Source organism: Kitasatospora nipponensis, assembly GCF_039528135.1.
Classification (GTDB): Bacteria; Actinomycetota; Actinomycetes; order Streptomycetales; family Streptomycetaceae; genus Kitasatospora; species Kitasatospora nipponensis.
The window spans coordinates 1-49,118 of record NZ_BAAALF010000030.1; the positions used below are offsets into that span (position 1 = coordinate 1).

49 protein-coding genes, 1 tRNA gene and 4 pseudogenes are annotated in these 49,118 nt (G+C 71.4%); 27 read left to right on the forward strand and 27 right to left on the reverse strand.

Annotation, left to right across the window (positions count from 1 at the left end):
* Together ABD323_RS11465 and ABD323_RS11470 are read left to right on the forward strand one after the other, a co-directional pair.
* The coding region (locus tag ABD323_RS11465) for a molybdopterin-dependent oxidoreductase (protein WP_344441240.1) at positions 1 to 1,598 on the forward strand (1,598 nt) is incomplete at its 5' end.
* Between the two features lie 87 nt (positions 1,599 to 1,685).
* Positions 1,686 to 2,354: a fasciclin domain-containing protein gene (locus tag ABD323_RS11470; protein ID WP_344441241.1), complete on the forward strand. Its 669-nt coding sequence runs from the start codon at positions 1,686 to 1,688 to the stop codon at positions 2,352 to 2,354.
* 70 nt (positions 2,355 to 2,424) lie between these two features.
* On the opposite strand, the gene ABD323_RS11475 is transcribed toward ABD323_RS11470, so the two are convergent.
* The 3 genes from ABD323_RS11475 to ABD323_RS11485 all read right to left on the reverse strand — a co-directional run bounded on the left by ABD323_RS11475 (position 2,425) and on the right by ABD323_RS11485 (position 6,199).
* Positions 2,425 to 3,792, reverse strand: a complete 1,368-nt coding sequence (locus ABD323_RS11475; protein WP_344441243.1) for a tetratricopeptide repeat protein — start codon at positions 3,790 to 3,792, stop codon at positions 2,425 to 2,427.
* A 29-nt stretch (positions 3,793 to 3,821) separates the two neighbouring features.
* On the reverse strand, positions 3,822 to 4,514 hold the full coding sequence (locus tag ABD323_RS11480; RefSeq protein ID WP_344441244.1) for a class F sortase: 693 nt from the start codon (positions 4,512 to 4,514) through the stop codon (positions 3,822 to 3,824).
* Positions 4,515 to 4,606: 92 nt separating this feature from the next.
* Positions 4,607 to 6,199, reverse strand: coding sequence for a DUF4331 domain-containing protein (locus tag ABD323_RS11485; protein WP_344441246.1), 1,593 nt, complete (start codon positions 6,197 to 6,199; stop codon positions 4,607 to 4,609).
* An 879-nt stretch (positions 6,200 to 7,078) separates the two neighbouring features.
* Here ABD323_RS11485 and ABD323_RS11490 point away from each other — a divergent pair.
* Both ABD323_RS11490 and ABD323_RS11495 read left to right on the forward strand, forming a co-directional pair.
* Positions 7,079 to 7,933, forward strand: a complete 855-nt coding sequence (locus ABD323_RS11490; RefSeq protein ID WP_344441247.1) for a hypothetical protein — start codon at positions 7,079 to 7,081, stop codon at positions 7,931 to 7,933.
* A 555-nt stretch (positions 7,934 to 8,488) separates the two neighbouring features.
* On the forward strand, positions 8,489 to 9,130 hold the full coding sequence (locus tag ABD323_RS11495) for a carbonic anhydrase (RefSeq protein WP_344441248.1): 642 nt from the start codon (positions 8,489 to 8,491) through the stop codon (positions 9,128 to 9,130).
* A gap of 4 nt (positions 9,131 to 9,134) precedes the next feature.
* Here ABD323_RS11495 and ABD323_RS11500 read toward each other — a convergent pair.
* Positions 9,135 to 9,588 (reverse strand): annotated as a pseudogene (locus ABD323_RS11500) (L-threonylcarbamoyladenylate synthase); the annotation flags it as partial.
* A gap of 87 nt (positions 9,589 to 9,675) precedes the next feature.
* Between ABD323_RS11500 and ABD323_RS11505 the strand changes: the two are divergent.
* Entirely contained in the window at positions 9,676 to 9,870 is a 195-nt protein-coding gene (locus tag ABD323_RS11505) for a hypothetical protein (protein WP_344441250.1), read from the forward strand.
* A 338-nt stretch (positions 9,871 to 10,208) separates the two neighbouring features.
* Here the strand turns inward: ABD323_RS11505 and ABD323_RS11510 are convergent, their stop codons facing one another.
* Positions 10,209 to 10,982: a DNA-methyltransferase gene (locus ABD323_RS11510; RefSeq protein ID WP_344441251.1), complete on the reverse strand. Its 774-nt coding sequence runs from the start codon at positions 10,980 to 10,982 to the stop codon at positions 10,209 to 10,211.
* A 1,026-nt stretch (positions 10,983 to 12,008) separates the two neighbouring features.
* Positions 12,009 to 12,112, reverse strand: a pseudogene (locus ABD323_RS11515).
* Positions 12,113 to 12,130: 18 nt separating this feature from the next.
* Between ABD323_RS11515 and ABD323_RS11520 the strand changes: the two are divergent.
* The 8 genes and pseudogenes from ABD323_RS11520 to ABD323_RS11555 all read left to right on the forward strand — a co-directional run bounded on the left by ABD323_RS11520 (position 12,131) and on the right by ABD323_RS11555 (position 17,888).
* The gene (locus ABD323_RS11520) at positions 12,131 to 12,277 is read left to right on the forward strand and encodes a hypothetical protein (protein WP_344441252.1); all 147 of its coding nucleotides are present in this window, start codon (positions 12,131 to 12,133) and stop codon (positions 12,275 to 12,277) included.
* A gap of 201 nt (positions 12,278 to 12,478) precedes the next feature.
* Positions 12,479 to 12,862 (forward strand): C40 family peptidase, encoded by a 384-nt coding sequence (locus ABD323_RS11525; protein WP_344441253.1) that lies wholly within the window; start codon positions 12,479 to 12,481, stop codon positions 12,860 to 12,862.
* 97 nt (positions 12,863 to 12,959) lie between these two features.
* Positions 12,960 to 13,283: a DUF6112 family protein gene (locus tag ABD323_RS11530; RefSeq protein ID WP_033820884.1), complete on the forward strand. Its 324-nt coding sequence runs from the start codon at positions 12,960 to 12,962 to the stop codon at positions 13,281 to 13,283.
* The gene (locus tag ABD323_RS11535; protein ID WP_344441254.1) at positions 13,283 to 13,981 is read left to right on the forward strand and encodes a hypothetical protein; all 699 of its coding nucleotides are present in this window, start codon (positions 13,283 to 13,285) and stop codon (positions 13,979 to 13,981) included. The genes ABD323_RS11530 and ABD323_RS11535 overlap by 1 nt, the downstream gene beginning before the upstream one ends.
* A gap of 83 nt (positions 13,982 to 14,064) precedes the next feature.
* Positions 14,065 to 15,480: an SCO6881 family protein gene (locus tag ABD323_RS11540; RefSeq protein WP_425555961.1), complete on the forward strand. Its 1,416-nt coding sequence runs from the start codon at positions 14,065 to 14,067 to the stop codon at positions 15,478 to 15,480.
* Positions 15,481 to 15,545: 65 nt separating this feature from the next.
* Positions 15,546 to 16,715, forward strand: a pseudogene (locus tag ABD323_RS11545) (SCO6880 family protein); the annotation flags it as partial.
* 170 nt (positions 16,716 to 16,885) lie between these two features.
* On the forward strand, positions 16,886 to 17,431 hold the full coding sequence (locus ABD323_RS11550) for an XRE family transcriptional regulator (protein WP_344441255.1): 546 nt from the start codon (positions 16,886 to 16,888) through the stop codon (positions 17,429 to 17,431).
* A complete protein-coding gene (locus ABD323_RS11555) occupies positions 17,415 to 17,888 on the forward strand; it encodes an NUDIX hydrolase (protein WP_344441256.1) in 474 nt (157 codons plus the stop codon). Before ABD323_RS11550 ends, ABD323_RS11555 begins: the two co-directional genes overlap by 17 nt.
* On the opposite strand, the gene ABD323_RS11560 is transcribed toward ABD323_RS11555, so the two are convergent.
* The 12 genes and pseudogenes from ABD323_RS11560 to ABD323_RS11615 form a co-directional block, all read right to left on the reverse strand.
* Positions 17,876 to 18,448, reverse strand: coding sequence for an HD domain-containing protein (locus tag ABD323_RS11560; protein WP_344441301.1), 573 nt, complete (start codon positions 18,446 to 18,448; stop codon positions 17,876 to 17,878). The genes ABD323_RS11555 and ABD323_RS11560 overlap by 13 nt on opposite strands.
* 642 nt (positions 18,449 to 19,090) lie before the next feature.
* A pseudogene (locus ABD323_RS11565) lies at positions 19,091 to 19,516 on the reverse strand (NRDE family protein); the annotation flags it as partial.
* Between the two features lie 9 nt (positions 19,517 to 19,525).
* Entirely contained in the window at positions 19,526 to 20,065 is a 540-nt protein-coding gene (locus ABD323_RS11570; protein WP_344441257.1) for an NUDIX domain-containing protein, read from the reverse strand.
* Positions 20,062 to 20,577: an NUDIX domain-containing protein gene (locus ABD323_RS11575; RefSeq protein WP_344441258.1), complete on the reverse strand. Its 516-nt coding sequence runs from the start codon at positions 20,575 to 20,577 to the stop codon at positions 20,062 to 20,064. Before ABD323_RS11575 ends, ABD323_RS11570 begins: the two co-directional genes overlap by 4 nt.
* 14 nt (positions 20,578 to 20,591) lie before the next feature.
* Entirely contained in the window at positions 20,592 to 21,332 is a 741-nt protein-coding gene (locus ABD323_RS11580; protein WP_344441259.1) for an aldo/keto reductase, read from the reverse strand.
* Positions 21,329 to 21,937, reverse strand: a complete 609-nt coding sequence (locus ABD323_RS11585; RefSeq protein ID WP_344441261.1) for an AAA family ATPase — start codon at positions 21,935 to 21,937, stop codon at positions 21,329 to 21,331. The genes ABD323_RS11580 and ABD323_RS11585 overlap by 4 nt, the downstream gene beginning before the upstream one ends.
* Positions 21,934 to 22,548, reverse strand: a complete 615-nt coding sequence (locus ABD323_RS11590; RefSeq protein WP_344441262.1) for a 3'-5' exonuclease — start codon at positions 22,546 to 22,548, stop codon at positions 21,934 to 21,936. Before ABD323_RS11590 ends, ABD323_RS11585 begins: the two co-directional genes overlap by 4 nt.
* 12 nt (positions 22,549 to 22,560) lie before the next feature.
* Complete coding sequence (locus ABD323_RS11595) at positions 22,561 to 23,736, reverse strand: radical SAM protein (RefSeq protein ID WP_344441263.1); 1,176 nt, start codon at positions 23,734 to 23,736, stop codon at positions 22,561 to 22,563.
* On the reverse strand, positions 23,733 to 24,257 hold the full coding sequence (locus ABD323_RS11600) for a nucleoside-diphosphate kinase (RefSeq protein WP_344441264.1): 525 nt from the start codon (positions 24,255 to 24,257) through the stop codon (positions 23,733 to 23,735). The genes ABD323_RS11595 and ABD323_RS11600 overlap by 4 nt, the downstream gene beginning before the upstream one ends.
* Positions 24,254 to 25,288, reverse strand: a complete 1,035-nt coding sequence (locus tag ABD323_RS11605; RefSeq protein WP_344441265.1) for a thymidylate synthase — start codon at positions 25,286 to 25,288, stop codon at positions 24,254 to 24,256. The genes ABD323_RS11600 and ABD323_RS11605 overlap by 4 nt, the downstream gene beginning before the upstream one ends.
* Positions 25,289 to 26,188: 900 nt before the next feature.
* Positions 26,189 to 26,902, reverse strand: coding sequence for an SDR family oxidoreductase (locus ABD323_RS11610; RefSeq protein ID WP_344441266.1), 714 nt, complete (start codon positions 26,900 to 26,902; stop codon positions 26,189 to 26,191).
* Positions 26,899 to 28,512, reverse strand: a complete 1,614-nt coding sequence (locus ABD323_RS11615) for a helix-turn-helix domain-containing protein (protein ID WP_425555958.1) — start codon at positions 28,510 to 28,512, stop codon at positions 26,899 to 26,901. The genes ABD323_RS11610 and ABD323_RS11615 overlap by 4 nt, the downstream gene beginning before the upstream one ends.
* 564 nt (positions 28,513 to 29,076) lie before the next feature.
* Here ABD323_RS11615 and ABD323_RS11620 point away from each other — a divergent pair.
* The 10 genes from ABD323_RS11620 to ABD323_RS11665 all read left to right on the forward strand — a co-directional run bounded on the left by ABD323_RS11620 (position 29,077) and on the right by ABD323_RS11665 (position 37,738).
* The gene (locus tag ABD323_RS11620; RefSeq protein ID WP_344441268.1) at positions 29,077 to 29,925 is read left to right on the forward strand and encodes an SAM-dependent methyltransferase; all 849 of its coding nucleotides are present in this window, start codon (positions 29,077 to 29,079) and stop codon (positions 29,923 to 29,925) included.
* Complete coding sequence (locus tag ABD323_RS11625; protein ID WP_344441269.1) at positions 29,925 to 30,899, forward strand: hypothetical protein; 975 nt, start codon at positions 29,925 to 29,927, stop codon at positions 30,897 to 30,899. Before ABD323_RS11620 ends, ABD323_RS11625 begins: the two co-directional genes overlap by 1 nt.
* Before the next feature lie 47 nt (positions 30,900 to 30,946).
* Positions 30,947 to 32,455 carry an amino acid permease gene (locus ABD323_RS11630; RefSeq protein ID WP_344441270.1) on the forward strand — a complete coding sequence of 503 codons (1,509 nt, stop codon included), beginning with the start codon at positions 30,947 to 30,949 and terminating at the stop codon, positions 32,453 to 32,455.
* A gap of 62 nt (positions 32,456 to 32,517) precedes the next feature.
* Positions 32,518 to 33,855 (forward strand): glutamine synthetase family protein, encoded by a 1,338-nt coding sequence (locus tag ABD323_RS11635; RefSeq protein ID WP_344441271.1) that lies wholly within the window; start codon positions 32,518 to 32,520, stop codon positions 33,853 to 33,855.
* Between the two features lie 43 nt (positions 33,856 to 33,898).
* Entirely contained in the window at positions 33,899 to 34,558 is a 660-nt protein-coding gene (locus ABD323_RS11640; protein ID WP_344441272.1) for a hypothetical protein, read from the forward strand.
* 3 nt (positions 34,559 to 34,561) lie between these two features.
* On the forward strand, positions 34,562 to 36,004 hold the full coding sequence (locus tag ABD323_RS11645) for a glutamate ligase domain-containing protein (RefSeq protein WP_344441273.1): 1,443 nt from the start codon (positions 34,562 to 34,564) through the stop codon (positions 36,002 to 36,004).
* A 57-nt stretch (positions 36,005 to 36,061) separates the two neighbouring features.
* Positions 36,062 to 36,283, forward strand: a complete 222-nt coding sequence (locus tag ABD323_RS11650; protein ID WP_344441274.1) for a hypothetical protein — start codon at positions 36,062 to 36,064, stop codon at positions 36,281 to 36,283.
* Entirely contained in the window at positions 36,280 to 36,942 is a 663-nt protein-coding gene (locus ABD323_RS11655) for a DUF5753 domain-containing protein (RefSeq protein WP_344441276.1), read from the forward strand. The genes ABD323_RS11650 and ABD323_RS11655 overlap by 4 nt, the downstream gene beginning before the upstream one ends.
* Positions 36,943 to 37,055: 113 nt before the next feature.
* Positions 37,056 to 37,376 carry a hypothetical protein gene (locus ABD323_RS11660; protein WP_344441277.1) on the forward strand — a complete coding sequence of 107 codons (321 nt, stop codon included), beginning with the start codon at positions 37,056 to 37,058 and terminating at the stop codon, positions 37,374 to 37,376.
* Positions 37,377 to 37,597: 221 nt separating this feature from the next.
* Entirely contained in the window at positions 37,598 to 37,738 is a 141-nt protein-coding gene (locus tag ABD323_RS11665) for a hypothetical protein (protein ID WP_344441278.1), read from the forward strand.
* Between the two features lie 155 nt (positions 37,739 to 37,893).
* Here the strand turns inward: ABD323_RS11665 and ABD323_RS11670 are convergent, their stop codons facing one another.
* Entirely contained in the window at positions 37,894 to 38,055 is a 162-nt protein-coding gene (locus ABD323_RS11670; protein WP_344441279.1) for a hypothetical protein, read from the reverse strand.
* A gap of 173 nt (positions 38,056 to 38,228) precedes the next feature.
* On the opposite strand from ABD323_RS11670, the gene ABD323_RS11675 reads away from it, so the two are divergent.
* The 4 genes from ABD323_RS11675 to ABD323_RS11690 all read left to right on the forward strand — a co-directional run bounded on the left by ABD323_RS11675 (position 38,229) and on the right by ABD323_RS11690 (position 41,733).
* On the forward strand, positions 38,229 to 38,879 hold the full coding sequence (locus ABD323_RS11675) for a helix-turn-helix domain-containing protein (protein ID WP_344441280.1): 651 nt from the start codon (positions 38,229 to 38,231) through the stop codon (positions 38,877 to 38,879).
* Between the two features lie 166 nt (positions 38,880 to 39,045).
* Positions 39,046 to 39,324, forward strand: coding sequence for a helix-turn-helix domain-containing protein (locus tag ABD323_RS11680; RefSeq protein WP_344441281.1), 279 nt, complete (start codon positions 39,046 to 39,048; stop codon positions 39,322 to 39,324).
* The gene (locus ABD323_RS11685; protein ID WP_344441282.1) at positions 39,324 to 40,565 is read left to right on the forward strand and encodes a tyrosine-type recombinase/integrase; all 1,242 of its coding nucleotides are present in this window, start codon (positions 39,324 to 39,326) and stop codon (positions 40,563 to 40,565) included. The genes ABD323_RS11680 and ABD323_RS11685 overlap by 1 nt, the downstream gene beginning before the upstream one ends.
* 208 nt (positions 40,566 to 40,773) lie before the next feature.
* Entirely contained in the window at positions 40,774 to 41,733 is a 960-nt protein-coding gene (locus tag ABD323_RS11690) for a PIN domain-containing protein (protein ID WP_344441284.1), read from the forward strand.
* Between the two features lie 120 nt (positions 41,734 to 41,853).
* Here ABD323_RS11690 and ABD323_RS11695 read toward each other — a convergent pair whose 3' ends face one another.
* The 8 genes from ABD323_RS11695 to ABD323_RS11730 all read right to left on the reverse strand — a co-directional run bounded on the left by ABD323_RS11695 (position 41,854) and on the right by ABD323_RS11730 (position 48,967).
* Positions 41,854 to 42,330, reverse strand: coding sequence for a hypothetical protein (locus tag ABD323_RS11695; protein WP_344441285.1), 477 nt, complete (start codon positions 42,328 to 42,330; stop codon positions 41,854 to 41,856).
* 726 nt (positions 42,331 to 43,056) lie between these two features.
* Positions 43,057 to 43,130, reverse strand: a tRNA-Pro gene (locus ABD323_RS11700).
* Positions 43,131 to 43,281: 151 nt separating this feature from the next.
* Positions 43,282 to 44,682: an MFS transporter gene (locus tag ABD323_RS11705; protein WP_425555960.1), complete on the reverse strand. Its 1,401-nt coding sequence runs from the start codon at positions 44,680 to 44,682 to the stop codon at positions 43,282 to 43,284.
* Between the two features lie 94 nt (positions 44,683 to 44,776).
* On the reverse strand, positions 44,777 to 45,571 hold the full coding sequence (locus tag ABD323_RS11710) for a DUF1684 domain-containing protein (protein WP_344441286.1): 795 nt from the start codon (positions 45,569 to 45,571) through the stop codon (positions 44,777 to 44,779).
* Between the two features lie 93 nt (positions 45,572 to 45,664).
* Entirely contained in the window at positions 45,665 to 46,528 is an 864-nt protein-coding gene (locus tag ABD323_RS11715) for an acyl-CoA thioesterase (RefSeq protein WP_344441287.1), read from the reverse strand.
* A 156-nt stretch (positions 46,529 to 46,684) separates the two neighbouring features.
* Positions 46,685 to 47,506 carry an alpha-ketoglutarate-dependent dioxygenase AlkB gene (locus tag ABD323_RS11720; protein ID WP_344441288.1) on the reverse strand — a complete coding sequence of 274 codons (822 nt, stop codon included), beginning with the start codon at positions 47,504 to 47,506 and terminating at the stop codon, positions 46,685 to 46,687.
* On the reverse strand, positions 47,503 to 48,453 hold the full coding sequence (locus tag ABD323_RS11725; RefSeq protein WP_344441289.1) for a ribokinase: 951 nt from the start codon (positions 48,451 to 48,453) through the stop codon (positions 47,503 to 47,505). The genes ABD323_RS11720 and ABD323_RS11725 overlap by 4 nt, the downstream gene beginning before the upstream one ends.
* 40 nt (positions 48,454 to 48,493) lie before the next feature.
* Complete coding sequence (locus tag ABD323_RS11730) at positions 48,494 to 48,967, reverse strand: transglycosylase family protein (RefSeq protein WP_344441290.1); 474 nt, start codon at positions 48,965 to 48,967, stop codon at positions 48,494 to 48,496.
* Between the last annotated feature and the right edge of the window lie 151 nt (positions 48,968 to 49,118).

The following is a 49,118-nucleotide window of genomic DNA, read 5'->3' on the forward strand; positions in this document are numbered from 1 at the left end:
CCGCGCTCGGGGCCGGCGAGCTGGTCACCGCGTCCACCGGCCCGGCCAGCGCGGCGGTGGTCACCGTGGACTCCTCGGCGGTGGACCTGACGCCCACGCCGCTCAAGGAGTACGCCGTCAGCCACTTCGGCACCGACGACAAGCAGGTGCTGATGCTCGGCACCTACCTGGTGCTGGCCGCCTTCGCCGCGCTGGCCGGGCTGCTCGCGGTGCGCCGCCCGCCGGTCGGCGCGGCGCTCTTCGGACTCTTCGGCGGCCTGGGGATCTGGGCGGCGCTGACCCGGCCGACGGCGACCTGGCCGGACGTGCTGCCGCCGGTCGTCGCCGCGCTGGTGGTCGCGGTCGCGGTCGTGGCGCTGGCCAGGCGCTACCGGGCCGCCCTCGCGCCGGCGCGGGTGGAGCCCGACTCTACTCAAGCGCTTGAGCCCACTGAGCCCGAGCCAACTCAAGCGCTTGAGCCCACCGGGCCCGAGCGTACTCAAGCGCTTGAGTCCGCGGCGCCCGAGCCCACCGCCCCGGGGTTCACCCCCGCGCGGCGTTCGGTCCTGATCGCCACCGGCGGCACCGTCGCGTTCGCCGCTCTGGCCGGCTTCGGCGGGCGGGCGAGCTCCGCGCGCCGCTACGACGTCACCGCGGCCCGCCGGGCCGTCCGCCTGCCGCCGCCGGCCAGACCGGCCGCCGCGATCCCGGCCTCGGCCCACCCGCCGGTCCCCGGGCTCTCCTCGTTCGTCACCCCGAGCACCGGCCTCTACCGCGTCGACACCGCCCTGACCCTGCCGCAGATCCACCCGGACAGCTGGTCGCTGCGGATCCACGGCCTGGTCGACCACCCCGTGCTGATCACCTTCGACGACCTGCTGCGCCTGCCGCTGCAGGAACTGGACCACACCCTCTCCTGCGTCTCCAACGAGGTCGGCGGCCCGTACGTGGGGACCGTCCGCTGGCTCGGCGCCTCGCTGCCGGACCTGCTGCGGCGGGCCGGAGTGCGAGCCGGCGCCGACCAACTGGTCGGCCGCTCCCAGGACGGCATGACCATCGGCACCCCGCTGGCGTCGGTGCTGGACGGGCGGACGGCGCTGCTGGCCGTCGCCATGAACGGGGAGCCGCTGCCGGTCGCGCACGGGTTCCCGTGCCGGTCGGTGGTGCCCGGCTGCTACGGCTACACCTCGGCCACCAAGTGGCTGGTCGACCTGGAGGTCACCACCTTCGCCCGCTACGACCCGTACTGGGTGCGGCGCGGCTGGGACCGCACCGGGACGGTCCGCACCGCCTCGCGGATCGAGGTTCCGGCCGGCTTCGCGCGCGTCCCTGCCGGGGACGTCACGGTCGCCGGCACGGCCTGGGCCACCCACCGCGGGATAACGGCGGTGGAGGTGCGGGTGGACGGCGGGCCGTGGGCCGAGGCCCGGCTGGCGGCCGACGCGGGCACCGACCTGTGGCGGCAGTGGAGTTACGACTGGACGGGAGCCAAGCCCGGCACCCGCCGGATCGAGGTCCGCGCCACCGACGCCGGCGGCGCGGTCCAGACCGAGGACCGCGCGACCCCCTTCCCCTCCGGATCGACGGGCTGGCACAGCACCGTCGTGATCGTCACCTGAAGCCTTTCTGACTTCTCCTCACGTTCCGGTCCGGCTACCGCCTTGCCCGGAACCGCTCTCCATCACCCTTCTCAAGGAGCACCTCCCATGTCCGCGATCACCACCCGCAAGTCCCTCGCCGCCGCACTGGCCATCGGCGCCCTGGCGCTGAGCCTCACGGCCTGCGGCAGCAGCGGCAGCACCAAGGCGAGCGGCGACACGGCATCGTCAGCTGCGGCAGCCGCGCCGATGGACCCGAACAGCGGCGCGCCGATGGCCGCGAGCGGTCCCGCGACGGCCGATCAGCCCTTCGGAAGCGCCTGTTCCGCCGTCCCCGCCACCGGCGCGGGCAGCTTCGCCGGCATGGGCCAGGACCCGGTTGCCACCGCCGCGTCCAACAACCCCCTGCTGTCCACCCTGGTCACCGCGGTGAAGGCGGCCGGCCTGGTCGACACCCTCAACTCGGCCAAGGACATCACCGTCTTCGCGCCGACCAACGACGCCTTCGCCAAGCTCCCCAAGGACACCCTGGACAAGGTGCTGGCCGACAAGGCCATGCTCACCAAGATCCTCACCTACCACGTCGCCCCGAGCCGCCTGTCGCCCGACGCCCTGGCCGGCAGCCACAAGACCCTGGAAGGCGACCCCGTCACCGTCACCGGATCCGGCCAGGACTTCACCGTCAACGGCAACGCCAAGGTGCTCTGCGGCAACGTGCACACCGCCAACGCCACCGTCTACATCGTCGACACCGTCCTGATGCCGCCCACCTCCTGACCCACATCTGGTCGCCGGCGGACCTGTGATGTCAGCCGTGACAGGGCCGGGGAGTGCAGCTCTCCGGCCTTCAGTCGGCGCCGAGTTGGGCCAGGGCCGCGTGTGCGAGCGGGGCGTGGATGGGGCTGAAGTGCTCGTTGATGGCCAGGGCCTGGTCGAGTTCGGTCCGTGCCGCGTCGCGGTGGCCGAGGGACTTCTCGATCATGCCCTGGTGGTAGTGGAAGAGGGCGTTGCGCATGCCCAGAGCGGTGGCCTGACGGGACTGCTCCAGTGCCTCGGTGTCGCGACCGCTCGCGTGCAGGGCCCAGGCGTAGGCGTCGTGCATCTCCAGGAAGGGGCGGGTCCGCAGGCCCTGTTCGGCCAGGGCCAGGGCCTTGGCCGGATCGCCGTGGTCGGCTTCGAAGAGGGTGCCGTCGGAGTCGAGGGCGACTCCGTTGTCGGTGAAGAGCTTCTCCTCGCCGCGGAAGACCTGGTACTGCTGCTCGGCGTCCTTGGTGCGTCCCAACGACTGGAGCAGCTCGCCCAGTTCGAGGACGTAGGAGGGCTGGGGGACCTTGGCGACCGCGCTCGTGTAGTCGGCGAGAGCGGCGTCCGTGTTACCGAGTGCGGCCTCGGCCTTGGCGCGGCCCTCCAGCAGTTCGGCGGAGCCGGGGGTCTCGCGCAGCCCGGCGTCCGCGTGGGTGAGGGCGGTCTTCGCGTCGCCGTTGTCGAAGGCGAGCTGACTGAGGTGGTAGCGCGCGAACGCGCGGTCGGCGGGGGTGCCGGCGTCGTTCAGGGCCCGCTGCATGTCCTCGGCGGCGGCGGCGGTGTCGCCGCGCAGCTCCCAGGTGTAGGAGGCGCGGGCCAGCGACGGTGTGCCGGGCTGCAGGTCCACCATCCGCTGGACGGCGTCGAACGATTCGGGATAGCGGCCGAGTTGGGTGTAGGCGTCAGCGAGGATGCCCTGCAAGGTGGCGTTGTCGGGGTTGACGGCGACGGCCTTCTCGGACCAGTCCAGGGCGGTGGCGAAGTTGTGCCGGGCGGCCTCCAGCGCCGCCATCCCGGCCATCGCGGTGAAGTTCTCCGTCGCGTCGGTCTTCAGGGACTGGGTGAGGACGGCCTCGGCCTTGGGGTAGTAGGTCGGGTCGACGGTGGCCTTGGCCTGCTGGACGTAGTCCAGCCCCAGCCTCCCCAGCGCGGGCGCGTCCGTGGGGTCCTCGCGCAGGTGCTGCTGGAGGCCGGTGATGTCCGCTGCCAGCGCGTCGGCGGAACCTCCCGCCTCGCGCAGTCCCGCCGGTGCACCAGCCGGCGCAGCGTTCGGGCCCGCTCCTCCCGGGCTGCCGGGTGGGGCCAGTCCCAGGGCGCCGGCCAGGAACAGGCCGACGCCGAGGGCGCCGGCCGTGGAGGCGAGCAGCAGCTGGCGCCCGCGCGGGGCGCGCAGGGTGGCGCGTGGTGTCACGAGGTGCTCCGAGCAGGATCAGAGGCGGTTCAGGAGGTGCCCGTCGTCGGGGCGTCATGGCGCGCGGGCGACGTCTTCGGTGCTGGTTGTTTCGCCGCGGTGGCGGGCTTCGCGAAGACGACCAGGTTGGAGAGGTACTCGTGCTGGTCATGGTCGTAGGTGCCGCCGCAGGTGATCAACCGCAGACCGGGTGTGTCGCCGGAGCCGCTGCCGTAGACGACGTCGTCGGGGAAGTCGTCCTTGGCGTAGCCGCGCAGCGCCTGGACGGTGAAGGTGGCGGTGGTGCCGTCGGTCTCGTCGACGTCGATGCGGTCGCCGGGGCGTAGGACGGACAGGCCGGCGAAGACCGCCGGTCCGGTGCGGGAGTCGACGTGGCCGGCGAGTATCGCGGTGCCGGGGCTGCCAGGGGCCGGCCCCTGGGCCCACCAGCCGGCTCGGTCCGGATCCACCGGTGCGGTCAGGTGGCCGTCGTCGGCGACCACGAGGTCCTCCAACGAGCTGTCCACCCCGATGCGCGGTATCCGAAGCCGCACCGGCGGAGCATGACGCGCCCCCGGCGCGGCGTCCGAGTGCGCCCCCGCGGCGGCGGGGTCGGGGTCGCCATCGCTGCGCGGTGCGACGGGCAGAGCGCCGACGTTCGCCGTCGGTGCCGCAGGGACCACCCGGTGGTGGAGAAGTCCCATCGTGCCGGTGCCGCCCAGGGCCAGACCCAGCGTCAGCATGACCGTGGCCCCGAGCCGGACCCGGCGCTCGCGCCGGGCCCGCCCGCCCCTTCGAGTCCGGGGCGGGCGGGCCCGGTCCATGGCAGGGGCCACTACTGCGCGGCGCGACGGCGGCGCAGCACGAGGACCCCGGCGCCGGTCAGCAGCACGCCGCCGCACAGCGCGGCCGCGCCGGCGACCGGCGTGCCGGCGCCCCTGGCCAGACCGCCGAGTCCGGCCTCGACGCCGCCGCCGGGGTGCGCGGCGTCGGCCTGGTTGACGGCCAGGGTGCTGGGCAGCGCCACGTAGGGGAAGGACCCGCTCGGCTGGCGGTAGGGGGCGTTGACCCCGTCACCGGCGGCCAGCGCCGGCACGATGGTGCCGGTCTGGGCAGCGCCTTCCAGGGCCTGCAGCTCGATGTCGACCACGTCGTCGTTCAGTCGGCGGCCGTTGGGGTAGCCCTGGAGGTCGCCGCCGAGTACACCGAGCCGGTTGGGCTGCGCGGTGACCGGTACCGCCATGTTGAGGCGCAGTTCCTCGGAGGGCGTGAAGGCGGCCTTGCTCACGTCGGCGTTCAGCAGCTGGGAGTTGAGGTCGGCCTGGATCGGACCCCCGGAGTTCTTCGAGATCCCGGTGAGGAAGATCTCCACCAGGTCGTTGCGCGGGGTGGCCGGGGCGGGGATGCCGTAGATGCTCTGGACGAGCTTGGGGACGATGGGGTCCTTGACCGCGTTGACCACCGGGGTGACGGTGTGGTCCTCCACCGGGGGCAGCGCGTTGAACGCGTCCTTGTACTTGAGCGGCACGACGACCTCGTTGACCAGCGGGTTACCCAGCCGGGACACCTGGTGCCAGCCGGCCTCGCCGCCCTTGTCGTCCTTCTTCCCCTCGCCGCCCTTGTCGGGGCTGTTGGTGCGCGAGTCGGCCACCACCGCGCCCTTGCGGTCCGTGGTGGACCAGACGCCGATCACCGGGTTGCGCGTCGCGTCGCCCTTCAGCGCCAGGTCGGCCTTGGGGACCTGCAGCGCGATGGTGTTGACGTTGTAGCCGGCCAGCGTGTTGTGTCCGGACTCCTTGAGGTTCCCGCCGTACAGCAGGTCGAAGACCCGCAGGTCCAGGAAGAACGGGTCGGACGCCTGCCCGGCGTAGGTCTGCCCGCCGCCGGGCACCTCCAGGGTGGCCTGCTTACGCAGCCGCTCGTAGTCGGGCATCGACGCCTTGCCGACGTTGGACGGAGCCGCGGGCACGTCCTTGAGCAGCGTTTTGGTCGACCCGTCCGCCCGGGTCACGGTGAGGGTGTACGTCTGGGTGAAGTTCAGCGTCGGGTCGGTGAGGTTGTTCACCACGCCGGTGTTGTACAAGAACTGGTTGGCCTCGTCCTTGTAGTGGTTGGTGAACGTCCACGTGTAAGTGGTGTCGGCCTTCCCGTCACCGTCACTGTCGATCTTGATGTTGTAGTGCGCGTCGTCGGCGAACGGGTAGAAGTTCGGGCCGCCGTTGGGCTCCTCGAAGGGGATCCAGTTCGCCACCAGCGTCACGGTGTCGGGCTTGTCGGGGCTGGTGAAGGCGTACACGTCCGTGTTGTCCGCGCGCGGGTCACCCGCGACCAGCGGGGCCTCGCGGTGACTGGAGGCCGAACTGACACCGGGCGTCAGGCCCGCGAGGCCGGCAGCGGCGAGCAGGGCCAGAACCCCTATACCGGCCATCGGCCTCTCGACGCGACGGGCGAGCACCGGCAGGCGGGGCGAACGAGGAAGCGCCATGATCCATCTTTCCGTTGACGGGACAGCACCCGCGCGTCGCACCCTGCTGGGCTGCGTTCACATGCGGGTGGTCGGCGTGGGGTGCCGGTGCGCGTAGGCACAGGCACTGGGGGCCGGACGCGATGGCGAAGGCGGTGCGAGGCGCCCGCGCGGACTCCGCCGCGCACAGCACCCGACGCCGCAGGGCGCTGCGCCCAGCCGCTGTCACGTCCGAAGGGCCGTGCGGCCCACTCCTACGACAGCACTCACCGCGCACAGGTGGCTACTCAATGGAGCCGTTCGAGAAGGGCGCACCGCTGGGCCTTGGCGCGCGACACGTGGCCACACGGATCGTCACCCCCCTGATCCGCGAGCGCCCACCGGGTGCGGGCGGGAGGGATCCGGCGCACAGTCGGACCGAGTCCGGCGCACCCATCGCGCGCCGATGGCCCACGCAAGGAGCATCTCGTGACTGATATCCCCGGGCTCGACCCCTCGACCACCGCGGGGGAACTCTCGCGCCGGCCCCGAGGAGGGCCCCGGCATGGGTGAGCAGTCCTTCCGGCCCTCCACTCTGCCGCCCTGGCCGATCCTGCTGCCCCGCCAGATCCGCCAAGAGCCACGCGACCCCGGTACTCGGTAAGCCCCCTTCGCCCACCTCACCCACAGTGCGTGTTGACGATGCTACGGCGTGTGTTCGACACCTGTGGGGTGCGGGCGTGTCTCATGGGGGGGGAAACCGATGCCGCTGGGGTCTGCTTTCCCGACGGCCGGTCAGTTCCCCGTGCCTGGAGCGGATCACCGCACGGGACGGGGCCGACGATTGGGAGAGACCGTATGCGAGTGACCAGTCCCATCCGCCGCCGCCTGGTGCGCGCCGCGGCGTGCACGGCCAGCGGGGTGTTCGCCCTCACCTCCACCATCGGCCTGGCCATGGCGGACGGCACCAGAGCGGCGGGTGACGGCTTCGGCCCCGGCCCGGTGGGAGAGCACACCATCCAGCCACTCAAGCACGAGTGCACCACCGGCGAGCCCGAGGAGCTGTGCCGCAACATCGGGGTCACCGACGGCTGGTACGACGGCAAGGACGTCAAGTTCCTGTACACGCAGAACTTCTTCTGCGACCCCGCCGTCGCCTCCGGCGCCTCCAACGGCTGCGAGGTCGGCGAGAAGTTCAAGAACGTACCGCCGGGCACCACCTCGGAGGCGTTCACCGACCCACTGTTCATCCCCGTCCCGCTGTTCAGCCCCGCGCCGCCGGTGCAGTGCCCCACGGGCCCGTGTATCGACCACCCCGACAACATCGACCTCTCCCGCCTCGCCGGGGCACTCGGCAAGCCGGCCGACCAGCTCAAGGACGTGCCGCTGCCCGGACACGACCACATCATCGCCGACCGCAACATGGACCGCCCCGAGTGGTGGCCCGTCTACGTGGTCGGCGTCACCAACCCCGAGTCGTTCAAGCAGATCGAGAAGGGCAAGGACCTGGCCACCCTCCAGCGCCTGGCCGCCGACCCCAACTCCGGAGTGACCACGCCGATCCCCACCAATGTCTTCCTCTGGTTCCAGACCCTGGCCGGCACCAGCGACAACTGCCCGCCCGAACACGCCCCCGACAACGCGAAGACCAGCACCACGCATCACAGCGCCCCCGCCGCCGTCGCAGGCCGACCGCCGATGCCCACCGGCCGCCACTGATCATCGAGGCGGGCCCACAGTCCCTGAGAAACGACAGCCGTAGCGAGCCCCTGCGCGGCCTGATCCTCCAATCAGACACCAAGCCCTCCGACGGCCCATGGCTGTCGGACTGCGGGGCCCGGCCTGAGTACCGGACCCCGCGCCGTGCGCCCCACCCGACGCCGCAGTCCAGAGGTGCGCACACCCTCACTTCGCAGCACAACACCCACCGGACGGGCCGGACTCACGCACACCACCCGAACAGCCCAGGGCGGACGAACCGCGCTTGCGCCACCAGGTGGCCAATCTTCACGGCGACCGACGAGGCACCCATCGTCCACGCCCTGCGAAGTCGAGCCCATCTGCTCCAAGGCGGCCAGCCCAGTCAAGCCGTGCACCACCGTGTCCATCCTGTCCGGGAATCCATGCCAGCCACCACGCCGCAGATGGTCTTCACGTGAACGCGGCTGCTACCAGCTCGGTACCACGCTCTGCGTGACGAGGCCGGGCAGGTCGTTCGCACTCGGGTGCAGCCCTTCTCGCGCTGCATCGGGGAAGGGGTCGTAGTCTGCGGGCATGACTGACACGCAGCCCCTCACGCCCCGGGAAGCCTTCGAGATGCTGCTGGCCGGCAACCAGCGGTTCGTCACCGGGATACCGGAGCATCCGAACCAGGACGCCGCCCGCCGCAGTGAGATCGCGCCTTCGCAGGCACCGTTCGCGGTGCTGTTCGGCTGCTCGGACTCTCGGCTGGCCGCTGAGATCATCTTCGACCGGGGCCTGGGGGACCTGTTCGTCGTGCGTACGGCGGGGCACGTCATGGGGCCGGAGGTGCTGGGCAGCATCGAGTACGGAGTGAGCGTGCTCGGCTGCCCCCTCGTGGTGGTGCTGGGCCACGACTCCTGCGGTGCGGTCGCCGCGGCCAGGGCCGCCGTCTCGGACGGCACCCGGGTACGCGGGTACGTGCGCGACGTGGTCGAGAAGGTGACGCCCAGCGTGCTGGCCGCCCGCGCCGCCGGTCGCACCGCGGACGCGGACTTCATCGCGGAGAACGTCCGGCACACTGTCGACCTGCTGCTGGAGCGATCCCACACCCTCGCGCACGCGGTGGAAGCCGGCAGCGCGGCGGTGGTCGGCCTGTCCTACTGCCTGGCCGACGGCACCGCTCATCTGGTCACCACCCGCGGCGTGGACGTGCCGGTGCCCGCCGCCGTGTGACGCTTCAGCGTTCCCGCAGGCCGGGAGCGACCTCGCGCAGCCGCGCGGCGCTGATCGCGCCCGCGCGCACCAGGACGGGGACCTCGCCGGTGACGTCCACGATCGAGGACGGCACAGCCGCCTCGATGGGACCGCCGTTCAGGTAGACGGCCACCGTCTCGCCGAGCATGTTCTGGGCAGCGTTGCAGTCCTGTGGGGACGGCTTGCCGGTCAGGTTGGCGCTGGAAACGGCCAGCGGCCCGGTCGCCACGAGCAGGGATGGCGACCGGGTGGGCGGGCATGCGCGTGGCCACGGTGCCGCCAGTGTCACCGAGGTCCCAGGTGATCGACGGCCTGTGGCGGGCGACCACGGTCAGTCCGCCCGGCCAGAACGCGGCCACCAGCTGGCGTACCGGCCCTGGCAGGTCGTCCACCAGGTGGTCCAGGTCGACCGGAGAACCTGTGGGTGCCGACAACCCTGTCACCCATGCTGAGCTGCGACTTCAGGGTCACGATGTGATCACGTGGGAGGCGTTCGCGAGTCCGTCGACACACGATTGGAAATCGTGACGTTCCGTCTGGTCTACCGATTCGGCTGCCTCCTGCTCGGCTGGCTGCGCCTGCTGGCCCGCTCTTCCGCGGCCAAGGATGTGCCGTTGGCGTCCCAGCAGCCTTCCTGGCCCGACTGGAACGGGTCGAGCATCAGGCCGGCGCGGTTGTGGTGGGTGGCCGTCGCCCTGTCGCCGTTGGCAGCCCGGTAGTGGAACGGGTAGGCGCGCAGTTGAGGTGCGCACCCCAGAGCGGTTGGTCGAACGGTTCGTCGTGGACGAGCACCCGCCAGGAGGGCCGGCTCCAGTGCGGGAAGACGTAGCCGACGTGGATCCGGTGGTCGGGGGTGACGACCATGGTGTTCTTCGCAGCACGGGTGAGGTGAGCACCGAGGTCGAGCAGGGGCTGAAGCGCCCGGTCGAGGCCTTCGGGCGGCTTGTCGGCGGCGTCCCAGTAGGTCGACGGGTCGCCGTACTTCTTGAACAGGTCATCTCCTTCAGGCTCGGAGCGGGACCGGGCCGCCGCGCGGGCGGCGGCCCGGCTGGCGCGGTCAGGCTTCGGCCGGCTCGACGGCCTCGGAGTCGGGGTCGGTCGTGCCCTCGGCGATCTGCCGCTCAGTCTCCGCGAGGCGCAGCTCGGCGATGCCGGCGTAGTGCGGGGTGACCTCGACGCCGATGAAGTTGCGGCCCTCCAGTAGAGCGGCGACTCCGGTGCTGCCGCTGCCCGCGCACACGTCGAGCACCGTGCCTCCGGGTCGGCAGATCTTGACCAGCTCCCGCATCACCGAGACGGGCTTCTGTGTGATGTGGACCCGACCGCTCCTGGGCTGGGAGGCGGTGTAGAGGCCGGGCAGGTAGACGGGGTGGGCGTCGCCGTCGATCGGGCCCTTGCTCCCCCACAGCACGAATTCACAATGCTGAGTGAAACGGCCCTTTTGCGGCCTGGCGGCGGGCTTGTACCAGGCGAGTGCGCCACGCCAGATCCAGCCGCCGGCCTGCAGCGCGTCGCTCGTGGCAGCCAACTGACGCCAATCGGTGAAAACGAGGGCGACGCCGCCGGTCTTGGTCGCACGGTAGGACTCGGCCAGGAGCTGGGACAACCAATACGTGTAACTCCGCTGGTCCTTGTTCTCGCCGGGGAAATCGGCGAGGGAGTGGGCGGCGTCGTTCGAGGTGTACTTCGCCCGGGCCGTTCGGCCAGTCCGCTCCTGGGCGGTGCGTCCGCCCGAATTGTAGGGCGGATCGGTGATGACGGCGTCGATGGAGTTCGAGGGGATCGCGGCGAGCCGGGTGAGGGCGTCGCCCTGATGGATTTCGTAGGGCAAGGGGCGGACTGACCTCCTGGTCGGGGATGGGGGCAGCAGCGGCAACCGGTGTGGCGACCTGGCCTTTCGGCTGGTGAACGGAGGCCGGCGAGGCGGCTCCGGAACACTCGGGCTGCGGCTGCGTCGGGAACCTAGCCCCGAGAGGGCTCGCAACCTAAAACGCACCCCCGACCACCCCTGCGAAGATCGTTTTAGGTTGCGAGTCGCACTGCGCCTATCATCTGCCACGCCCCCGGAGAGCGACCGGCCCGGATATCCCGTTCTAGGTTCCGAGCCAGTCCGGTTCTACGGTGGGGCACCCCGGAGGAACACCGGCTTATGCCTGACCGACGACCAGCAGCCCGTTTTTGGTCGCGAGTCGAGAAGGCATTAGCGTCCTCCGGGCCTGCCGACGGGTTATCCCGGACCGCAGGGCCCACACCGTTTTAGGTTGCGAGCCCTCGATTCGATACCTTCGGCCACCGCAAGCGAATTCCACCCCACCCATTCCAGGGGACACCCATGCCTTTTTCGAGATTACGAGCGCGGCTTGCTGCCGCTCTCGCCGGCCCGCTCGCCCGCACCCGGGTGGAGCGGGCCCCACCCCGCACCCGGCCACACGATCCGACAGGAGCCCCCGCCTTGCTCGCCCTCACCGCACGGATGCGGATGACCAATCCCCGCCCGCCGGACCCTCCCTCCGTCCCGGCCGGAGGTGACGCTCGGGGGGCGCGATGAGCTGGCAGAAGTGGGTCGGCGGCGGTCTCGCCGGCCTCCTCCTGGCGCCATTCGCCATCGCCTTCCCCGCCCTGGCCGTCAGCGCCAACGACTCCACCAAGTCCGACACCTGCACACCCGGCCCCGGTCCACAACCTGTGGACAGCGCGGCGGTCGCCGCCCAGGTCAAGAAGATCCTGGACGGCGCGACCGGGCAGGTCGGCCCGGTCGCCGGGCTGGATAACCCGGCCGTGCAGATCCCCTTCGCGAAGACGATCACGGCGACGGGCATCTCGATGAACGTGTCCGCCCGCGGGCAGGTCATCGCCCTGGCGACCGCGCTGCAGGAGTCGAACCTGCGCAACTTGTCCTACGGGGACAGGGATTCGCTCGGCCTCTTCCAGCAGCGCCCGTCGCAGGGCTGGGGCACGGCCGAGCAGATCCAGGACCCGGTGTACGCCTCGACCAAGTTCTACAAGGCGCTGCTGGAGGTTCCCGGCTGGGAGCAGCTGCCGCTCACCGTGGCGGCGCAGAAGGTGCAGCGGTCCGGATTCCCGGATGCCTACGCCAAGTGGGAGCCGCTGGCGACCGCTCTCTAGCAGGCCATATCCCAGGTGTTGTCGGGGAGTTCGACTCCAGCGCCCACTCCTTCGCCGGGCGCGACCCCGTCGCCCACTCCCTCCGCACCGGCCACACCGAGCGGTTGCGACACCGGAGGCGACGACGGAACCAACTGGGGCGTCATCCCGCCCGGTGTCCTGCCGGCCGGGTACCAGATCCCGACCGATGTCCCGCCTGCCGTGCAGAACGCCATCAAGTTCGCCCTCGGTCAGCTGGGCACGCCCTACCAGTGGGGCGGCACCTGCACCGACGCGCACGACCAGGACCCCATGGGCCGGTGCGACTGCTCGTCCCTGACGCAGCAGGCGTACAAGGCCGGTGGCATCTCTATCGAACGCCGGACCTACGAGCAGGTCCACAACGGCACCGGCGTGAGCGTCGACGCCATCCGCCCGGGCGACCTGCTGTACACCCGGCCCGGCCCGGATGGGCCGGAGCACGTGGGCATGGCGATTGGCCAGGGCCTCGTGGTGCACGCCCCCAAGACGGGCGACGTGGTCAAGATCGCCGCGCTCGCGTCGTGGAAGGCGGACATCATCGCCGCCCGCCGCATCGCCCCGTGACGGCAACTTCCGTCCCTCTCAGCGCACTTCGCGCACTTCTCCCTTTCCCGCGCGGCTCGGCCGCGCATCTTCCTGCCCCTCTAGCCGTGGAGTGTGATTGCTCACCTACCTCGCCGACGCCGCAACGAAGGCCCAGCAGCTGGCCTACGATCCCGGCATCTCGCCATCCGAGGGCGGCCTGCCCGGCCTGTCCGTCCTGAAGTCCACCGTCGGCTCGATCAACCTCTTCGCGATCATCGCGGTCGTCGGTGCACTCTGCGTCAGTGGCATCGTCTGGGCCTGGGGCCACCACACCGGATCGCACGGCAGCGAGCAGAAGGGCAAGCAGGGCGCCCTGGTCGCCGCGGGCTGCGCGCTTCTGCTGGGCGCCGCGAACGGGATCGTGTCGTTCTTCTCGACGGTTGGGACCAGCGTCCACTGATGCCGAAGTCCTCGCCGTTCACCGGCCAGTCCACCCTGCTGCGCCGGCTGCTGATCGGCCTGGGCGTGCTCGTGGTCGTCGCCCTGCTGGCCGGGCTCACCGCCCGGCTGGCGGGCGGCGGCCACCGCACCCCGAGCGCCGCCAACTCACCCTCCATCCCTTCTACTTCAGCGACTTCGACCGCCTCGCCGCACGGACCGAGTCCCGCCCCCTCGGTCGGGGCGACACCGGGTGTGTCCGTCGTGGCCGCTCCGCCGCACACCAGCGACCCGATCGCGTACGCGAAGGCGTTCGCCGCTGCTCTGTGGAGCTACGACACCCGCACGGCGACCCAGCCTCAGCAGCTGGCCGGGCTCCGCGACTGGCTGACCGACGAGACCAAGTACGCCGACCCGGACGCTCTCGCCGCCCAGCTGCCGGACCCGACCCTGTGGAGCCGGATGCGCGACAACGGCCAGCACGCCGTCGGCGAGGCAGCCGAGGCGCACCTGCCCGCCGCGTGGCAGCAGGCCATCGGCAAGGACCCGACGCAGCTGACCGTCGCCTACATCTACGCCGTCACCGTCACCGGCAAGCAGACCGTCAGCTGGCTCGACGGCGGCCGGGGCGCCGAGGACCGCGCCATCACCCTGGCCGTCCAGTGCCGGCCGGGCCGCGACTGCGCGCTGGCCTCCATCGCCACCACCGTCTACCCCTGACCTACACCACCGGTCCCCAAAGTAGGAGTTGATCGCCCATCGGTTTCTGTGATCTACCCGGATCCGGCCTGCTCTGCGATGTCATCGTCGGTGGCGTCAGCGATTCTGTCACCGACTCCATCGGCAACTGGGTCGCGAAGTCCGCCGGCGACCTCGCCAAGAGCGCGGTCGACCTCGCCTCCCGTGCCGTCGACAAGACGACTTCGGTCGACCTGGGTGCGGAGTGGTTCCGCACCAACTACGCGACGATCCTGCCGATCGCGCTGGTGATGTTGGTGATGACCTTCATCTTCCAGCTGATCCGCGCCGCGTGGAGGCGGGATGGCCAGGCGCTCGGCCAGGCCGTCACCGGAACCGTCTCGGCGACCCTGTTCGCGATGACGGCGATCACCTTCACCGGCGTCTCGCTGGTCATCGTCGACGCCCTCAGCCGGGGGCTGTTCCAGATCGCCAACTCGAGCATGGACGACGCGGTCAGGCGACTGGTGAAGGTGTCGATGATCACCGTCACAACGCCGCTCGGCTGGGCGATCCCGGCGCTGGTAGCGCTCGGCTGCGCGGCCGGGGCGATCCTCTACTGGGGCGCGATGGTCCTGCGCAAGGTCACGATCCTCGTGCTCGTCGTGCTCGCACCCTTCGCGGCGGCCGGCGGCGCCTGGGAGCCCACCCGCGACTGGCGCCGGAAGTGGATCGAGGCCACCGCCACGGTCGTGTTCAGCAAGTTGATCATGACGATCATCATGCTCGTCGGCGTCTCCGCGCTCGGCCAGACCGACACCAAGGACGGCATCCAGGCGCTGTCGGACATCATCGCCGGCCTCGTCGTCATGGCGCTGGTGCTGCTCAGCCCCATGGCGATCTACAAGTTCGTCCACTGGGCAGGCGACGGCGGACAGGCCCACGACCTGCACCGCAGCACCGCCACCGGCCTGCAGGTCGGTGCCGCGACCGCCCAGAAGGGCGCCCGGATGGCCGCGACCGCGGGTGCTGGCGGAGCGGGCGGAGCCGCAATGGGCGGAGCCGCCCCGCAGGGCCCGGCGCAGGTGCCCGGCCAGGACGCCCCGGCCGGCGGCAGCGCCGGCAACTCGGGCTCCGGCGAAGGCTCATCGTCTCCTTCGCAGAGCACCTTCCGCTTCCCCGGCACCTCCTCCGGAGGCGGCGGCGACGCGGTCGGAAAGGCGCTGATCACCCGCCGCGCCCAGTCGGGCGGCGACCAGGACCAGCCGCTGATCTCCCGGGCCCCCACCTCCGGCCAGTCCGCCACCGGCGGCGCGAGCGAGGGGTCAGCCGCCAAGCCCGCGAGTGCAGTTGCCGCCGCAGCCTCGGGCGGGTCCGCCGCACCGCAGGTCGTCCTCAGCGCCGCACGCGGCGCCGCTGCCCAGGCTCCTGCCGCCCCGCCGGCATCCGCCGCCGGCCCCGCCACCCCGTCGGTGGCCGCCACCAGCCCGTCCGCAACTCCGAGCAGCCCCGTCGGCTCCTCCACGCCGCCGACCTCCTGACCAGCACCGGCCGGCGCCGCCGCCCGCCCCGGCCGGTGCCCACACCCTGACCGAAGGAGTCGCCCCTGTCGGCCGACCTTCCCACACCGACCGTCCGCTTCCCCAGCCGATCCCGGCGTGGAGTCCTGCTCGGGCTGACCGCCGCCCAGCTCACCGTCGTCGGCACCGCCGGCGCGATGCTCCTGGCCACCATGGTCGCCACCGGACTCGCCGGAGCCGCCCTCGCCACCCCGCTCTGGGCCCTGGCCGCCGCGCTCGTCATCGTCCGCTTCCACAGCCGCTCCGTGGCAGATTGGGCCCCGATCCTCATCCGGTACTACCTGCGCCGCGCCAAGGGCCAGCTCGTATGGCTCGCCCGGCCCGCCACCCGGCCCCGCCGCGACGGCCTGCTCCACCTGCCCGGCACCGACGCCAGCCTGCGCGCCGTCACCGCCCCCGGCGGCACGCTCGGCGCGATCCACAACCCGCAGAAGAACACCCTCACCGCCGTCATCCGCGTCGCCAGCCGCGCGTTCGCCCTGCTCGACCCCTCCACCCAGGCCGGCAACGTCAACGCCTGGGGCCGGTGCCTGGCCTCGCTCGCCCGCACCGGCTACATCACCACCGTCCAGGTGATCGAGCGCACCGTCCCCGACAGCGGCGACGCCCTCGCCCGCTACTGGGCCGAGAACGGCCGGCCCGACGCCAAGGTCGCCGGCCCCGTCTACGAGGACCTCCTCGCCGCCGCGGGTCCGACCGCGGCCCCGCACGAGGCGTACATCGCCATCAGCCTCGACCTCAAGGGCGCACGCCGCCTGATCGGCGAGGCCGGCGGCGGCCTGAGCGGAGCCTTCGCCGTCCTTTCCCAGCTCGTCCCGGGCTTCGAGCAGTCGCTGCGCAACGCCGGCCTCAACCCCCGCGGCTGGCTCAGCACCGGCGAGATCGCCGCCGTCATCCGCTCGGCCTACGACCCGAAGGCGCTCGCCAACCTGGAGCAGTGGTCGGAGACCGGCGAGGCCGTCGCCGACCCGGCCGCCGCCGGCCCCGTCGTGGTCGTCGAGGAACCCGGCCGCCTCACCACCGATACCGCCTGCCACGCGGTGTACTGGATCGAGCAGTGGCCCCGAAGCGAGGTCACCCACGGGTTCCTCCACCCGCTGGTCTTCGCCGGCGGCGCCCGCCGCACCCTCTCCCTCACCTACGGCCCGCAGGCACTGGATGCCGCGCTCAAGGCGGTGCAGCGCACCAAGAACTCGCGACGGTCTGCGAGGTGGACCCGAAGACCGTGACCCGCTGGTTAGGCGGTCGCGTTCCCCACGCACGCCACCGGTGGAGCGTCGCGCACCACCTGAAGGCGGACGAGAACTTCCTGTGGCCGCAGACACACCCCAGGGCTGGACAGGCATCCGGGCCTGGTGCCGGCCTCGTGGCCACCTACGCCGACCGGGCCAGCGTCCCCAGGGAGATGTGGCTCTCCCTACTGCTGGAGAGCGTGACGCAGATCGACGTACTGGTGTTCTCGGGGACGTTCTTCGCCCAGTCGAACCCGAGGATCGCCACGATGTTGGCTCAGCGCGCGGGGGCTGGCGTGAAGGTCCGGCTGTGCTTCGGTGACCCGCACGGGCGCGCTGTTGCGATCCGCGGGCGGGAGGAAGGGATCGGCGACGCCCTCGCGGCGAAGGTCCACGCGTCCCTCACCTACTACCGGCAGCTGCTGGGCACGCCCGGCTGCGAGATCCGTCTGCACGACACCACCTTGTACAGCTCGCTCTTCCGCTACGACAACGACCTGTTGGTCAACCCTCACGTCTGGGGTCAGCCGGCCTCCGCCAACCCGCTGCTGCACCTGCAGAAGGAGGGCACGCTGCGCTGGTTCGACGGCTACGCTTCGAGCTTCGACGCGGTCTGGGACTCCGCCCGGCCGTGGACCGACGACCCGCAGGAGGCCCAGGCGCATGGCCGGCAGGACTGAGTACTACGGCGACCCGGCCGCGCCGGCCGCGAACTCGCTGGTGCCCGCGAGCAACCTGCTCGTCCAGAACGAGGCCGGCGAGATCCTGCTGCAGCGCCGGCGCGACACCGGGCAGTGGGCGCTGCCCGGCGGCAAGCAGGACATCGGCGAGTCCGCCGCCGACTGCGCCGTGCGTGAGTGCGAGGAGGAGACCGGCATCAAGGCGGAGATCACCGGTCTCCTCGGGGTCTACTCCAACCCCGCGCACATCGTCGTCTACAGCAGCAACGGCGAAGCCCGTCAGCAGTTCGAGGTGGCGTACATCGGCCGCCCGATCGGCGGCACCCCCACCGTCAACGACGAGGCCGACGGTGTGCGCTGGGTGCGGCCGGGCGACCTGGACGAGTACGACATCCACCAGAGCATGCGCCAGCAGATCGGCCACTACCTCAGCGGCCAGTACCCCTACCTCGGCTGATCCCCCGCGGCGGCAAGCCGGTGCTCAGTGCGGGCCACCGCCGCCTCGATCTCCGGCCCCGCACGCTGGATGAACCGCCCCACCAACGTGCTGGCCCCGTACCGGGCGACGATCTCCGAGACCCGGTCCCGGGCGCTGGTCAGCGTCCCGTCGGGCGTGGTGGTCATGTCACAGAAGATCAGAGCGTCCACCAGCAACTGGTCATCGAGCAGCGGGAACTCACGCTCCAGGATCTCGCGCAGCCCGCGCTCCTCAGCCTCCAGCAGAGCGACCGAGTGGTTGGCCACCAGCCGGACCAGTCGCTCGTCCGCGCCGTGCTCGTCGCGCAGGAACCGCGCGCCGTCGAGGGGATGAAAGCCGGTCACGGCCAGTCGGGGCGTGTAGCCGACATCGTGGAGCACCGCGGCCGCGATCAGAAGGGCAGCATCGGGACCGAGAACTGGGGCGAGGCGTTGGGCCTGCCGCGCCACTCCCTGGGAGTGTGCCCAGCGCCGAGGCAAGCTCGTCGCCAGCTCCTGCTGCGCGATCTGTTCCGCCCAGTCTGGCGTCGACGTACTCATCATCATGACCTTCCGTCGGGAGCGGCCGGGGTAGTCAACGTTGCCAGGAGCTCGCTGTAAGGCGTTTGATCTCCCCGGGTTGAGCAGATCGTAGGAGCGGCGTGACGGCCTCGCCGAGCAGGGGTACCGGCTCACCCGCGCGAGTCCTCTGCTCATCCTCTCAGCTGCACATTTGGGCAAGTGGCCACACAAAGCGTCTGCCACGGCTGACACCGGCTGTACAGCCAGCGAAGCACCGCAGGCTCCAGCACCTCCAGGATGTCGGTGATCAGGGGCGGGGAGCCGATCAAGGACCGTCTCCAGGTGGATCCGAGGCCAGGTGCAGGAGCCGAGGGCGGGGCCGAAGTCGTATCGCGCTGCGCTGGGCGTGAGCGCGACCAATGAGATCGAGGTCGAGCCCCAGGTCCGTCCGCTCCGGGACTCCAGGTGGCGTACCAGAGCGGCGGGATGGTCCGGCGGCAGCCCGTCGCCGCAGGCGATCGGCAGCCACTGGCCCCAGGCGTCTTCCGGTCGGCCGGCTGCGGGCTCGGGGCGTGCGACGGCTTGCAGCCGGGTCCGGAAGTGGGCCAGCCGGGCGGCCATCGCCGATCGGATCCGTGGGGAGTCGGTGCGGTTGTCCGCCTGCCCCTCCAGGCCGTCGTTGACCACAGCGCTGATGCCCGAGGGTAGCTCGCGGTCCTCCACCGCACACCCGTTCCAGCTGATCAGGCGGACCCCATTGGGCCTGGCGACGATCAGGTGGAACGGGTCGTGGCGCTCCAGCCGATCGTGGCTGATCTCCTGGCCGCTCGCGGCGATCAGCGGTATCTCTCCACGGGAGAGGCGCCGGTGCGCGGGCGCCTGTGGGCCGAAGCCGTTGAGCAGGCAGGCCGCCACTGGCCCGTTGTGAGGGTCAAAGGCCAGCCAGGTTCCCCCGGCCGTCAGGTCCAGGGCGCCGGTGACCGTGGGCCAGGAGGGCCAGTGACGGCCGGGCGGCAGCCACCGGCGGTCGGTGTACTCGTCGCGAACGGCGAGCAGGAGAACCGGCACCGCCGAGCCGAGGTCGATGCTGACGAACGCCGTACACACAGCGACCTCCTACGGCCGTCGGACGGTCTCCAGGTGGCGGGCGGCCATGAGGATGCCCAGCGACGCGCCGGACAGGGTCAGTCGGCCGTCGCACGCGGCCTTCACCGCTTCCGGCAGGTCCCACCACTCAAGTGTCATGCCGACCTCCGATCCGGTCAGCCGCTGCTCGCCGAGGATGAGGCCGCGAGCCAGGAAAAGGTGCAGGCGGGCGGAGCAGCGGGTCATCAGGGCGACGCTGCCCAGCGCCGTCCAGTCCCGGGCGGTGATCCCGGCTTCTTCGAGGAGTTCGCGCCGCCCGGCCTCCCGCGGGCTCTCACCGGGCTCGACGGTGCCGCCCGGCGGGGTGACCATCTCGCCGTGCACGTAGGTGACGGAGCGCACCATCCCGACCCGGCCGCGGTCGTCCACCGGGACGACTAGCGCGCCGTCGGGCTGCTCGGTGACCCACACCTCGCCGCGCTGCCCGTCGGGCCTGGTGACCTGATCACAGTGGACGGCCAGGCTCGGGGCGGTGAGGACCGTCGCGCGGGCGAGCCGGTGCCAGGTCACATCGGCCTCCCGCAGTGCAGGATGACCGGGCGGCCGGTGGCGTGGGCCGCGACCAACGCGGTCAACCTGGCGTGCATTGTGGCCGACAACGTGTCCTCCCAGTCGGAGAGTTGACGGAACCAGTAGTCGTCGTGCTCATCGGACAGCGTGATCGACTCGGCCTGCTGCCGGGTGAGGGTGCCGCCGCAGAAGAAGTAATTGCTGACCGGCGGCCAGTCCTCGGCCGGCGGCAGGAAGTCCACGCCGATCGGCACCAGCGGGCCGTCCAGCCGCAGTCCGGTCTCCTCACGCAGTTCCCGCCGGGCCCCGTCCACCGGGGCCTCGCCCGCATCGAGGAGCCCGCCCGGTGCCCACCAGCGCTGCGGCCAGCCCTGGGCGGCCCGGCCTTCGCTGTAGGCGTCGTGCAGGAGCAGCAGCCGCCCCTCGGGGTCGAAGAGCAGCACGCCGCTCCCGTGCAGGGCACGGGGCAGCGTCTGGACGAATTCCGTGCGCGGCATCCACGTCTTGGCCATCGCGGTGCCCCCTCTCAGCTCGCGAGCGCGACGAGCGCGCGCAGGTGGGCGGGGTCGGAGGTGCCGGGGATCGGCGCGACCAGCGGGCCGAGGTCCAGCAGCCACTGCAGCGCCGCCGCGGGGTCAGCGGCCAGCCCGGCGTTAAGCGGCCGGTATGGCACGTACGGGATGCCCTGGTCCAGGCAGTACGGCAGGGCCGCGTCCTCCGGCTCGGCCATGTTGAGGCAGTTCTGCACGGCGGCGACCGTCACCAGCTCGCCGGCCTCCTTGATCTGCTCGGGGGTCACCTTGGACAGGCCGATGGCGCCGATCTTGCCTTCGGCCCGCAGATCCTTCAGTGCGCCGACCTGCTCGGCCAGCGGCACCTCGGGGTCCACGCGGTGCAGGTAACACAGGTCGATCCGCTCGGTGCCCAGGCGGCGCAGGGACGCCTCGGCGGCGGCGCGCAGGTACTCGGGGCGGCCCAGCGGCTTCCAGACGTTCGGCGCGGGCCGCACCATGCCGACCTTGGTGGCCAGCAGCAGCTGCTCAGGGTAGGGGTGCAGCGCCCGGCGGATCAGGGCCTCGACGGTGTGCGGGCCGTAGGCGTCGGCGGTGTCGATGTGCAGGACGCCGAGGTCGTTGACGGCGGTGCGCAGCAGTTCGACGGCGCCGACCAGGTCGGCCGGGTAGCCCCAGGTGCCGGGCCCGGTCAGGCGCAGGGTGCCCAGGCCCAGGCGGGGGACGGTCTTGCCGGCGATGGTGATCTCGTTCACGCGGCACTCCAGGCGGCCTGGGTGGTGATCGTCTGGACGGCCGACTCGACGGTGGCGGCGTGCGCGTCGGCCGGCACCTGGAGGTGCGGGACGTGGTGGGCGTTCAGCAGCTGGTGCAGCTGCTCGTCCACGCCCCGGCGGAACGCGGGGTCGGTCCAGTCGGGGTCCTTGCCCGGGTGCGCGGCCAGCGGCAGCTGCGGGTCCAGGACGGTGGCGAGGAACACCGCCGGGGCCGGGGCGCAGGCCAGCTGCGCCAGGCCCGTCAGGCGGGACAGCTCTTCCGGGTCGGGGCGTTCGCCGCGGTGCTGGAGGGCGGCCAGGTAGTAGGCGAGGGCGTCGTAGGGGGTGCGGTCCACGATCACGACGTCGGAGGCGAGTTCGGCCTCCAGGGTGGCGGCCGAGGTGGCGTTGATGATCCAGGCGGTGGACTGGGTGGTGTGCCGGGTCATCTTCGGGAAGCCGAGCTCGGCGGCCCGCTTGGCGCAGCCGCCGGTGCGAGCGACGGTGGTGCCGGTGGCGCGCAGCTCCATCTCGATGCGCCGGGCGAGAGTGGTCTTGCCCGATGAGTGGGTGCCGGCGATGTAGAGGCGAAGGGGTGGTGTCACCACAGGGTCTGTTCCTCCGAGTCGGGGGTGGCGGGCCGCGGAGCGCCGGGCATCCCGGGCGGGACGGCTGCGGCGATCAGCGCGTCCCAGGTGTCGTAGTGTCCGGCGAGGTCGAGCAGCAGAAGAGCGGTTGCGTGGGCGTCGAAGCCCGCGCGGTGGCGCTGGCCGGGGACTGCGGCCAGGTCGATGCCGGTCAGTTCGATCAGCGCGTCCAGGCCGTACTTGCCAGCTGTCGGGTAGGTGGCGCGGGCGAGGCGGAGGGTGTCGACCACCCCGGCCGGCTGCCAGTGGGGCATGTGCCGCAGCAGCACGCCGTAGTCCACGTGGGCGGCGTGCGCGGCGATCCACGCGCCCTGAAGGTCCGCGTGCACCTGGGGGCCGACCTGCTCCCAGGTCGGCGCGTCGGCGACGTCCTGGTTGGTGATGTGGTGCACCCGTGTGGCGAACGGCGTGATGGGGTTCGGCGGGCGCAGGAGGGTGGAGCGGGCGGACGACGGCACCGGGCTCCCGTTCAGCACGGGGAATGCAGCGACCTCTACCAGGTCCGGAGGCTGGGCGCCGTTGCCCTCCACGTCGACGACGAAGAGGCGGGGCCAGGTGCCGAAGTCCATCCGGGGTGCTCCTTACTGGGGGGCGGGCCAGCCGATGTCGGCCCGGCCGTGCCTGCGGTGGCGGTGCGGCTTGTCACGGTCGTGGACCTGGTAGCCGAAGCCGTGCTGCAGGAAGTAGCGCGGCGGCTCGTTCAGGCCCGAGACGATGATGGCGCGGTCGTTCACCTCAACGTCGCCGGTCGCTCCGAGAGCACGGGCGGCTTCGGTGGCTTCCTCCAGGCTGGGGGCCTGCCAGGCGTCGCGGCACAGGCCCAGCTGCGCCACCGGGCAGATGTCGCACAGGTCCTGGATGCCGTAGTGGCCGTTGTAGTCGGGCACCTTGTGGGCGTAGGCGACGCCGCAGCTGGTCTTGCGGAACAGGGGCCCGTACGGCTCGCCGCGGTCGTCGGGGCGGCGGAAGGCGTCCAGGATGCGCTGCTCGGACTCCTCCGGCATGATCTTGCGGCGGGCGGTGTCCTCGTAGGGCAGCGGAAGGCCGTGGTCCTTGTAGTAGGCGGCGATCTCGTCGCGGAAGAACAGCCCGGTGAACACCGTCGCGTCCGCGTGCTTCGACAGCTCCAGAGCCCGCCGGATGTGCTCGTCGCTGTCGTTGAGGCCGGGGACGATCGGCCGCCAGTAGAGCACGGTGCGGTAGTGCTCGGCGTGGCGGTGGAGGGTCTGGAGGCTGGCGGCGGCGATGGCGGAGTCCACCGGCTCGATGCCCGGGTGGTCGATGCCGGAGTGGGTGACCAGCACGGTGAGCCGGATGTTCCGGTAGGAGTTGAGGACCTGGCAGTCCTCGGGGCTGACCCGCCAACGGGTGATGACGAGGACGTGGTTCGTCAGGCCCCGCTCGTCCAGCAGCCTGAGCGTGTGGAAGGTGTGCTGCTTGACCACGGGGAGCATGGGGTCCGTGGCCCGGTTGAAGAGCTGGATCGGCGTGCGGTGCGGGCGGAAGTACTGGTGCCCGGTCAGCAGCGCCACCGCGGCCTCGTCGCTCATCAGCGCCCGGGGCGTCTTGAGCTCGAAATTGTCGAACAGGTGCCGGACGCAGTAGCCGCAGTCCAGCGGACACCCGACGATGTGGTTGAGCGACAGGCCCGACTTGCGGTACTCGATCACCTCGGCCAGCTCCGGCTTGAGCTGGCCGATCTGCTCGGCGTTCAGGATCGGCAGGGGGCGGCGGGCCCGGGGTACGGCGGTTGTCATCGGTGGTGGTCCTCCTTGAGGTCGAGTAACTGGTGCTGGCCGGCGCCGAACCAGGTTCCGAAGTCCCTGCGGGCGGCGCGGGCGTGGTCGGAGGTGTGGATCAGGTTCTCCACCAAGCGGTGCTGGGCGCGGGCGGCGGCGAAGCTGTCGGTGCCCAAGTCGGCGCGAATGGTGCCCGGGACGGCTTGGGTCGGGTCGAAGTGGCCGAGCAGGCCGCGCAGCCGCCCGGGGGTACCGGGCTTGCCGTGGGCGAGCGCCACTTCCACCTGCCGTCCGACGTACGTGCTGCGCAGGCAGGCGGGCACGTCCACCTCGAACAGGTCCCGGTCAACGAGCAGGTCCCAGTAGTGGACGTGGATCTGCCAGTCCTCCACGACGACCCGGCGCCGCTCCACGATCCGCGCGGGGGGCTCCAGACGGGCGAGCACCTGATCGGCCAAGCCCCGGCGCAGGCAGTCCGGCTTGAGGAGGACCACGCTCCAGCGCGACCAGTCCACCTCCCGCAGCCGATCGGACCTCACGCGACCTCCCCGGTGGCGACCCGGGTGGGCCAGCGGCGCTCGAACTGCCAGCGCGCACCCGGCTCCAGCGCTTCGAGCACCTGCTGATCGATCACGTCAGCCGGACAGTTGACGATCTGGCGGTGTGCCTCGAAGAGCAGCAGGACCCGCTGCCAGTACAGCGGCAGGTCCAGGGCGGCGACGTCTGCGGGGGTGTGCTGGACCTGGTTGGTGCGCAGCAGTTCCTCGTGTTCCAGCACGGTGCGGATGTGCTTCCACGTGGTGTCGGCGGGCATCATCGGGGCCTCGAACAGCGGTTCGGCCTTGGGGCTGGCGGCCGTCTCCTCCAGCACCCGGTGCGCGCGCTCAAGGTCCCGGACGCCGACGTGCATGGACCCCACATGGTGGGTGTAGGAGCCCAGGCGCAGACCGAGCTGGGCGGCGGCGAACTCCTGGATCAGGGTGAAGGAGTAGACGTCGCAGACCATGCCGCGGTTGGCGTCGTTGGCCCGCATGTAGGTGACCATGTGCAGGCAGCCGTCTCGGGCCAGCAGCTGGAGCCCGACCAGGCACGGCAGGTCCGGGTGGCCGATCTCGTCCAGGTCGCCGGCCTCGAACACCGGCAGGTACGCGCGCTTGCTGTCCGTCTCGGCCCGCAGCAGCTCCAACGCCCGGTCGAACGCGGAGGGGGAACCGTCGATCCGGGGCGCGAAGATCCGAACGCCATACGAGGAGCCCTCGATCGTCTTCCCATCGCGCGAGTCGGCCCGGCGCCGGGAGGAGTAGTGCCCGATCAGGTCCAGGGTCCGCAGGCCGCCCAGGTACCAGAGAGCCTCCGCGTAGTGGTAAACGGGGTTGACCGGCCGGCTCGTCAGGAACAGCGCCCGCTGGCGGGGGTCGGTGAGCCGGAAGCTCGCGCCGATCACCTCGTGACTGTCGTTCCCGCGAGCGGTGTTGACGTGCTCGTGGTTCTCGGTGACGTGCCGCAGGACGGCGGCGTAGGCGTGTTGGAACGAGGGAAACAGGGCGAGGGTGACCACGCTGGACTCCACTTCACTCCTTGGTTTGACGGGATAGTGCGTGGTGCTGGTGCTGTCGCTTCCCCGACCGAGGGGCTAGGGAGGGGAGGCCGGAGGCGCTGGGTCTCAGCTGCGCTAACCGCGTTCCGAGGTAGGCGCCCTGGCGATCTATCCGAACTTGGACTGACGCTTGATCAAGCAAAAACTGCCGTCGCTGCGCTTGGTGGTCTGTCGATGCTGGTGGCCCGCCTGCGGACGGTACGACCCTGTTTCGGGACGCCCGCAAGACGTCCCGGGACGGCTGTCGTCATCACCTGGCGACGGTTTCCGCGTTCCAATGACGCTTCGGGCGTTGGTCGTTTGTGCCGACTTGGGTGGGCGCTCCTCCGTGACAGCAATCGCAGCCGACCGCACTCTGTGTGGCATAGGCATCTGAGATGGTCTACTCATTGCCGTGCGTGGCCGTTGTGGTCCTTGGCGATTGATGCAGAACTTCCCAGGGATTGATCACTGGCTGCGCCTGGAGACGATTGCGCGATGCTGGCATAGCTGGCGCCAACTGGCCTATTCCCCAGGGAATATGGCCGTCGACCTGGCTGTACCACGGTGGACTGCACAGCAGTTTGCCGACGGTCAGTCCATCTCGCACCAGGTTGGCGAGATACAGACTGGGGCAGGTGACATCGAGAGCGTCATGTCCGGGGCCGTAGCAGCAGCTCCAGGAGTACGAACCTCCGTCGGTCGGCTGGGCCGCCGATGGACTAGAACCGGAACCACGGTCCCGCAGGTCGGACGAGACATAGTCCGTGCCGACCCCGGTCAGGGAGTCGGCTGAGGCCGTGCCCGACGCTGAGACGATAACGGAGGCGCCGCCCGGTGCTGGTCCGGGTACCCACCAGGGCGTCACCCCCGATCACAACGCTGACGAGCCGGTTACCAGGGGAGCGGCTGGAGCTCGTAGAACAGGCCGCCGGTGGGACCGTCACAGGGGAGAGTGGCGAGCCAGACCGGAGTGTCCGCGCCGTCGTCGGCTGAGCGACTTGTGTCGCCGTAGGCCATGCGGGTGTTCATCTGCCCCGGTGACACGGCGTTGACGAGGATCCCTGAGCCGGAGAGTTCAGCGGCGAGGATTCGGGTCAGCGCGTTCACCCCAGCCTTCGAGACGCGGTAGCTGACGTTCCCCGCGCCCATGGACTCCAGGGAGCCGAGGTGGCTGGAGATGTTCACGATGCGGCCATAGCCGTTCTTCTGCATCTCGGGGATGGCCGCCGAGCTGAGGCGCCAGGCACCGAGCAGGTTGGTGTCGAGGGTGGCTCGGACCTTCTCAAAGTCGGGGGTGGCCGCCGGCTGCCCCCGGTCGATGGCGATTCCGGCATTGTTCACGAGGACATCGAGGCGGCCGTGACGACTGGCGATGTCGGCCACGGCCCGTGCAACGCTCGCGGGATTGGTGACGTCGAGTTGGTGGGACGAGACCTCCAACCCGTTGTCGGCGAGTTCCTGAGCCGCCTCGTCGCCGGCCCGGCCGTCACGAGAACCGATGACGACGTGCAGGCCGTGCTCGGCCAGGCGACGGGTAATGGCAAGGCCGAGGCCACGGTTGCCGCCCGATACCAGAGCAACGCGATGGGGGAAGACACGGTTCATGCGATCAGTGTGGCAAGCCGACTGTCGAGCGTGGCCATCAGCGGCTCTGTTCCGGCCAGCGGGAACCGCTCGCGCACCCGTCGGGCGCGCACGACATTGCGCTGGGAAGGGGCATCGTGGATGAGCTCCACGGCGGAACCCAGAAGGGCAGCGGCGTGGTCGGCCTCGCCGAGGTCCAGCTGAGCGGCTGATGCTCGGACGACGTAGGTGGCCCGGTCGCGGGTCTTCCCGCTCGGGATGAGGGCCAGAGCCGTCGTGAAGCTGTTCGCCGCTTCGGCTGGGCGCCCCAAATCAAGCTGGCATGTTCCGACTTGGGCGTGGAACTCGGCCTCATCGAAGTACCCGACCCAGCTCGGGTCGCCGTCGCTGTCCGAGGCCCGGGCGAAGGCTCGTGCAGCTGAGGCAAGGGAGCGACCGCATGCGGAGCGGTCGAGGAGCGCGGCCTCCGCGCGGGCCCGTCGCAGGAGAAGCATCGCTTCAGTCCGTGGCGAGACCCCTCCGGCACCCTCAGCAGCGCTGCGCGCCAGAGACAGGGCCTCGTGCGGCCGGCCGAAGTCGTAGCACTGCAGGCTCATCGACTTCAGGACGTTCGCGCCGATGGCACGGTCATCGGCGCTGTGTGCGGCATGAAGTGCGGACACCCAGTACCGCTGAGCGGCGGCATGGAGGCCAGCGTCGAAGGAGGCGAAGCCCGCGATCCGGGCGAGTTCCGCAGCCAGGCGCAGCAGGCGCCGTCCGTCAGCTTCACAGTACGCGGAGCCGGTCAGGATGCCGGTGACAACGCCGAGTTCGGCATCCATCAACCGGCGGGCGCGTTCACCGCCGCATGCCGCCTCCAGTTCCCGCAGGCGAGGGAGACCTTCCTCCATGCGGGTGACGAGGCTGCTACTCACGCGGCCCCCGGCGAGTACTGACGTCAGGGCCGGCGGCTCCACGTCAAGCCAGTCCCGGGCCAAGGCGATGAGAACAGGCCCGGCCAGCATCATGAACCCTCTGCGGTCCAACACGGCGTGCTCCAAGGTGTCTTCCAGCGACTGCAGGCTTCCTTGCGCAGTCCACCGGAATCCCGTGGCGATTGGATCTCCATCCAAGACCCCGGGCGGCCTGCCGAGCCCAATCAGCCGCTCGGAGGGGACTGCGTCCTGCAGCCCTTCCACCGTACGACCCTCAGTCCGCCGCCGAGATTGCCGCGCATCCTCGAAAGCACTGCCTCCGGACGTCAATGATCCGCGCGAGCTACTTCGGTGCGTCAGCCTCACCAGCTCGGGCGGCACCCCGAGGTTGCTCAGAAACTCCACGATGCGGTCGATGTGCGTCAGCTGGGACCGACCGGCCTCCAGCTTCGAGAGGAAGCCCTGGCTTAGTCCGGTGATCGACGCAAGGTCGTCTTGTCGCAGCGGCACGACTTCTCTCAACCGACGGCTCAAGGTGCCGAGTTCCCAGCGAGCGAGGGCTTCTCGGATCTGAGGGTCCTGCCAGACGCGGTCAGGGATGGTCGGTTGGGTAATGGTAGTTCGTGCCAACTTGCCGCAGGGCCCGCAGAGACCGTCGCTGTTCGGGTTGTACCTGCTGAGGGTGCACCCGCACTGTGCACATCGCCGCTCGCCCATGCTGTCCTTCCTCCCCCACGCAAACCGTCTCGGGTCCTGGCCGGTATTCCAGCTGGAATATGCCGCTAGGAATGGGCCCCCAAGCCGCACTTGACGCACCCTACTTCGGGCGAGATCAGCCAGGACACGAATCAGTCAACCTCGTGAGAACACCAGTAGGGCCCTGTCGGTCGCCAAGCTCGCTGCCGATTGGTGAGCCGTGGAACGTCCCAGGACGTCCCCCAGCCGTCCGATCCCGCGGTGATCCCGTCCGTCGCCCCACCGTCAACATGAACCGACGTCGGTGGACGGCCCTGAGATCTTCCCCGCCGTGGTCGCGTCCCACCAGCTCGGCGCCACAGCAGGGAGGAACGGGCGGCGCTCGTCGCCCCCGGCGCGGCCCACCCTTCGACCGCCCGCACACCGTGTAGACGCCCTACACGGTGTGCGGGCGCACCAACTCCCAGCCCAGCAGTACCAGATACCGCCGAGGACACCATGGCCACGCTCCAGGAAACGCAGCAGGCACCGCCCCAGGCCAGACAGCAGCCGACTTCCGGCGCCACTACGTCGGGCGCTGCCGAGATGCCGGCCTACCTACACGACTGGGCGCCCGGCGCCGTGCTGGACAGCCACCGGGCGTTGCCGGCGCGGATCGACCACCGGCTGCTCGGCGGGAAGGACGGGTTCCACGCGGACCGCACCGCGGCGGAGCAGTTGGCCCAAGCGGTGCCCGGGTTCGCGCAGGGTCTGCCGGCTCGTCGGCGGTTCGTGGAACGGGCGCTGCGGTACCTGGTCCAGGACGAGCAGGTACGGGACGTGCTGATTCTGGGAGCCGGGCTGCCGTCGCTCCCATACCTGCACGAGGTGGTCCAGGCGAAGAGCCCGCAGGCGCGGGTGGTGTACGTCGATGACGATCCGCTCGTGTTGAGTCACCTGCGGGCCGAGCTGACGTGCCTGCCGCTGGGCCGGCTGGCGGTGGTCGGCGGGAAGCTCAGCGATCCGCAGCGCCTCCTCGGCTCCAGCGCGGTGGGCGGGTTGCTCGCCGCTGGGCGGCCGGTAGCGGTGGTGGTGGAGTCGGTGCTGGAGTTCATTGCGGACGGGGAGGACCCGCAGCGGCTGGTCGCGGAGTTGATGGCGGGGCTGCCGCAAGGCTCGTGGCTGGTGTTCTCCCACGCCACGTCGGACTTCGCGTCGGCGATGTGGCGGATGATCGCCGACATCTACCGCTCCCACGGGATCGAGATCTTCCCCCGGCCCCGGGAGCAGGTAGCCGGCTTCCTGGATCGGATGGTGCTGACCGAGCCGGGCCTGGTGCCGGTCGACCGGTGGCGCCCGGATGCACAGGCGCTCCCTGAGCTGGGCGACGTCGAGGTGTCGCGGTACGGCGCGGTCGGTCGGCTCGCCCTGCCGGGCGAGGGCGGGGCGCGGTGATGGCGGTCCGAGTGGACGACGAGGTGGTGTTCCACCCGGCCGGGCTGGATGCCGAGTTACGCGGTGCGGTGACGGACCTCCAGGCGGGCCGGTGGATGTCCACCCGCGAGGTGCTGGCCACGACCGGAGGTGACTGGCCGCTGCGGACCGCGCGCAGCCAGGTGCTGGCCGGCGCGGCCACCCGATCCGATGTGCTCGGGCACTGGGTGCGTGAGGACCCGGAGAGCGCTGACCTCGCCATGTTGCGGGCGCGTGTGGCGGTGCTGCGGGCGTTGGCCGCCGTGCGGGCAGATCGCCCGCAGGCCGGTGCGCTGCATGGTGCGGCCCGGGAGGCGTGCTGGCGCGCGGCGCGGATCGCACCGGCTGATCCGGTGCCGTGGGTGGCGATGCTGGAGCTGGCCGTCCTCGACCCGGACCGGCTCCTCCAGGAACATGGTGGAACGCCGCCGGATGTGCTGCTGCCCGCGGGTCCGTGGTGGCTGCTCTCCCAGATCCAGCAGCGTGACCCGTACAGCCGCGAGGGGCACCACCGGATGCTGCGCTGGTGGCTACACAGCGGCCGTACCGGCTTCGGACACGGTTTCGTGAGCTGGCTGATGGACCACGCCCCAAGCGGCTCACCTCTGCGGCTGCTGCCGCTCTACCTGCACGTGGAGCGCTACCGCAACGCCCCGCAGCGGGAAGCGCTCCTGCTCAACCAGTGGATGCAGGAGCCGTGCGTCCGCGACACCGAACGCGCCTGGGAGCGGTGGTTCCTCGGCCAGGCGAGCGAGGAACGGTCGGTGGCCGACCTGAGCCACCTCGCCCACGCCCTGTGGGCTGGCAACCGGAAGGCGGCCGCCGCCCAGGTGTTCGAGGTGATGGGGCCGCTCGGTTCCCACCAGCCCTGGGAGGGCGTCGCGAAGCCGGGCGGCGGTCACGCCCTGCTGCTGAGCGCCCGGCGCCAGTGCGCCAAGGCAGCCACGCGCACCTGATCCCTAGCTATCCGATTCCCGTTCCCAGAAACCTCGTTGGAGGAATTGTGTCCCGCACTCACCGCGCCGTCCCGTCGGACGCCGGCGATGACGACTCCCATCTGCAGTCCCTCGGGTACACCCCGGTCCTGGTACGCCGTATGGGCGCCTTCGGGAACTTCGCGGTGTCGTTCTCGGTGATCTCGATCCTGTCCGGTTGCATGACGCTCTACGGCTTCGGCCTGACCACCGGCGGCCCCACCGTGATGCTGTGGGGCTGGGTCGGGGTCGGCTTTATGGTGCTGCTGCTCGGCCTGGCGTTCGCCGAGGTCACCTCCGCCTATCCGACGTCGGGCGCCCTCTACTACCAGGCTCACACGCTAGGCGGCCCCAAGTGGGGCTGGTACACGGGCTGGCTCAACTTGCTCGGCCTACTGGGGGCGATAGCCGGAATCGACTACGGCGCAGCCCAGTTCACCGGCGCGCTGCTGCAGATGCAGTTCTCCTTCACTCCGACGCCCGGGAAGCTGTTCGTCATCTTCGCGGTGATCCTGCTGCTGCACGCGGTGGTGAACCTGCGCAGCGTGCGGCTGGTCAGCATCCTGAACAGCATCTCGGTCGTCTGGCACCTGGTGGGCGTGGCGGTGATCGTGGCGGTGCTCGCCCTGGTGCCGGCCCACCACCAGTCCGCCAGCTTCGTCTTCGCTCACTTCGCCAACGGCACCGGCTGGCACAACCCGGTGTACGTGAGCGCGGTCGGACTGCTGATGGCGCAGTACACCTTCAGCGGCTACGACGCCTCCGCGCACCTGTCGGAGGAGACCACTGGGGCGTCGGTGGCAGCTCCCCGCGGGATCGTCCGCTCGATCTGGGTGTCCTGGATCGCCGGCGCTGTGCTGCTGGCCGGTCTGACCTTCGCCATCCAGGACTACGCCGGCACCGCCGGCACCGCCACCGGGGTGCCGCCCGCGCAGATCTTCCTGGACGCGATCGGCCCGACGGGCGCGAAACTGCTGCTGCTGATCGTGATCGGCGCCCAGCTGTTCTGCGGCGCGGCCGAGGTCGCCGCCGCCAGCAGGATGGCGTTCGCCTTCTCCCGGGACGGCGCGCTGCCGGGCTCAGCCTGGTGGCGCCGGGTCTCGCCGAGGACCGCGACGCCGGTGGCCGCGGTCTGGCTCTCGGTCGGCGTGGCCGTGGTGCTCACCCTGCCGGTGCTGTACTCCCCGAGCGCGTACGCGGCGGTCACCTCGATCAACGTCGTCGGGATCACGCCGGCCATCGCGATCCCGGTGTTCCTGCGCCTGCGCGCAGGGCGGCGCTTTCGGCCCGGGCCGTGGACCCTTGGCTGTTGGAGCAGGCCGATCGGCGTGGTGGCCGTGGTGTGGGTCGCCTGCGTGACGGTGCTGTTCTGCCTGCCGCAGGTCTCCCCGGTGACCGTCGATTCCTTCAACTATGCCGGGCTGGTGTTCCTGCTGGTCCTGGTCGGCGCTGAGGTCAGCTTCCGGATGGTCGGCCCGCACTACACCGTCCCGGTCGCCGACCGGGCGATGGCCGAACTCGCAGCCGAGGTCGTGTGATGGCCACCGCACCGATTCCCGCGGCGGGCAGAGGGGCACGGTTCCGCGGCAGGTTGACGCCGATGCAGCTCCGGGAGGCGGTCGAGAGCGGCGAGGTGCGCCGCGTGCGAATCGCGACCATCGACCTCCAGGGGCGCCTGCGCGGCAAGACCTTCCCGGCGGGCGGCGTCGTGGACCGGCTGCTGGACGGCACGATGCACATGGAGGGCTGCGGCTACCTGCTGGCCACCGACCTGGGCATGACCCTGGCGGACAGCTGGTGGCGTGACGGCTACCCGGATGTGCCGCTGGCCCCCGACGTCCGTTCGGCACGGATGGTGCCCTGGGTGCCGCACACCGCGCTGGTCCTCGCCGATCCACTGGACACCACCGGGCAGCGCCTGCCCCTCGCCGCGGGCACCGTGCTGCGCGAGCAGCTCGCCGTTCTGGCCGACGCGGGTCTGGAGATCAGGGTGGGGCTGGAGAGCGAGTTCGTCGTCTACCACGCCCCGGACGAGGACCAGGCGCCGCAGCAGGCTGCAGGAGCGCGCACCCGGCGGCCGGTGACCGGCCCGGGCCGGGACTACGCCTTCGACATGCCGGAGAAGGTGGCCCAGTACCTGGCGCGCCTAACCTCCGCACTGTCCGGCGCCGGCCTGCCGGTGGAGGCAGTCAAGCTGGAGGGCGCGCCGGGCCAGTTGGAGATCACCTTCCCGTACGGGGACGCACTGGAGGCGTGCGAGCAGCACGTGCTGTTCAAGGAAGCGACGCGCGCCTTCGCCGCCCGGCATCACATGGCCGCCACGTTCATGGCGGCGCCCGACGACTCGACGGGCTCGGGCCTGCACCTGCACCTCTCGTTGTGGCGCGACGGCGAGCCGGTGCTCGCTCACCCGGGCCGCCCCGAGGAGCTGTCGCCGCTGGGCGAGCACGTGGTGGCCGGCCTGCTCGGCGCGCTCCCGAATCTGATGCCCCTCCTCGCCCCGTACGTCAACTCCTACAAGCGGTACCGGCGGTACTCGTTCGCGCCGACGCGGTTCACCTGGGGCCGGGACAACCGGTCCTGCGCGCTGCGGGTGGTCGGGCACGGCCCCAGCCTGCACCTTGAGGTGCGGCTGCCCGGGGCGGACGCCAACCCCTACCTGCTGGTGGCCGCAGCTGCGGCAGCCTGCCGGTGGGGGATCGCGGAGCACCTGACCCCGCCCGCGCCGGTCTCCGGTGACGCCTACCGGACCAGCGCCCCGCTGGTGCCGCTGTCGCTCGGTGAAGCCCTCGATGTGTTCGAGCAAAGCGCCCTGGCTGTCGAGCTTTTCGGTGAGAGGGTCATCGCCCACTACGCCCTCGCGGCTGACGCCGAACTGCGATTCCACGAGCAGCACGTGAGCGACCTCGAAGTCGCGCGTGGCTTCGACCAGGCATGACCCGGCACCCTTCGAGCCCACTTCGAGCCACGCAGGAAGAGCCTTGTTGAGATCCCTCCACTCGTCCAGCGAGAACTGCCTGTTGCTGGACCGCAGCCCGGCGCTGGCGGTTCTGGTGGCCGGCGCGCCCGGCACCGCGCAGATTCTGGCGCGCACCCTGAGCGATGCCGAACTGCTTGCGGTCACCGAGCTGCTGAGCATCACCGCCCCCGGCAGTGGCCTCGGCGAGGAGCCCGACGCGATGGTGACCCTGCGCATGGGCCGAATCGGCCTGGACGGCGCCGCGGTCACTCTTCTCGCCGTCCCCGACGAGGAGCGGCTGTGGTTCCGCTGGGAGGAGCTGCTGACCGCTGCTGATGCCGCACTCGTGGTCGCCGACCCCCAGGACCCGGCAGGCTCCCTTGCCACCATCGAGTACCTGCACCGGCGCGGCATCCCCCTGGCCGTGGTCATCGACCAGTCCAGCACCTCGTGGCCCGGCACCACCGCCGACGTGCGGCAGGCCCTGCGCCTGGCCGACCCGCGCGTTCCTCTCGTCGCGGCCGACATCACGGAACGCGGTGCCGCACTGCGGTCTCTGGTCGCCCTCGTCGAGCACGCCGACGCCTGCGCGGCCGCAACCCGGCCGCTGCGGCTCCGCAGCAGAGAGCCTGACCGTGGAGCCCCACGACCCACCACTGAGCCCTTCACCTCCCGGAGCTGACCGATGAACCACCCCCACTACGACGGGCCGGGCAGACTCGCCGTACCGCACCTCGTGGGCATCGACGAGATGGGCATGCCGGCCCTCGCGCAGTTGCTCCTGCAGCGCGGCGCCCGCGTGACGGGCTCCGCGGCGGCGGAGAGCGAGATCACCACCGAGCTGGTGAAGGCCGGCGCGGTGGTCACCTACGGCTTCGACCGCGCCACCGTGCGCGCCGACCGCTCCGCGGTGCTCTGGTCCGAGGGCGGCATCGCCCAGGGGCTCGAACTCGCCCGCGCCAAGGAGATGCGCTTGGCGGTCCTGCACCACACGCAGGCGCTGGCGCTGCTCACCGGCAAGGCTGCGGCGTCGGTGGTGGTGACGGGCAGCCACAGCATCGCCAACACGGCCGGGATGCTGGTGGCCGCGCTCGACGACCGCAACCCGTCCTACCTGCTCAACGACCCGCCGGTCGGCGGCGACAGCGGACACCACGGCGGTGACGGCCTGCTGATCGCCGCCGATGAGGACGAACAGGAGGGCACGGTCCCCGCTCTTCGGCCCACCGTCACGATCATTCTCAACGCGGCGACGTCGCCGCCCCGCCATCTGGACCAGGACTCCGCGCTGGACAGGCTGGAGGCTTCGGCCCGGCGCAGCGCCACCGTGGTCCTGCCCACCTGGGACGCCGGTGCCTGCACCCTCGCCCAGCGGCTGTGCGAGCGCTCGGGCCCGCGGGTGATCCGGGTCGGGGAGTGCCTGGACGCGGACATGCAGATCGTGGGGATCACCTGGGATGGCACCCACAACCGGGTCACCGTGCAGGACACCGACGGGTCCTGGCACACCCTCCTCGTGGCGGTCGCGGGCCGGCACAACGCCCAGGCGGCGGCCCTGGTCTTCGCGGCCGGCCGCGTGCTGGGCGCCGAGGGCGAGGACCTGGCCCGTGGCATCAGCGAGAACTTCGCCGGCGTCGAACGCTCGCTGACGCCGCTGTACCTGCAGGCCGGAATCACCGTGGTCGACTCCCTGGCGACCCACCCTGTCGAGGTCGAGCAGGATCTGCGCGCGGCGCGGATGCTCACCGAGGGCAGCGTCATCGCCGTTCTGGAACCCGACGACTGGCATCGCACCCTCGACCTGGGCCCTGAGATCGGCGCCCGGCTCTCCCCGGCCGACGAGGTGGTGCTCCTGCCGGTGCACTCCCCCGGCTCCCTGCCGCACCCCGAGGCCGGGCCCGGGACCGCGGCGATCGCCCGCGCCGTCACCGCCGCCGGCCTTCGCGCCGAGCACGTGCACGCCCTGGACGACGAGCAGGCCGACGCCGGCGCGGAGCAGCTGATCGCCTCGCTCGCGCAGCCCGGCGACCTCGTCCTGATCATGGGCACCGGCCGCGCCGCCCGCCTCACCCGCCGTCTGCTCTTCCACCTCGGCGCACCCACCGCCCCCATCCCCACCGACCTGTAGGGCGCCCGACGCCGGCCGTCCTCGGCCCCGATGCACAAGCTCAGATGAGAGAAGGACATGACCCACCAGACCAACGCGTGGCGGCCGATCAGCGATGCCATCGCGGAGCCGTCCGCGATCCGGCCCCTGCCCGTCCGTAGTCCCGGCACCCACCGGCCCGACCCGGAACCGACCGCCGCCGGCTGCGACTTCTTCACCGCCCGGACCGCCGCCACGCCCCGCCGCTACCGTGACCTGCCGCATGCCGGCACCGTGCAGCCCGAGCCGGAGCGCGCGTGAGCACCCGCCCTGCGACCCGCAGCGGCCGCGGACTCCAGGAGCCACCCGTCAACCCTGAACCGCCCCCGGCTCCGGCCAGCACGGACCACCTGCTGTGGCAGGGCACCGGCCCCACCCAGCAGGGCTTCCTCGGCCTCGCCCACGAGAGCCGGGTGCAGTCCGCCTACTGCCCCGCACTCATCAGCGGCGCCCTGCAGACCCCGGATTACGCCCGCGCGGTCCTTCGCAGCGTCGTGGACCTGCACCAGTTGCCCGATGATGTCGAGGAAGGTGTCGCCGCGCGCGCCGCCCGAGCCGCACTCCTCGGTGCGGACAGCCGTACCCATCACGTCCTGCTCGGCGAACAGGCACTGCTCACGGCCGTTGCCGGACCTGCGGTGATGCGTGCCCAACTCCGCCACCTGCTGCACCTGCTGGAGATGCCCGCGCTCACCGTGGCCGTCATCCCCGCCCGCGCGCGGCTGCGTGTCTACCCGGGTGACTCCTTCACGATCTACGACGGGACCCGCGTCGAGACCGAGGGCTACGCCGGCCCGCGCACCATCACCGCCCCGGACCGGGTCGCCACCTTCCAACGCGCCTTCGACCTGCTGCGCGACAGCGCCCAGAGGGCACCCACGGCCCGCGAGGCCATCGCCGCCGCCCTCAGGGGCGTCTGACCTTTCGGGCCCCCTACGGGCGGATGGGGTCTGCGGTCACAGCCTCCGTCACGTAGGAAGGCAGCACCCACGCCGCCGTCTACGGCCCCGAGGCCCCCGTCAACGCGGTCTTCATGCTTGAGCACCACATCGGCGGCGGCCAGATCCCGTTGCGCTGGCCTGGCCAGGAAGCCTACGCACTCATGCCGGCCCACGGCGCCGACGGCTGGGCGAAGAACCAGGCCGAGAGCCGAGAGGCCCACCACCGGATGCACGCTGGCGTGTGGATCGTCATGGATGACCACGGGGTGATGTGCTCTCGCGTCGCTCCCGACGTCCCGCGCCATGCTCTCCTCTCCATTCTGGCCGGCATGGATGATGACGGCGAGTTGGCGGAACTGGTCGCCGACATCGGCGAGGCAGAGGCGGAGAAGCTGGTGCACCAGCTGCGGTGATGGCCGCAGACCCGCGGGCCACGGGCCGTGGAGCAAGGGCTTCCTGCGGTCGACATCGAGGGCTTGAGCTGTGACCGACTGCTGCGCGTCCGTAGGGAGTTGTGTTCGTCGCAGAGGGAGTCCCTGGCGTTCTGGGCCATCCCCATCCCAGCGGGTGCCCGGCTGGCTCCCGCTCGGCGTCGCAGCCGGGTGGTGCTGGCTGGCTGCCGCAGCCTTCTGCCATGCCGCTGAGCGAAGACGAGAAGACCCTGCTGTCCCTGGTCGCCAAGGCCGCTGCCCCGGTCGCGATGTCCGACTTCTTCGAGAAGATCTACCCGCCCGCCCTTGGAATCGACGAGAACCATCCGGAGCACCCGGCCTGAACCGAACGGCAGATCGCCCTGTACGGCGTGTCCGTCAGTCTGTGGCAGCGCAGTCTTGTGCCGCCGTGTGGGAGCGACGCACACCCGCGAGCAGGCAACACCGCGCGTTGGCGTGATCATCCCGCCGCTGCCATGCTGCCCGGCGACTCTGTGTTTTACGCCGCACTTTGGGAGGTTCGCGGGCGCAGGAAGTGGAGGAGGTCCGCGGTGATCACGCGGTAGCTGCCGCCCACCTCCACGACGGTCACCGGGTAGCGGTGCTCACGGGCCATGCGGTACCCCGCGGTCCTGCCGAGCGAGAGCAGCTCGTTGGCCACCGACAGCGGAATCGCCGGCGGGAGAGCAGCGAGAGCCTCCGGGGCATACCTCCCCGACCGGGCAGTCCGGACTGCGTTCACGGCAACATTCCCTCTCGCGCGATGTTCTCTGTGCGAGAAACATCTATCACACCTGCCCTGGCAGCAGAAGACAGTCCATGTATCCTTCTCTCATGGAAGAATCAAGTGAGCATTGGCCGGCCTCACTCACGGCGCGGATCGCCCGGGTCGTCAAGGAGCAGCGCGGTCGGCAAGGCATGACGACGCATGACCTCTCGGAGGCGTGCGAGGCCAGGGGGGTGCCGATCGCCGCCAACACCATCACCAAGATCGAAAAAGGGCAGCGCGACTCACTCAGGCTTGAGGAGGCCATCGTTCTCGCCCACGCCCTCGATCTGCCACTCGTTGCGTTGCTCATCCCGTTGGAGGCTCAGGCCGACATCGACCTTCTTCCCAACGTGACCATTCCCGTGTGGGAGGCAGCGGCCTGGGTCACCGGCGAGGACCACTTGGGCGAGGCGCCGTCGCCCGGCTCGGCCCGTGCCGTACTCGGCACCTTCCGTGAACACGACGTCGATGTCCGAACCGCGCTGATCTCCACCCGCGAAGCCCACAGCCGCCGCGTTCAGGCACGCCAGGCCCTCGGCTCCGCCCGCTACGAGCAGCTGGCCCGACAAGCAGACGAACTCGACCGCATGGCCCACGAGGATTGCGCGCGCCTGAAGGCCGTCCGGGACCAGATGCGGGCCGACGGGCTCCAGCCGGCACCGCTGCCGACCACTCTCGAGTTCGTCGACGCTCCCGAAAGGCCGGCTTCCGGCTGACTCGAACATCCTGGCCGGGGCCCAGCACACACCCCCGCAGCTACCCCGGACTTCCTTCCCACCGTCGCACCTGACGGTCCCCGAGACGGCCTTCGCCTGGCAGCTTCCGTCCGTCCCGGAGACCCAGCCACCCCTTGGCCATCGACCAGAGAGGGCTCGCCCCATAATGCCGCATGCCCGCACACGGGCCGCACGCAGTGCGTTCCCCCCTTCCCCTCCGCCCACCCCAGGCTGCGCCTGCGCGCCCCCGGACGCTCCCGCACTCCTCCACACCGCCGACGAGGCCGCCGCGATCCTCAAGGTCAGCCCAGGAACGCTGCGCCGCTGGCGCCGCGAGAACACGGGGCCGGCCTACGTCAAGGTCGGCGGCCGAGTCGGCTACCGCCACCAGGACCTCGTCGACTACCTGGCCAGCTGCGTCGTGGTGCCGGAGGTGGCGGCCTGATGACGACGCCAGAGCGCATCGACGCCCCGGTCGGCGTCAAGATCTCCACCGACATCGAGTACCGGCCCGGCAACCCCAACCCTTACCGCGCCCGCGTCCGCTGGGTCGACCCGATCACCAAGGCCCGCCCGTCCCGCTCCACCATGTTCCCCACCGAGCCCGATGCGCAGGACTGGCTCGACCGCATCGCCAGGGCGGCCGGGCGCGGCGTCAGCGTCGACCTCGCCACGACGTCTCTCAGCGCCTACGGCGACTCCGTCATGGATCTGGCGATGCGGGGTCTCGAACTCAAGACCCATGCCCCATACATGGCCGGCTGGCGCCTTCGCGTCAAACCCACCGTCGGCCACCTCCAGGTCGTCGGCATCACCGCTGGCATCGCCGACCGCGCCCTCAACGCCTGGATCGCCGACGGTGCCGGCATCTCCACCCTCAAGAACACCATCGCCGTGTGGGTCAGGGTCATGGAGCAGGCCCTCCGAGACGGCATCATCGAGATCAACCCCGTCCGCCTGAACGGCTGGCAGAAGCTGATCAAGACCCTCGAGGACGAGGAACACGACCCCCGCGGGCTGGCACTGCGCGACTGGGACACCCTCGACCGCCTCGCCGACGCCCTGGTGGCCGCCTCCTTCAACCAGTACGACGGTTGGGGCGACATCGTCCGCTTCGCCGGCGGCACCGGTGCCCGCATCGGCGAGGTCTCCGGCGTCCGCGCTGGCGACATCGACACCGACAAGTGGATCTGGCGAGTCTGCCGACAGACCACCACCGCACCCGGCGGGCTGATCGACAAGGGCACCAAGGGCAAGCGCTCCCGCCTCGTTCCGATCATCCCGGAGCTGCGGCCCAACATCGCCTGGCGGATCTCCCGGGTCGGCAACCGGCCCGATGCCCGACTGTTCACTGGCCCCCGCGGCGGCCGGGTCACCACCGCGGTGCTGCGTGATGCCACCCACTGGGACGATGCCGTCGTCAGCCTGGGCTACGAGTATCTGCGCCGACACGACCTTCGCCATACCGCCCTGACCTGGTTCGCCGACGCCGGCGTCCCGCCCCACGTTCTCATGCGAATCGCCGGCCACGGCCAACTGACCACGACCCAGCGCTACCTCCACCCCGACCTGCGTTCCATCGAACGCGCCGGAGCCCAGCTCACCACCTACATCAACGCCTCCCGCAGCCTCCCCGGCCCGAAGATCGAGATCGAGCAGATCCGCCAACTCGCCATCGCGCCCTGAGAGCGACGTCAACATCCCGGGGCCGGGCTCCCGTCTCCACGGGGAACCCGGCCCCGGGGTTATCAGCTAGAAGCCTGCGAAGCTGGGCCATACCAGCGGCACGGATCAACGGCCCCGAGCCGCACCAGTTGCCCTACGATCAGCGGGCATGGACCCAGCCCCGCTCTCCGGTGTTCCGGCCAGGCGCACACCTACCAGCCCGCACCCCTTGCGGCGCGCGCTGTTCGACACCTCGGCACTGACGTCGGACGTGATCGCCGCCATCAAGCGGGGCCAATCCTCGTCCCTCGAAGCGGCTGCCGCGAGGGGCACAGTCCGCGCCTACATCCCTGAGCACGTCCTCGCGGAAGTTCCCCGGGTCCTGGGCGACCGGCACGCCGAGGGCGGGAAGTTCGGCCTTGGGCTGACCCTGCGGATCTGGCGCGAACGCTACCTGCCACACCTATACGTGGTCGCGGCCGACGGCCTGCCGATGACCCCAGAAGCCGCAGTCCTCGAACGCGAGGACCCATCGGACACGGGCATGCTCCTGCTCGCCGGCGTCATAGCCCCCGTCGTGATCATCGCCGAGGACAAGGACCTGCTACGCAGCAACCTCGCGCACGAGGACTGGCGCAAGCTCCGCGCGGCACTGGGCAAGGTCGGCATCGTCGAGGGCAAGACGCGCGACTACACCGAGACGGCCGCCGTGCTCCTGACCTTGACCGGGCATGGCGTCGCCGGCATCGCCCGGATCGCCGCGAAGGCCCCGGCGCTCGCGGCCGGCACGTTTGCGGCCGGCGCAATCGCCACCACGCTCTACCTCCGGCGGCATCCGAAGAAGCCCCAGCAAGCAGACCGACCGGGATTCTGGCGACTGCTGTGGAACGACCTCGAGCCCAAGATGACCGAAGCCTTCGACAGGCACGGTCAGGGCGAGCGGCTATGGCGGGAGGCGGAACGCGGCACCCCGGGCGAGAGCCTGCTGCACCACGTCGCCCGCCTGCTCGCCGAAGCGCCCGAGCCGGTGAACCGCACCCAGATCGTGGAAAAGATCGGCACAGGTGACAGCGGACACAAGGCGCGGATGGCCGACGTCCTCGACGTCCTGACCCGGTACCCGGCCTTCTGCGAAGTCGAACGCGGCCGGTGGCAGCTGGGGCGGCGTGTCACCGATCCCGCCGGCTGAGGACCGGATCCCGCCGTCTGGTCCTCCACCGACGACGTTTACCGAACGCCGTCCGACGCGGACCAGGCAGGGCCCTGTGCACCGTCCTCTGCTCCGTGACAGTACTGGACTGGCCGCCGGTCAGCGGCGTTCGACGCTGAACCCTCTGTCGTGGAGCGCCGCAGTCCACACCGTCCGGTCGAACCACTTGGTGATGTCCGGCTTGAGCGAAGTAATGGCTGCCATCCGGGCGTCCCAGTCATGGCCGGCCTCACCGCGGGCGCCCTCGCATCCCGCGCAGCCGTCCTCTCCGTGGATGTGGCCGGCCATCCAGGCGTTCACCGCAACGTTGACAATCACGCTGTAGAGGTCACCGCCCGACTCGACGAGCGCGTCGGGCACACCCGCGAGGATCAGTGCCAGCTCCGGGTTGGCGACCGGGGGCATCGGCGCCCGCCCTGCCTCGTCACTATCGGCGCTTTCCCGCACTTCCTGGTCCTGCTTGGCAATGGCAGCGGCGAGTGCGTCGGCGTTGAAGTACCTCCAGGCGGAACGCACCTGGACACCCAACTGCTGGGCAACACCCGTCATCCTCTCCTCGATGATGTCCTCCACCATCCCGGGTCGTACGGTGACTCCCCGTCGGGCCAGCGCCGCCAGGGTCTCAGTGGCTGCTTCCTTGAATGCCTTCGTGTTCCTCAGCTGCGACAGGTAGAGGTGATTCCGCAGGCCGCACCGCGCCCCAGAACACACCGCCTGATCCGGAAACAGGTACCCAAGACTCACAACCCCCGGCCGCGCGGAGTCTCTGGAGAACGGACCGCGGGCTTGCTTTCGACAGGCTGAGCCCCCGGCATGTAGTCGAGGAGAAGGCCCCTTGGCCAAAGGTCAAGTGCGTCACTGACTGGCCGGTCCGGCATGACAGACAGAAGCTGCGCTCAGGGCGGTCTGGCGGGGTCATCACCCAGAGCGACCGGCCAGGCGGCCCCACTGAGCCGTCGGGTCATTCGGCGGCCAGCCGGGCAGGGAGGGATGTGTCGATTCTGACGCCAACCCGCCGCCTGAAAGGCGGTCACCTCTGGCCAACTTTCGCCACACAAGCGGGATTTCCGCCGGCAACCTGGCTGGAAGTCGATTGTTACGATCCAGTCTCGATCACTGAGAGTGATTGCCAATTCGGGCAAATCAAGCACCGCTGGGGAGCATTGAGTCCAACTTCCTGGACCCTGGTCCCAAAGTGGTCCCAAACAGCATGCGAACCAATTTCCTTGGCCCCTGACAGCCCGTCATGCAAAAGGCCGCTGACCTGGGATTTCTCCCGGCCAACGGCCTTTCCGACTCACGTCGGGACGACAGGATTTGAACCTGCGACCCCTTGACCCCCAGTCAAGTGCGCTACCAAGCTGCGCCACGTCCCGTGGTCTCGCTGCCGGGCTTGCCGGCTTCTCGACCTTGTCCCCGGTGACCCGGTGACGTGGAAAACAATACAGCACGGCGGGGGGTGCTCGCTGCCAGGTTTTGGTGCAGGTCACGGGGCACGTGGTGGGGGTCCGGCGGGGTGGGGGCGGGTCAGGGGGGGGGGTGGCGGGCGTCGTAGCGGAGGAAGGCGGGGCGGCGGGCGGCGAGGAGCAGGACGCAGGCGACGCAGGCCAGGCCGCCGGAGATGACCGAGACGGCGGGGGTGGTGAGGGCGGCGACGGTGCCGGACTCGAAGTCGCCGAGGCGGGGGCCGCCGGCGACGACCACGATGAAGATGCCCTGGAGGCGGCCGCGCATCTCATCGGGGGCGGCCACCTGCATCATCGTGTTGCGGAAGATCATGCTGACGGTGTCCGCGCAGCCGGCCACGGCCAGCAGGGCGAGACCGAGCCAGAGGTGGCCCGAGGTGAGCCCGAAGGCGGCGATGGACAGGCCCCAGGCGGTGACGGCCGCCAGGACGGCGGCGCCGTGGCGGTGGACGCGGGCGATCCAGCCGGAGAAGAGGGCGCCGGCCAGGGCGCCCACGGCGGGGGCGCCGACCAGCAGGCCGACGGTGCGGGCGTCGCCGCCGTAGAAGCCGGCCGCGATGGCGGGGAAGAGGGCGCGGGGCATGCCGAAGATCATCGCGGCCAGGTCGGCGAGGAAGCTGGTGCGCAGGTTGGGCTGCTCGCGCAGGAAGCGCAGGCCGTCCAGGACCGAGGCGCGGCCCCGGCGGCCGTCGGCGTCGACGCCCGGTGCCCGCTCGGGACGCATGGCGGGCAGTCGCCACATCGCGTAGAGGGTGGCGGCGAAGGCGACGGTGTCGACCAGGTAGGCGGCCTGGAAGCCGTAGGCGCCGATCAGCAGGCCGCCGAGCATGGGGCCGACGGTCAGGCCGAGGTTCATGCTGATGGTGTTCAGCGCGTTGGCGGCGGGGAGCTGCTCGGCCGGCACCAGGCGGGGGATCATCGAGGACCGGGCCGGCGAGGAGATCGCGAAGAAGGCGCCCTGCAGGGCCACCGCGCAGTAGAGGACGGCCACCTGGCGCAGGTCGAGCAGGGCCTGCGCGGCCAGGATCGCCGAGGCGGCGGCCAGGCCCGCCGAGCCGATCAGCCCGAGCTTGCGGCGGTCGACGGTGTCGGCGATCGCGCCACCGTAGAGGCCGAAGGTGACCAGCGGGACGAGCGAGCAGAGTCCGACCAGGCCGGTGGCGAAGCTGGAACCGGTGAGGGCGTAGACCTGGACGGCGACCGCGACGGCGGTCATCTGCTGGCCGATCGAGGAGACCGCCTGCCCGAACCAGAGCCGCCGGTAGTGGGCGCCCTCGCGCAGTGGCGTGAGGTCGGCCAGCGCCCCCCGCAGGACCCGCGACACCCGGGAGGACGGCGAGGACGGAGCGGCCGGGGCGGGGGCAGGGACGGGCGACGTGGACGGAGCGGGGGCGTCGGAGGTGGAGGACGGCGGCGGCTCGGCGGCGGGTGCGGGCGAAGAGGTGGGATGATTGGTCGACACAGCGACCTATCGTCACCCCCGCGCCCACGGCGCCCGCCACCGGGGTCCTCCCCGCGCGGTACCGGCGCTCAGCCGCTCGGCCGCAGGCCGCCGCTCAGCCCCACACCACCGCCTTCTCGCCGGCCCGCACCACCACCGGCAGCTTGTTGCCGGGCGGCGGGAACGGGCAGATGAAGTGGTCGGCGAAGGCGCACGGCGGCAGGTAGGCCCGGTTGAAGTCGAGGACCGTCCGGCCCTCCGCGTCCGGCTCGGGCAGGGTGATGAACCGGAACCGGTGCGTCTCGTGCCCGCTGCCGCCGTCGCTGAGCACGCCGCTGAGCAGCTCGCCGGACCGGCTGACGGTGAGGGTGTAGGACTCGCCGCCCAGCCGGAAGTCGATCTGGCCGGTGACCGCCAGCGGGCGTTCGCGACCGTCGGCGTTGGGGACGTTCACCGTGCGGTCGCCGGTCTCGTAGGGCGTGAAGACGGCGGGTACGGACCACTCGGGCGCGTACGGGAACACCGAGATGCCCGCGAAGGTGACCCGGTTCTCGGCCGCGGGGTCGAAGACCCGCAGGGCGAGCTCGCCCTCGCGCTCGATCGGGACCAGCAGCAGGTCGCCGACCCAGGCCGTGCCGTGCTCGGGGTGCGTGTCGGGGTGCAGCTCCAGCGTGCCGTCGACCGGCGTGCCCTCACCGGCGGCGGCGCCGGCCCGTAGGCCGTCGGCTGCCACGGCGGCCACCCGGACGGTGCCCCCGTCGGCGGACCAGCGGCCGGGGACGCCGGGGATCTCGACAGCCTCCGGGCCCAGCCAGTGCGTCCCGATGAGGGCGAGCATGCCGTGCGGGGAACTGACGGACGCCGTCCGGGCGTCGGTCCAGCGCTGCCACTCTTCGGCGTCGTTGTTCATCTGGTGCCCTCCTCGAGACGGACCGGAACGGGTAACTGGCGGGGACGGAAAGGGTCTGACGGGGTCTGGACGGGAATCGCCGCGGCCGGCGGTTCAGCTCTCGCGCAGTGGCCGGAAGAGGCCCTCCTGCACCACCGACACCACCAACTGGCCGCTGCGGTCGAAGATCTGGCCCCGGGCCAGGCCCCGGGCGCCGTGCGCGATCGGCGACTCCTGCTGGTAGAGCAGCCAGTCGTCGGCGCGGAACGGGCGGTGGAACCACATCGCGTGGTCGAGCGAGGCCATGTCGAAGTTGCGCTGGCCCCAGAGCGGTTCGACGGGGGCGCGGACGGAGTCCAGCAGGGTCATGTCGCTGGCGTAGGTCAGGGCGCAGACGTGGATCAGCGGGTCGTCGGGCAGCGAGCCGTTGGTCCGCAGCCAGACACCGCTGCGCGGCTCGACGCCGGCCAGCTCCTCCTGGGTCCAGCGCAGCCGCTCGACGTAGCGGATGTCGAACGGCTGGCGGCGGCTGATGAACGGGGGCAACTCGCCGAGGCGGTTGCCCACCTCGTCCAGCGCGCTCGGCAGGTCCTCGGGCGCCGGCACCGGGGGCATCGCCTCCTGGTGCTCGATGCCGCCGGGCTCGGGGACGTGGAAGTCGGCGGTCAGCGCGAAGATGCTGCGGCCCTGCTGGATGCCGAGCACCCGCCGGGTGGTGAACGAGCGGCCGTCCCGGATCCGGTCGACCTGGTAGACGATCGGCACGCCGGGAACGCCGGGGCGCAGGAAGTACGCGTGCAGCGAGTGCACCGGACGGTCGCCGTCGACGGTCCGACCGGCCGCCACCAGCGCCTGGCCCGCGACCTGGCCGCCGAAGGTCCGCTGCAGGGACTCCTCGGGGCTGCGCCCGCGGAAGATGTTGAGCTCGATCTGCTCCAGATCCAGCAGGTCGACGAGCTGGTCGACGGGCGTTCCCATGGCGTGCGTCCTCTCCGAGCGGACACGCCGGTGGGCCCGGCGGCATTCCGCTGTCGTTAGCCAGAAGTCTGCTGGCCACTCGGGAATTCCCGCTGTCCTGCAGACGGGTGTCCCGGGCGACGTCGCGAGGCCCGGCCGCCGCCGGGGACCGCCGGCTCAGGCCAGGCCGGACTGGCGCACGGTGATGTTGAGCCGTCCGGTCAGCGCGGGACCCGGCGCGCCCAGGTCGAGCCCGGGATCGGCGCTGCCGGGCAGGGTGCGCAGCACGCCGTGGTAGGCGTAGCGGGCCGGGCCGCCGAAGACCAGCAGGTCACCGCTGCGCAGCTCGAGGTCGGTCCAGGGGCGGGTGCGGGTCTCGCTGTTGCCCAGCCGGAAGACGCACGAGTCACCGAGCGAGAGCGAGACGACCGGGGCGTCGACGCGCTCCTCGCGGTCCTGGTGCAGGCCCATGTGGGCGCCCTCGCCGTAGTGGTTGACCAGCGCGACGTCCGGCGCGTAGCCCTCCACCCCGCTCACCGGGCCCGCCGGCACACCCTCGTCACCGTCCGCAGCCGCCTGCACGAAAGCCGTCCCGTACGCCGTCCCGTAGGCCTCCCCGTACGCCTCCGCGACGGCGCGCCGCGCGAGGGCGCCGAGCAGCGCCGGGAAGGGCTTCACCGGGGCGCCGTCGCCGTCCTGCACGGTGCGCGTGTAGGCGTACGGGAACCAGTGCTGCGGGCAGCCGGCGGACGCCTTCCGCGCCACCCCGCAGGTCGGACAGCGGGTGACCACGCCCCAGTGCAGGCCCAGGCAGACCTGGCGGACGGACATCTGACCGCCGCCGGGCAGCCGGACCGTCCGCAGGCCGGCCGGCGGACGGGCCCACTCCCGGCAGGCGACGACCAGCTCGCGCTGCGCCGCCGGGTCCAGCCAGTCGGGCACGAGCACGGCGCCGGGCGCCACCACGGCCCGCTCACGCCCGAACAGCTCGCCGGTCACCGATCCACCCCCTCCACCGACCCCGCCGACCCCGCCGACCCCGCCGCCAGCTGGGCCCGGGTGGGCATCGCCGTCCGCGCGCCGGTCCGGGTGACGCTGACGGCCGCGGCCCGCACGGCGAAGCGGGCGGCCTCGGTGAGCGTGCGCCCCTCGGCGAGGCCGACCGCCAGCGCGCCGCAGAAGGTGTCACCGGCACCCGTGGTGTCCGCCGCCCGCACGGCCGGCGCGGGGATCAGCTCCACCTGCTCGCCGTCCCGCACCAGCGCGCCCTCGGCACCCAGCGTGACCACCACCCGCTCGCAGGGAAGTCCGGCCGCCGACCGCGCGAGCTCGGCGCCCGCGAGGCTCGCCTCCGCGACGCCGCATAGGCGGGCCAGCTCGCCGCGGTTGGGGACCAGCACGTCGACCAGCGACCACAGCTCCTGCGGCAGCTCCGCGGCCGACGAGGGCGCGGGCGCCGGGTTCAGCACGAACGTGCCGCGCGCCAGCCGGGCCGCCGCCACCACGGCCGCCGCCGGGATCTCCAGCTGCGCGACCACCACCGCGGCCGCGGTGCGCAGCGCGCCCGCCGCCTCGACGGCCGCCACGCCGACCCGCGCGTTGGCGCCGGGCGACACGACGATGCAGTTCTCCGCCCGGCGGTCGACCAGGACCACCGCATGGCCGGGTGGTCCGTCGACGGCGGCGAGCCGGCCGACGTCGCCGGCCTCCGCGGCCAGCTCGGCCCGCAGTGCCTCGCTGTCACCGTCCGTGCCGACCGCGCCGACCAGCGCCACCGAGCGGCCCAACCGGGCCACCGCCACCGCCTGGTTCGCGCCCTTGCCGCCGCCCAGCCGCACCGCCGGGCCACCCCGGACGGTCTCCCCGGGAGCCGGCAGCGCGTCCACCTCGATCACCAGGTCGCGGTTGACGCTCCCGACCACCACGACATCCACGCTCTCGGGCATGCCCCCATTCTGGGCCACCGCGCCCTCATGCCCCACGCCCTCATCCCCCGCGCCGCGCCACCTCCACCCCGACCTCGTCCCCCGACTCCGGCTCCTCCTCCGGCCCCACCCCGGACCCGGGCCCCGGCCCGCCCAGCAGCCCCAACTCCCGCGCGCAGGAGGCCCAGGCCTGCCAGCCCTGCTCGCGCAGGATCTCCTGCGCCACCGTGATCTGCTGACGGCGGCTCGCCCGGTCCGGCCGCGAGGCGTAGCGCGAACCGCCCGCCTCCCGCCAGGTCGGCGGCCAGATCTGCAGGCCGCCGTAGTAGCCGTTACCGGTGTCGGCGGTCCAGTCGCCGTCGCTCTCGCAGTCCGCCACCCGGTCCCAGACCGCGTCGGGGGTGGCGGTGGGGACGGTGTCCGTCCCGGGGTCCGGGCCGGCGGCCGGTGCGGACCGGGCCGACACCGCGATGATCACCGCCACCCCGCAGAGCACCACACCTGTTCGACGTCGGATCAGCCCACCGCTCAGCATCCTCCGACTCTCCAGGAGCCCGCCGCCGGCCCGCGACCCGGGCGCCCACCTCCGTACGCCGTTCGAGTCCCCGGCCCCACCTGGCCCCCACCCAACCCCACCCCGGCCAACGCGAACGGGACGCGGCCCCCGCCCGGGGGGGCGGGGGGCG

What these genes read in the sequence shown, in the direction of transcription:
- ABD323_RS11470 (WP_344441241.1), top strand. Translation starts at nt 1,686, where the DNA reads ATGTCCGCGATCACCACCCGCAAGTCCCTCGCCGCCGCACTGGCCATC.
- ABD323_RS11480 (WP_344441244.1), bottom strand. Translation starts at nt 4,514, where the DNA reads ATGCTGACGCTGGGTCTGGCCCTGGGCGGCACCGGCACGATGGGACTT.
- ABD323_RS11485 (WP_344441246.1), bottom strand. Translation starts at nt 6,199, where the DNA reads ATGGCCGGTATAGGGGTTCTGGCCCTGCTCGCCGCTGCCGGCCTCGCG.
- ABD323_RS11495 (WP_344441248.1), top strand. Translation starts at nt 8,489, where the DNA reads ATGACTGACACGCAGCCCCTCACGCCCCGGGAAGCCTTCGAGATGCTG.
- ABD323_RS11535 (WP_344441254.1), top strand. Translation starts at nt 13,283, where the DNA reads ATGCCGAAGTCCTCGCCGTTCACCGGCCAGTCCACCCTGCTGCGCCGG.
- ABD323_RS11555 (WP_344441256.1), top strand. Translation starts at nt 17,415, where the DNA reads ATGGCCGGCAGGACTGAGTACTACGGCGACCCGGCCGCGCCGGCCGCG.
- ABD323_RS11560 (WP_344441301.1), bottom strand. Translation starts at nt 18,448, where the DNA reads ATGAGTACGTCGACGCCAGACTGGGCGGAACAGATCGCGCAGCAGGAG.
- ABD323_RS11575 (WP_344441258.1), bottom strand. Translation starts at nt 20,577, where the DNA reads ATGGCCAAGACGTGGATGCCGCGCACGGAATTCGTCCAGACGCTGCCC.
- ABD323_RS11590 (WP_344441262.1), bottom strand. Translation starts at nt 22,548, where the DNA reads ATGGACTTCGGCACCTGGCCCCGCCTCTTCGTCGTCGACGTGGAGGGC.
- ABD323_RS11595 (WP_344441263.1), bottom strand. Translation starts at nt 23,736, where the DNA reads ATGACAACCGCCGTACCCCGGGCCCGCCGCCCCCTGCCGATCCTGAAC.
- ABD323_RS11610 (WP_344441266.1), bottom strand. Translation starts at nt 26,902, where the DNA reads ATGAACCGTGTCTTCCCCCATCGCGTTGCTCTGGTATCGGGCGGCAAC.
- ABD323_RS11615 (WP_425555958.1), bottom strand. Translation starts at nt 28,512, where the DNA reads ATGGGCGAGCGGCGATGTGCACAGTGCGGGTGCACCCTCAGCAGGTAC.
- ABD323_RS11620 (WP_344441268.1), top strand. Translation starts at nt 29,077, where the DNA reads ATGCCGGCCTACCTACACGACTGGGCGCCCGGCGCCGTGCTGGACAGC.
- ABD323_RS11625 (WP_344441269.1), top strand. Translation starts at nt 29,925, where the DNA reads ATGGCGGTCCGAGTGGACGACGAGGTGGTGTTCCACCCGGCCGGGCTG.
- ABD323_RS11635 (WP_344441271.1), top strand. Translation starts at nt 32,518, where the DNA reads ATGCAGCTCCGGGAGGCGGTCGAGAGCGGCGAGGTGCGCCGCGTGCGA.
- ABD323_RS11645 (WP_344441273.1), top strand. Translation starts at nt 34,562, where the DNA reads ATGAACCACCCCCACTACGACGGGCCGGGCAGACTCGCCGTACCGCAC.
- ABD323_RS11650 (WP_344441274.1), top strand. Translation starts at nt 36,062, where the DNA reads ATGACCCACCAGACCAACGCGTGGCGGCCGATCAGCGATGCCATCGCG.
- ABD323_RS11660 (WP_344441277.1), top strand. Translation starts at nt 37,056, where the DNA reads ATGCTTGAGCACCACATCGGCGGCGGCCAGATCCCGTTGCGCTGGCCT.
- ABD323_RS11665 (WP_344441278.1), top strand. Translation starts at nt 37,598, where the DNA reads ATGCCGCTGAGCGAAGACGAGAAGACCCTGCTGTCCCTGGTCGCCAAG.
- ABD323_RS11675 (WP_344441280.1), top strand. Translation starts at nt 38,229, where the DNA reads ATGGAAGAATCAAGTGAGCATTGGCCGGCCTCACTCACGGCGCGGATC.
- ABD323_RS11680 (WP_344441281.1), top strand. Translation starts at nt 39,046, where the DNA reads ATGCCGCATGCCCGCACACGGGCCGCACGCAGTGCGTTCCCCCCTTCC.
- ABD323_RS11685 (WP_344441282.1), top strand. Translation starts at nt 39,324, where the DNA reads ATGACGACGCCAGAGCGCATCGACGCCCCGGTCGGCGTCAAGATCTCC.
- ABD323_RS11695 (WP_344441285.1), bottom strand. Translation starts at nt 42,330, where the DNA reads ATGGTGGAGGACATCATCGAGGAGAGGATGACGGGTGTTGCCCAGCAG.
- ABD323_RS11710 (WP_344441286.1), bottom strand. Translation starts at nt 45,571, where the DNA reads ATGAACAACGACGCCGAAGAGTGGCAGCGCTGGACCGACGCCCGGACG.
- ABD323_RS11715 (WP_344441287.1), bottom strand. Translation starts at nt 46,528, where the DNA reads ATGGGAACGCCCGTCGACCAGCTCGTCGACCTGCTGGATCTGGAGCAG.
- ABD323_RS11725 (WP_344441289.1), bottom strand. Translation starts at nt 48,453, where the DNA reads ATGCCCGAGAGCGTGGATGTCGTGGTGGTCGGGAGCGTCAACCGCGAC.
- ABD323_RS11730 (WP_344441290.1), bottom strand. Translation starts at nt 48,967, where the DNA reads ATGCTGAGCGGTGGGCTGATCCGACGTCGAACAGGTGTGGTGCTCTGC.